Genomic DNA, 57,671 nt, shown 5'->3' with positions numbered 1-57,671 from the left:
TCGGGCTCTCAGACTGGAGTCGGTTAAGGCCCCCACTCGAATGGCAATATCCACTTTGCGCTCAATCAGATTGATATAAGTTTCCGACGAAATCAGCGATAGCGTCATATCTGGGTAACGTTCGCGAAAATTTATAAACTGAATTTCACATCAACATATACCCAATGGATTTCAAAAAGAATTGGTGCGGTTTTTATCACGGTTGACTGGCAAGTTATGGATGAATTCCGTGCCCTTTTCCATCATTGACAAGCAAGTAGATATTTAACTTTCTATCACATCCTGTTCTCTGAATAAATTCTTTATCTCTTTTTCCTCAACTTATAAGTGAGTGACATTTCAATACATATACTCAACTCATTTGTTGGTAAATCGGTTGTTGGATCCAAGATTATTGCCCGGTTTTTTGAATAAGTCAGTTCGGGAAAAAGTGTTCTGAACGTATCAATCAATGTCGTCTGGCAGTGAAAAAAGATAGCCACCTGCGAATCACCGAAACGATCCAATCGGATTGTCGTTCCCGATCCTGTTTCAAGAGTAAGATAACTGGGCTGCCCCCATTTCAAAGTCTCGGTAATTAAGCCTACCCCTTCCGTTTTTGATGCGACGTCAAATATTAACTCTCTTATCATCAATAACTGCTTTTGGTATCGTTCAGGATAATTATTAAATACTGAGTGAACTTTGTGATTTTGAAATGTTTTCATAAGATTGCTGCCTTATCCGTTATTTTGTGCAGAAACATCATCTTCCATAAGAATTCATTCTTATTAAAAAATCAGGAATTCTGATGATTATGTGAAGATGATCACCGAAGTACAGCACTGAACACATTTTGTATTTTTTGTGATCTATATTGTAGTACGGTTATTTTTTCTGGCGTTACTATACAAACCTCACTCATTGCAGTAATCAAACAATGGGCACAGTCCAGTTTTGATACCCATTGGCAGTACATCAGCATCCAGATAATTCCGTTGATTTCAATCAACCAGTTAGCCATCAATATACAGACAAGTTACTGAATAATTTTACAAAAGCATCAAACTCCGTACATGCAACGTGCTGTATTTGAGTGGACTTGGATGGATGATATAGGGTTAAGACTTAAGGCAATCACATGATACACCGCTACATCGCAATCGACTGGGGTTCCAGCAATCTTCGCGCCTGGCTCTTCGAGAATAACGTTTGTCTGGGTGAGCGCCAGTCCGAGATGGGTGTTACAAAACTGAACGTAAAGTCCCCTAAGGCGGTGTTAGCAGAAATAACCAGCGGTTGGTTTGATACCAATACACCCATAATTATGGCCGGAATGATAGGCAGTAATGCAGGCTGGAAAGTTGCGCCTTACCTTCCCTGCCCGGTTGCATTCTCAGCAATTGGCCAGCAATTAATGCCAGTTGCTGAAAATGTCTGGATTATCCCCGGCTTATGTATTGAAAATATCAATAACGTCAATGTAATACGGGGAGAAGAGACTCAGCTTCTCGGAGCTTCCTGCCTTGCGCCTTCCTCTTTGTATGTGATGCCGGGAACCCATTGTAAATGGGTGATGGCAGATCAAGACTGTATTCTGAATTTCAGAACAGCGATGACTGGCGAATTGCATCACATTTTGTTAGCACATTCTCTGGTCGGCCTTGGCTTACCCGAACAACAATCAGATGCCGCTACGTTTGAAGCCGGTTTACAGCATGGTATCGAAAATCCGGCACTGTTACCGCAACTCTTTGAAGTGCGTGCGGCCCATGTTTTAAAGACCCGGCCTGCCAAATTTATTAGTGAATTTCTATCTGGATTACTTATAGGTAATGAAGTTATCAATCTGACAAAACAGATTGTACGTGATACAAAACGGCCTATTACTCTTGTCGCTACCCCTAAATTAGCAGCACGTTATCAGGCAGCATTTCATCATCTTCAGTTACCGACTCAGTGCATTGAAGGTGATGCTGCATTTCTCGCAGGTATAAGGAGAATTACACATGCACTGGCAAACTAATCTCCCTCTTATTGCAATTTTGCGTGGCATCACACCGTCGGAAGTGGCTTCTCATATTGATGTATTGCTTGAATCCGGATTCGACTCGATTGAAATTCCACTTAATTCACCTGGCTGGGAAAGCAGTATTCCCACAGCGGTAAGAGTTTATGGTGACCGTGCCCTGATTGGGGCGGGTACGGTACTGAAACCTGAACAGGTAGAACAGCTTGCTGATATGGGCAGCAAACTCATTGTTACCCCGAATACACAACCTGCTGTTATTCATCGGGCATTAGATTTCGGCATGACGGTGTGTGCAGGTTGTGCTACGGCGACAGAAGCCTTCAACGCACTTGATGCGGGAGCACAATCATTAAAAATTTTCCCTTCCTCAGCATTAGGCCCTGACTATATCAAAGCGCTGAAAGCAGTGTTGCCCACCGATGTTCCGGTGTTTGCAGTCGGCGGTATCACACCAGAGAACTTGGGGAATTGGTTAACAGCCGGTTGCGTGGGAGTCGGGCTGGGTAGTGATTTATACCGGGCTGGGCAGCCAGTCAGCCGGACAAAAGAGAAAGCGATTGCATTTGTTAAAGCATACCAAGAGGCATTGCAATGAAAATAACAAAATTAACAACCTATCGTTTACCGCCGCGCTGGATGTTCCTGAAAATTGAGACTGATGAGGAAATTGTCGGTTGGGGTGAACCAGTGATTGAAGGACGTGCCCGTACTGTCGAAGCCGCAGTTCATGAGTTAGGTGAATATCTTATTGGTCGGGATCCCTCCAGAATAAATGACTTATGGCAGGTTATGTATCGTGGGGGGTTCTACCGGGGAGGCCCGATACTGATGAGTGCCATCGCCGGGATCGACCAAGCTCTCTGGGATATCAAAGGAAAAGTATTAAATGCCCCAATCTGGCAGTTACTGGGGGGATTAGTGCGGGACAGAATCAAGATTTATAGCTGGGTTGGCGGAGATCGCCCTGCTGACGTTATCGCGGGAATTGAACGTCTGCGTGAAATCGGTTTTGACACATTCAAACTAAATGGTTGTGAAGAACTGGGAATTATAGATGACTCACGCAAAGTAGACGCAGCAGTAAACGCTGTTGCACAGATCCGTGAAGCTTTCGGTAATGAAATTGAATTTGGGCTGGATTTCCATGGCCGTGTCAGTGCACCAATGGCTAAGGTCATGATCCATGAACTGGAATCTTACCGCCCGCTTTTTATTGAAGAACCTGTGCTCACTGAACAGGCCGAATACTACCCGCGTTTAGCTGCACAGACACATATTCCGATTGCCGCCGGCGAACGTATGTTCTCACGCTTTGAGTTTAAACGCATTCTGGAAGCTGGTGGCGTATCTATTCTGCAACCTGATCTCTCTCATGCCGGTGGCATTACAGAATGTTACAAGATTGCCTCCATGGCAGAAGCTTATGATGTGAGTCTGGCACCACATTGCCCGCTTGGCCCGATTGCTCTGGCCGCGTGTCTCCATATTGACTTTGTCTCCCGTAATACGGTTTTTCAGGAGCAGAGCATGGGTATTCACTACAACCAAGGTGCTGAACTCTTAGACTTTGTTAAAAACAAAGACGATTTCGATATGACCGGAGGTTATTTTCATCCGTTGATGAAGCCGGGGCTGGGAGTTGAGATTGACGAAGAACAGGTTATCTGCCGTAGCCAAAGTGCCATTGACTGGCGTAATCCGTTGTGGCGTTATGCCGATGGTTCCGTTGCAGAATGGTAACACATGCCTAAATTTGGAGATGACTGTATGGACGTTTCTATTAAGACGGCAAAACCTACACGCCGTCGTTACCTGACTTTATTGATGATTTTTATCACCGTGGTCATTTGTTATGTTGACAGAGCCAACCTTGCTGTAGCCTCCGTACATATTCAGGAAGAATTTGGTATCAGCAAAACACAGATGGGGTATATTTTCTCCGCATTTGCCTGGTCGTATACCCTTTGTCAGATTCTGGGTGGATGGTTTTTAGACCGCATAGGTTCGCGAATTACCTACTTCATTGCTATTTTAGGCTGGTCAGTAGCGACCTTATTGCAAGGATTCGCGACAGAGCTACTATCCTTCATTGGTCTGCGGGTATTGACCGGTATTTTCGAAGCACCGGCATTCCCGACCAATAACCGCATCGTCACAAGTTGGTTTCCGGAACATGAACGTGCTTCTGCTGTTGGTTTCTATACCTCCGGTCAGTTTATCGGGCTGGCTTTTCTGACACCGATATTGATTTGGATTCAGGAAATATTAAGTTGGCACTGGGTGTTTTTCATTACCGGATGTATTGGGGCCATCTGGTCACTTGTCTGGATCAAGGTTTATCAGCCACCGCGTAAGAGCAAAGGCGCTAACAAACTTGAACTCGACTACATCCTTAATGGTGGCGGACTGGTGGATGGTGATGCGCCTGCTGAGAAAAAAGATCGTGTATCTCTGACTAAAAAAGACTGGAAATTGATTTTTCATCGTAAATTAGTGGGAGTTTATCTTGGCCAATTCGCTGTAGCATCAACCTTATGGTTCTTTTTAACCTGGTTTCCTAACTATTTGATCCAAGAAAAGGGAATCACCGCATTGAAAGCCGGATTTATGACAACCGTTCCTTTCTTAGCCGCTTTCGTCGGCGTGCTTTTATCAGGTTGGGTTGCCGATAAACTCGTGAAAAAAGGCTATTCACTCGGCGTTGCACGTAAGACGCCCATTATCTGTGGATTACTGATTTCTACCTGTATTATGGGAGCCAATTACACCAATGAACCTATATTAATTATGGCATTGATGGCATTGGCATTTTTCGGTAATGGCTTTGCTTCAATAACATGGTCACTGGTTTCATCATTGGCTCCCGTGCATTTAATCGGATTAACCGGAGGGGTATTCAACTTTGTCGGCGGATTAGGTGGAATTACCGTACCGTTGGTCGTTGGCTATCTGGCTCAGAATTATGGCTTTGCTCCGGCACTGGTTTATATCTCGGTTATTGCACTTATCGGCGCGTTTTCTTATATTTTCTTGGTCGGTGATGTGAAACGTGTAGGTTAATGACCCTTTTGGCGCTGTCAGGCATACGGGAACCTATGCCGGCCTGCCCTTCAAGTTTTGATTTTAAGTCGAATCCAGCATATGGGATACGGCTCATCGTTCCGGCTGCTCACTGAGGTATAAGAGTTACCTTTTATCTTCGATTTCAGATTTAGAATCTTTATCAAAGTCGGTAACTCTTTTCTTTTCAAAGTGAAATATCAGATTGGACCTGAGTTAATACATTTCAGGTACCACTGAGCATATTATGTTTTTTTAATATTTCTTTAATCCTGTCTTTAGGGATAGCATACAAGGTATTACCATTTCTCCCAACCATTGTTTTGGCTGCAAACATAGCATTAATTATAGCCTCTTCTGTTGCATTTATTGTTGCCTCATATAAAGGATCGAGTTTGTCATTTGGCAATATTTTGATTGTTCTTACATCCTCTCTGGAAAACGCATCATTATTTGCGGTTGAAAAAGCAATAAATATTTCACCGCTGGTATTTCTGGCTACACCACCTACTCTTGCAAGCCCTAGAGAGACTCTTTTAGCTATTTTGTTTAATTGGTGAGGTGCTAATGGTGCATCTGTCGCTACCACTGCTATTATCGAACCTGCATCCTTTAGTTTTTTCTTGTTTCCATGATATATCAGATCGAAATCCTTTATTGCTTTACCAACCGGAATCCCTGCAATGATTAAGTCGTTCCTATCCCCAAAGTTGCCCTGAACAAGAACACCAACCGTATATCCTCCCTCTTCTTTATCCAGAGTTCTTGATGAAGTACCTGTACCTCCCTTAAAATCGAAAAGATTCATTCCAGTTCCGCCACCGACATTACCTTCTTCTATCTTTCCTGATTTGGCACTGTTCAACGCACTATATACATGTTCTTTTTTTACATGCATGCCGTTTATATCATTTAATATTCCATCCCACGTTTCCGCAACCACAGGTAATAACCAGAACAGATCATCTTTTAGGGGAGATGTTAAATTATTATCAAACATCCAACTAATTGTTGAGTCTCTGACAATACCAACACTATGACTGTTAGTTATTAATATTGGTGTTTCCAGAAAACCACTTTCTTCGACCCATTGGCTGCCTGTCATATCACCATTTCCATTTAAAGAGAATATGCTAGAAAAGACAGGGCTGAATTTCTTTCCTCTTGGCAATATTGCAGTCACACCTGTTCTTATTGGCCCTTTTCCGACTTCTAGTTTTCCATCACCTTCTATTATGGTTGAATAGCCAACTTTTACCCCGCTGACATCGGTAATTGCATTATTCTTTCCGGGTGTTCCAGAAAAAGGAATGCCTAAATCTCTTGGCCTAATTTCGTTAGCAAAAGAATGAGAAGCTATCATTGCTGAGATGGATAAGACTATAATATTTATTATTTTCATAAATACTCCTTGTTATGCCAATGAATTTGAAGACTAAAAATTCAAAACATGACGATCCAATATGAAAGAAAATCGGTTTTTTCAGGTGAGCTGATAATTTCTCATCATACTTATAACAACGCCATTGAAAATGGCGTTGTTCAGATAATATAAATAGTTAATTGACTAATAAAATTTGATAATGCCAATGACAGAAAAACGCTGAGAAATCACTTTTAACAACCCGCAGATTACTGCAAACCTTATTAGGCGTCAGTGGCCTGCCGCAAGTATAGTGATAACAGAACCGATGCCTGCGCCAGAGCCTGAAGCTTTATTTTTGTGCTTTCTTCAATATTTCATTAATGCTGATAGGAAAGAAATTATTAACATCAACCCCAACGTTAATTGCTCTGGGGCCTAACACGCTTAAACGTTTATACTGTTCCGGATCTTTACCCGCATTGTGGACATGCCCATAAAGGTGAATAGCATCGCGAAAATATCCCTGCCACTCAAGAATTGGATAGTGAAACATTACAATCTTTTGCTTTTGATAATCCATTTCGTAGTAATCTTTTACCCATTCAAATACTGAAGTGTCAAACTCCGGATCACTCAGAAATTTATCATGGTTACCACGAATCAGAAATTTCTTGCCATTAAGCCGATGTAAGATTCGGTTAGCGTCCGATCCAGTACCGCGATAAAGCAAGTCCCCCAAAATATAAATCTCATCCCGTTCGGTGACACGAGCATTCCAGTTATGTATCAACGTATTGTTCATATGATGTACACTTTCAAATGGTCGCCCACATAAGTTGATTATACTGGAATGACAAAAATGGGTATCTGAGGTGAAATAAATCATAATTATCTTCTTATTAGAATTGAAAATATAAAGTAGTAACGAAAATAAAACGTCAGAGATCTAAACGGTAATTAGATTTTTTGGGCAACTAGGTTACCATTATCTATCATTAAATTAACAGCATTATGTGATATAAGGATCTCACCTTATAGTTATTGATGGAAAAGTAAGTAAATGCCTCTGATTCGTTGACGTAGCTCACCTTTAAACAACTTAATTTTAACTTCACTGAGTTGATGTGAAGTGATTTTTTACAATTATAAAAAGGTAATTTTATCAATGAATAAAGTGCATACTATCCAATCCGAGGACTTTTCGCTAAAGGTTATTGAGCAAGGCGTGGGAGAAACTCTTCTTATCATTGGCAGCGCTGATTACTATCAACGGAGCATGCCTGAATCCTTTTTTGGTCATTATCATTGTGTGTTTGTCGATCATCGCGGGTTTGCAGCCTGTCACCGAAAAGTTGATGAGTATGATGTTTCTCTGGCACAAATTACCCAAGATATTGAGCGTGTTTGTTGTGAACTTAATATCAGGCAATGTTGGATATTAGGTCATTCCGGCCACGCTTATATGGCACTGGATTTTACGGCTAACAACAATGACCGTATTAAAGGAACCATACTGGTTGGTGCTTCACCCTGTTTATCCAAAACCATGCAAGCGCTACAGTTCGCCAGATGGGAAGCTGACGCGGATGAAAACAGGAAACAGATTTTCAACAACAATATCATCCATCTGGAATCTGATATTCAGCATGATCCTGAACGCAAATTTGTTCATCTTTGTTGTCGATTAAGTGCGATGCGGTGGTTTGATGCAAACTTCGATGAAAGGTTTCTATGGAATGATGTTCCCACTCACACAGCCATATTTGATAAATTGTGGGGGAATGTATTTGCCGAAATCAATATATTAGATTATACAACTAGAATTACCTCTCCTGTGTTAATTATCTCAGGTTCACATGATTTTAGTATTGCTCCACCAGCCGCATGGCTTGATATTCAACCAATGTTCAAAAGCGTGGAACATGTTTTGATCAATAATAGTGGTCATACTCCAATGCTGGAACAACCTGAAGCATTTGACAAAGCTCTACAACAATTTCTGAAAAGAAATCTATAAGTTATTTACACAGAAAAATGCCAATCTGCTTTGTGGATTGGCATTTTTCTTCATTCCACCAGCAAATAGCGGTCTTACCGATGCTACCCAGTTAAACCGCTATAACAATCAATTAAGAATCGGCTTTCGGCCAGTCAGTATATCCCTTTGCACCATTACCGTAATGGGTATCGTAAGTTGCCTCTGCTAATGCAAGACCGAAGCGTAAACGCTCTACTAAATCAGGATTGGCAATAAATGGGCGTCCGAATGCAACTGCGTCAATTTTACCTTCCGCACGACGGGAAATCGCCAGTTCAAGATCATAGTTATTATTGCCAATATAAGCGCCGTCGAACAAAGAACGTAGTACATCAAGATCAACATCTTTAGGTATGTCACGGTTTTTTTGGGTTGTACCCTCAACAAAATGGAGATAAGCCAGTTTGAATTTATTTAGTTGCTGAATCAGATAGCCATAAGTTGCCATCACATCGCTATCAAGTGGAGTATTACCGACTTCTGTTGTGACAGGAGACAATCTAATACCCACTCGTCCACCACCCCAAACATCGGTTACAGTTTCAACAACTTCCAAAATCAGTCTGGCTCGATTTTCGATTGAATCACCATATTGATCGGTGCGATGGTTAGTTGAATCCCGCAAGAATTGCTCCAGCAGATAATTGTTAGCAGAATGAATTTCTACACCATCGAACCCTGCACGTTTAGCACATTCAGCAGCATGTCTATATTGCTCGACGATGTCAGGAATTTCTTCGGTTCTCAGGGCGCGCGGCATAGAGGCTTCCGCAATGCCATTGTTCGTGTAAACATTACCGTCTGCTTTAATGGCGGATGGTGCTACCGGCGCATCTCTATTTGGTTGAAGATCAACGTGTGAGCAACGGCCAACATGCCATAATTGCACTACAATCTTACCACCGACAACGTGAATGGCATCTGTGATTTTTTTCCACCCTGCTATTTGATCTTCTGTCCAAATACCGGGGGTCAGGGCATAACCGCGCCCTTGCGCTGAGATATTAGTTGCTTCTGAAATGATTAAACCAGCGCTTGTGCGCTGAACATAATAGGTGACATTAAGATCGTTCGGGACGCCCTCTTCATTTGTACGACTACGTGTTAAAGGTGCCATAATAATACGGTTAGCAAGTTCAATATCTCCCAGTTTGATTGGAGAAAAAAGGTCTGTACGAATACTGTTATCAGTCATAAAATTTCCTTTTTTAGTAATCAACATCATTTATAAAAAATGCGACTTTAAATAATTTCTACCAACGTAATTATTTAATCTGGAAATGGTTTTCATCTTATATTTAATAACGCAGTATTTAAGATATTGCACCATAACTTGTTCTCTTTATAATCGGGTCCGCATATGTCAGAACAATTTATTTCTCTCAAGCCACTTATTATGACTTTTTGTGAAGGTGATCCAAATGAAAACCCTTGGATTAGTAGCAATAAAAAGATACCAGAACCCATTGTTATCGTTCCCTACTCTACTGAATGGGAGAATATTTACAATGAAGAAAAAAACAAAATCCAGCGACAATTGAAAGAGAAGGTCATCAATATTGCACATATTGGCTCTACAGCAGTGCCCGGCTTACTCGCAAAACCTGTTATTGATATCGATCTCATCGTCGCAGATCCTACGCAAGAAAAAGATTATGTCCCTGAACTTGAAAATTTAGGTTATGTGTTAAGAATAAGAGAACCGTCTTGGTACCAGCATAGAATGTTGAGGCTTGATTCACCACGCGTCAATTTGCATCTATTTGGTGAAAATTGCCCGGAACATATTCGCCATCTCCTTTTTCGTAATTGGCTGAGAAGTCATGAAGATGACAAAAAACGATACGCAGAAGCTAAACAGGCGGCCATTGAAGGTGCGGTTCATGTTATGGAATACAATCATAATAAAGAGAAGGTAATTAAAAATATCTACGAGAAGATTTTTAAGAACATGGATGTTTGTTTGTCTGAATTATAGATGTGAAGCTCCTAACTCGACCGATCTTATAGCCCGATGACCGGTTGTCTATTTAATCCACAGATACCCGATATAACGATGTCGTCGCCGTAATATGCAATTGATCTCCATTAGGGCCACCAAACGTACAATTAGAGACCTGTTCAGGCACGACGATCTTATGTATTTGTTTGCCCGAGTTATCAAAAACTAAAACACCATCTAAGCAACTGCAATAGATATTACCTGATTTATCAACACAAAATCCGTCTGGAAATCCGGGATATATCGTCGCAAAATGTTTTCCTGCCCCTAAGATGTTATTTTGCACTGGGTAGATGCGAAGTTCACGCCTTCCATGAACAGGAAAATCAATAATAGACATGTCTGCAACATAGAGCCATTTTTCATCTGGAGAAAATGCAAGTCCATTCGGTCGTTGGACATCACTCGTTGCTATAGAGATAGTATTATAATTTGGATCGTAGCAATATACATAGCAACCAATAATCTGACTTTCTGATTTGTATCCTTCTTTGTCGTTGATAATTCCATAAGGGGGATCAGTAAACCAAATTGTACCGTCAGAACGCACAACCACATCATTGGGTGAATTGAATCTTTTCCCATCGATTTTATCAACTAACATGACAACGCTATCATCTTTTTCTGTCCGGGAAATTCCTCGCCTACCATGTTCACAGGTAATTACCCTTCCTTCATTGTCCAACGCGTTACCGTTGGCATAATTAGAATATTGCCGCCATACACTGTCACCATCGTGTTCTGACCAGCGAAACATTCGATTTCCCTTCACATCACTAAAAATAATGGCATCTTCATCTGGAAGCCAAACTGGCCCCTCTGCCCAAAGTGCCGGAGAACAAAGTTTTTCTAAATATGTTTTCATAGTCACTCCTGTGATTTTTGGGGAATGATATTATGTTGCTGCTCTAAATAATTCGTCAGTTTCGTAGAATTCACTCTTCTTTTTGTCAATCCATATGAAATTTCTTTCATCATATGGCGATCCACTTTCAATAATTTCACTGATAGTGCAGTCAAGAAATAACCTAACGCAGGAATGACAGTAAAGAGAATAACAATAGATAATTGAACATGATCATTTTGTAACGATTGATTTGCATCATAGCCAACCAGTGCCAATACTCCGCTGACTAAGGCACCAGAAAGAGCCAGTCCTAATTTAAGAGCGAGAAAGTTGCATGAAAAGTTAATACCCGTTAGACGCTTACCCAACTTATATTCACCATAATCATCAACATCAGCCATAATTGACCAATTGATTGGTTGTGCAATTTGGTGGATAACATTCAAAATAAAATACCCAAATAACATTAAGTAATGCATGTCAACCGGAATGAAATAGATAAGCAAGGAAAGGATGGTCATTAATAAACTCACCCAGTAAAATATTTTGAGTTTACAAAAGCGATCACTCAGTGGCTTAGCTAAAGCACTGCCTAACGTCATGCCAATAACACCAACGCTCAAAAATATTGTGGTGAAAATTTCATTGGCATGAATCACCCAGGTCAGAAAATACATGACGGACGCCATTCTGGTAAAGCCGGGTAATACGTTGATAAATGTGACAAGCAGTAAGCAAGGCCATTGATCATTTTTTATGATATCGCAGTAATCTTTTACTATTGAATCCCTTGTCGGAACAACGGGGCGCACTCTCTCACGCACCAAAGAAAAACAGAGTACAAACATTATCAGGCCAACAGAGGTCAAAAGAATAATTGCATCATGGTAACCTTTAGCTTTATTACCGTGACCAAACAAGTTAACCAGAGGCAATAAGGTTAATGTCAGAACGAGAGTCGCAACTCCTACCCCCATGAATCTGAAACTTTGGCAGGCAACTCGTTCACGGTTATTATCACTGATGACACTACCTAGTGAACAATAGGGAATATTAATAAATGAATAAGTTACTGACATCATCAGATAAGTGAAAAATGCATAAATAGCTTTACCTGTATAATCCAGATTGGGCACGGTAAACATTAATACCAAAAATAAAGCATAGGGAAATGCAAAGAAGAGAATATAGGGCCTGAATTTACCCCAACGTGTTTGTGTTCTGTCAGCAATATAACCAATAAAAGGATCTGATATCGCTTCTATGACCCTAACTCCCAACCAAATGGCAGCAACTGTACCGGCATTAAGGCCATAAATATCTGTATAATAAAAATTCAAAAACAGGAAAACAGCGCCTCCAACAATATTACAGCCAGCATCACCAAATCCATATCCTATTTTTTCCAGAATGGGAATTTTTTCTTTCATAAGCTGATTTCCTATTTTTTCGGTTTTTTCAGTGTTATTAAGCCTTATTTCTGCTCACCTTGCCCATAATAGGCGTTGGCACCATGCTTACGTAAATAGTGTTTATCCAGCAATTCCTGTTGCATAAATGTAATTTCTGAGTTCAATTGTTGGGAAAATAAACTCATATAGGCGCATTCTTCGAGTACGACGGCATTGTATACTGCATCAGCTGCATCTATTCCCCATGTGAAAGGCCCGTGGGAATGAACCAAAACAGCGGGGATTTTCATTGGATCGAGACGTTGCTCTATAAATGTTTGAACGATGACGTTCCCTGTTTGCAATTCGTAATCATCCTCAATTTCTTGTCTGGTCATTAAGCGCGTGCAAGGAACTGCACCGTGAAAATAGTCGGCGTGAGTTGTGCCATGAGCTGGCAAGAAACGTCCTGCTTGGGCCCAAATAGTGGCATGGCGAGAATGCGTATGAACAACTCCCCCGATATCCCGAAAATGACGATATAAAACAAGGTGCGTTGGGGTGTCTGAAGAGGGTTTTTTATCCCCTTCCACGATGATGCCGGTCTCAATATCAACGACAACCATATCATCAGCTTGCATATCACTATATTCCACACCAGATGGCTTAATCACCATCAAGCCTCTGGCTTTATCAACAGCACTGACATTTCCCCAAGTGAATGTCACTAGATTATGTTTTAGCAACGCCAGATTTGCGGACAATACATCGGCCTTCAGTTGTTCTAACATTCAAAACCCCCTTCCTGCATACGAGCTTCGATCCAACGGCGAGCCTGTATAATTTCCAATACAGGTTCTTCCGCTTTTTCTGTCCACATTTCTATTAAGAACGTTCCACGGTAATTCAATGTATGAAGCGTTCTGAATACTCCGACAAAATCGACACAACCCTGACCGAATGGCACGTCACGGAATTGCCCCGAATGGGTTGGAGTGACTGGATAAGTATCTTTGAGATGAATTGCCGAAATACGATTTATGCCAAGCTTGAGTTCTTCTGAGACATCATTGCCCCAAGCACTCAAATTACCAATATCGGGATAAACGCTAAACCACGGTGAGGCCAGCATTTCATCCCATATTTTCCATTTGGTGATCGAGTTTATGAAATCCGTATCCATAATCTCCATTGCCAGCATGACTTGTGCTCTGGCTGCTTGCTGAACTGCCCACGCTATTCCTTCAGAAAAGCGCTGTTTCGTTTCTTCGTTATGTTCTTCGTAATAAACGTCATAACCCGCCAGTTGGATTGTTCTGATGCCAAGATCCCGCGCTAAACTGATTGCTTTTGACATAATCTCATAAGCTTTCCGCCGTACAGTTTCATCACGACTACCAAATGGATAACGACGATGTGCAGATAAACACATGGAGGGAATGGAAATACCTGTTTCCAGCATATTCTTAATGAGTTTAAGGCGTGTTTTTACATCCCAATCCAATCGTGACAAGCGTTCATCTGTTTCATCCACAGACATTTCAATAAAATCGAAACCACAGCTTTTTGCCAGAGATAATCGCTCTGCCCATGTCAGATTTTTAGGCAATGCTTTTTCATAAATCCCAATAGGATGGATGCGCATTATGCTTTCCCCCAGAGCTGAGTAATTTGAGTATGAAATGCTTGAGCGACTTGTTTGGGTTGAGTTGATCCAGATAACGCCCGGCCTGCAATAAAAGCTTGTACGGAAATATCTTTGAATTGAAGGAGATCTGTTGGAACAATGCCACCAGTAATAGAAACAGCTAATCCTATATCGGATAATTTTTTCATGCGGGATATATCTTCCTTATCCCACACTTGCCCATTGGCTTGAGCATCGCGTCCGCGATGATAGATCACTTGCCGGATACCAATGGCATGCCAATTTTTTGCATCAGAGAATGTCCAGTTACCAAATAATTCAATTTGGATTTCTGCCTTTCTCTGCTTTGCCACATGATGGGCTTTTTCTATGGTTGCCAGTGGTGCGGCACAAATCATCGTCATCCAGTTTGCACCAGCATCGAATGCCTGTATTGCAAGAATTTCACCCGCATCAGCGACTTTCCAGTCCGCAACAATAATTTTGTCCGGATAATGGAGACGCAGTTGACGGATAGCGTTAATTCCTTCGGAAAGGCAAAGAATTGTACCGGCTTCCACAATATCAACATCGTCCTGCAATAGTTCAGTATCCTGCAATGCTGAACTCAGGCAAGTATGATCCAATGCCAATTGTAATAATGGTCGGCTCATATTCTTTCCTCCCTGAACGTATTCAATGATTCGCATTGAGAATGAAAGTCACGCAATGATTCGATAATTAGCTGATATTTATTAATTTTATTAAGATATGCTGAATGTGAATTTTGATCTGGTTCAAGGGTATATATGGTGTAACCCAAATTTTTCTGAGCTTCAGTGAAATCCTTATAGATGCCCGTACCCACTAAGGCAGCCAATGCAGCCCCCAGGCATCCCGTCTCTTCGACCTGAGGCAATTCCACCGATAGATTGCTGACATCCGCAAACATTTGCATCCAGACTTTGGAGTGTGCTGGTCCCCCCATTACTCGTATCGTCTGAGTTTTAGTGAAACGTTCTAACATTCGTTTCAAATGGGTCATATGGCTGAAAATAACGCCTTCATACACGGCTTGTAGTAAATGGCTGCGATCATGGCTGGACTGTAAACCATAAAACCCCGCCGTCATTTCCAGCCCAGCATTGCTGCCATAAAGAAAGGGAAGAAAAAGAACTTCACTGGAGGCTTTGGGAAGATGGTTAACTGCAGCATTGATTTCTTCAAAAGACATTTTTCCCCAAAGGGCGGTAAGCCACTCAAGATTACCTGACGAAGTGGGACTGGCTTCATGAACAATATAATGGCCTGCATTAACGTATCGCCCATAAATATAAGGGTATGGTTCATGAGTACGCAGTTGATCCGCAATACCACTGGTTACTGACCAGGTTCCCATAACGGCATTCAGTGTGTATTCATCTTGAAGACCTGCACAAACAGCGGAGGAAGCCACATCAAACAGTCCACCGACCACGGGAGTACCTGCAACCAGCCCGGTTAACTCAGCAACTGGTGGGGTGACTTCTCCACCAATTTCAGCCGAGCCGACAATTCGGGAGAGAACGCCATCAATTTCACTGATATTCAAAAGGCTTGAAAGTGCAGGATCATAATCTCCCGTATTCATGTTGTAGAGATTGGATTCCGAAATATTGCTTTCTTCACAGCTCTTTTCGCCAGTGAGACACCAGCGCAGATAATCATGTGCCATCATAACGGCACCGATGCGGTTGTAGCGTTCAGGCTGGTTCTCTTTAAGCCAACGCAATAAAGATACAGGATGACCTGTCCAAAGGGTCTGGCGCGTATGGAGATATAACTTTTCCCGCATTCCTTGTTGTTGCCATTGACGTACAATTTCTGTTGCACGACGATCAGAAGAAAGTATCCCGTTCCCTAACGGTTTGTCATCTTTATCTAAAATAAATAGCCCTTTGCCTTGAGCTGAAATACCAATGCCCTTGATTTGCTGACCACAGATGCCAGTATTTCTCAATAAATTGTTAATTATGCTAATTAACGCATTCCATAATTCGCTGAGATCTCTTTCTGCATATCCTAATTGGGGAGTAAGCGTTTTCAATGCAATACGTTCTATACTGTATTCTTGTCCTCGTTCATTATATAAACCCGCTTTAAGATAAGTACCGCCACAATCAATACCCAGATAAAAGTTATGCTTATGTCTGCTCATCCTATGCAACCTTATATAATTTATACCTTTCAACCAGTAAGTATTTGGATATATGGGTATTTGGTGATATGGAAAGAAAAATTGCCCTCAGAGCATTTTAATTTTTTCCCATACGCTATCGTCAATGGTCATACCATTTCGTCTGTTTTCTGCTTGTTTGTGCACCAATTCGTGACCCGGTAACCGAATGGCCATATTGGGATCTGCACGTTCCGCAGAGGTAATAAAATGCATGATGGATTTCAGTTTCGCTTCCCGTGAAGGGCCATCAATTAACCTGTCTACATCAATGGCGATAAATACCTGTGAAACTCCGTACTCATCACTATTATTCTGCGTAATTTCCGCGACCGATGAACCATTTGAAAGCAAGGTGGCGATGAGATCCAATACGATGGATAAGCCTGAACCTTTCCAGTATCCCATGGGCAAAATCCGGCGATTTTTTTCAATCGTTGCGGGATCTCTGGTTAAGCTGCCTTCGTCATCAAAACCACCCTCAACCGGTAATTGCTGCCCAGCCAGCCGATTTACTTCTAACTTTCCGTAAGAAAACATGGACATTGACATATCGAGCAACGTTATGGGATCGCCGGGTATGGCTATGATTAATGGATTTGTGCCGATACGGCACTCTTTCGCCCCCCAGGGAGGCATGGCAGCAATAGAATTGGTCCAGCAGATGCCAATAAACCCTTTTGTCGCAGCTTGCCAACCATAGCTTCCTCCTCGCATCCAATGGTTGGCATTGCGTAATGCCACCAAGCCAATACCATATTCCGTAGCCAATTCAGTAGCTCTGTTCATCATATCTCTGGCAGTCAGATTGCCTATCGCCCGTTGTGCATCCCATTGTTCAATGGCTCCCAACGATGCCACTCGCACAGGCTTGGCGTCAGAGATGATATCCCCTGCATCAAGTTGCTGAATAAACCGCGGAAAACGGTTAACACCATGTGAGTAAACGCCATATTCCGTGGTACTGGCGAACATTTCCGCGCAGGCATTTGCTGTCTCAAACTGAACACTCCGAGCCAGCAATATTCGGGTAAGTTGTTCTTTTAATTGTTCGAAAGTGACTTTCATGCCTTCTTCCTTATATAAGGTTTTAACCTATGGAAAATATCAGCAATAACACAGGAGAATAGTTGCAACTAAAGCAATATTGTATTTTTAAAAACCTAAACAGTTCCTCTCAGAGTGAGTAAATAAACAGAGATAAATGAAATTAAAAGATAGGTAGTATTAGGAATGGTTTAAGCATGTTCATTTATATTCCACTATTCCAATTTTCAACCACTATCTTTAACCACTACCTTATGCGGAATGAATATGCCTTCATTTTTATCTTTGTCAGTAACTAAGAGAAATACCAGACATTACGGAATTGCTTTATGGGCAGGTTTTCTTGGTGGGAATATTGCCAGTTTCGCTAAATGGGGAACAGAAATTCTCATGCCTCCCAGAACACCAAACAGAGCTATTCCTCCTGGCGAGATGCTTCAAAGTTGGGGAGGGAAAGTCAACGACATGGTATACCATTACTCGGATCACCTTGTGAATTGGGGCATGGCTGGAGTTCACCATCTTTTTTCTATCATTTTGGCAATGTTTTACTCCGTCATTGCGGAAATCTTTCCTATCGTAAAATTATGGCATGGTGCTTTTTTTGCTGTCATTGTTGCCTTCATTTTCCACGGTATCATTTTACCCATTTATGGATGGTCTCCTGTTTTCTGGGAACTGCCTTTTGATGAGATATTCTCGGAAATAGTGGGAACTATAATCTGGATGTGGGCTATTGAAATTTTCAGGCATGACATTCGCACCAGAATGGTAAAAGACTAATCCCTTATGGTGTTAAAAAGTTAAAAACTGGTTCAAATCTTTCCATTGAACCAGTTTAAATTAATGACCACATACAATTTACCTTATCGCCATAAGCGCTTACATTATAAATACCAAATTAGAAATGTATCCATGACAATAATTTGATTGTCATGATATTGAGCCATACTCTGTCTGTCCGTAACGATTAAAACAAATAATGAGGAATAATAACCATGCTGAAAAAGATTGAAAGTAAAACAGCAAGTGGATGGGTTAATGGTTTTCTTGGGGTGCTGATTTTTAGTGGCTCACTACCGGCAACCAAAGTCGCTGTTATGAATTTCGATCCTATTTTTCTAACCGTTGCCCGCGCTTCAATTGCAGGATTATTAGCGCTCATTATTTTATTCGTGTTTAAAGAAAAGCGCCCAGTATCTAATCAGCTAGTTTCATTGTTCATTATTGCCATGGGCGTTGTTATTGGATTTCCACTTTTAACTGCATTGGCTCTGCAACATATTACATCAGCACATTCGATCTTATTTCTTGGATTATTACCTCTTTCTACGGCCATTTTTGGCGTATGGCGTGGTGGAGAACGACCCCGCACTGCTTTCTGGGTATTTTCTGGTGTGGGAAGTTTGTTAGTGATTGGATTTGCTTTCATGCAAGGGTTATCTGCTTCACTCACTGGAGACGCATTAATGCTTGCTGCCGTTGTTGTTTGTGGACTTGGCTATGCAGAAGGCTCAAAACTTTCCCGCGTCTTAGGCGGATGGCAAGTTATCTGTTGGGCTTTGCTCATTTCATTACCTGCTATGCTTATTATGACAATTCTGTTTATGCCAAATTCATTTTCGAATGTTGGCACTCCAGCATGGATTGGTCTTGCGTATGTATCCCTGTTTAGCATGCTGATCGGTTTTATTTTCTGGTATCGAGGTCTGGCATTAGGAGGAATTACTGCCGTTGGCCAACTCCAATTACTACAACCTTTTTTCGGTCTTGCCTTGAGCGCGAGTTTACTTTCTGAACCTGTGAGCTTAATGATGGTAGCAGTAACTATAGGCGTGATTCTTTGTATTATTGGCTCACGGAAGTTTGCAAGGTAAATGGAGTCTTGAGCACCCGCGAGATTTGCCCTACGGCCAGCGTCGTTTTTTGATTTGACCTTAGTCATGGATAATATAGGCTGAATCTTTATTAATACATTAACTGATACAGATATTCTTAAACATGCGTAGAACAGATCATCTTGGCGGGATAACGGCGTTTGTCACAACAGCACAATTAGGTAGTTTCACTGCTGCGGCAGAGCGTCTAGGCTTAACAAAGTCTGCGGTAGGTAAAAGCGTCGGGAGGCTTGAGGATCGTTTAGGACTTAAACTTTTTCAGCGTTCGACGCGCAGTTTGAGCTTAACGCCTGATGGAGAAGCTTTCCTGATAAGCTGCCAGAATGCTCTTGATATTCTCGAACAAGCTGAAGCGGCCCTTACTTCACATATTTCCCATCCTGCTGGCCGACTCCGTATTGATCTGCCGGCTGCTTTTGGACGTCAGCGAATATTTCCGGCTCTTCTGAAAATCGCCAGTAATTATCCTGAGCTATCTCTGTCAGTTTCATTCAGTGAGCGTTTTGTCGATTTGATTGAGGAAGGTATTGACATTGCTATACGAATCGGGGAACTCGCTGACAGTAGTGGACTGGTCGCCCGTAAATTGACAACGCAAAAACTTGTTATTTGTGCCTCACCGAATTATTTACTTTCTCATGGTGAACCCAAAACCCCCGAAAAATTAAGTCAACATCGGTGTGTGCTAGGATTTCGCAGGAATCAACCTATATCTTGGTTATTGAAAGAAGAAGATGGTGAGATAAGACGTTACACTCCACCAGCCACTTATGAGTTTTCTGATGGGGATGCAATGTTATCTGCCACGTTGGCCGGATGCGGATTTGCCCAGCTACCATTATGGATGGTGGGTAATTACCTTGAGAGCGGAGAACTCAAGGAGGTATTGCAAGAATATTCTGGAGTGGAAATTCCGATTAGTGCGTTATGGCCTAAAAACCGTCAACTGTTACCTAAAATACGTTATGTTGTAGATACTTTGGTGAAAATGGCAGAAGACGGTTTGTTAGATTAACGCTGAAGATTATTTTTAATGTAGATGCTTAAAAATGCTATAAATGAAAAGAGAATGCTGATTAACATAACCGTATGCACATTAAATTGTGAAAGAAACCATCCTCCGGTCACAGAGCCAATTGTGATCCCTAAATTAGCAAAAGAAATGTAAAGACTGTTGGCAAATTCAGGGGCATCATTAGCTTCCTGTATAAGCCAAGTTTGGCTAACCACAAGCCCCGCAGAATGCAATCCGCCCCAAAAAACGGTTAACACACACATCGCTATCGGCGAGAAACCTAAATACCAGACTTGGAGATAGAGAAAGATTAATAAAACAGGATAAGCATAAGTGGTGCTTACAACATTTTTCTGCAAAAAGCGACTAAAAACAAAATTGCCAATAAATCCACTAACACCAAATAGTATTAAAATCGCACTGATGGAATCATTATCAAATTGAGTGATTTTTGATAAATAATCTGCTATGTAGCTAAAGCTTGAGAACATTGCGGAAAAAATCAATGTCACGGTAGACATCGTCAACCATAATTTCCCTCTGCGCAATACACTTAACTGTTCAGCAACAATACTGCTTTTTGTCACAGGGATAGAAGGAACAAAATACAAGATACCGAGAAAAGCGAGCATACAAGTCGCTGCACCAAAATAAAATGCAGCGCTGAGCGATAAATGTTCCGCTATAAAGGAACTCAGAGGCATTCCTAATACCATCCCCACAGCCACTCCGGCAAAAACTTTTGCAATAGCACCTGCACTTTTTTCCTTAGAAACGGAGTTCGCTGCAATAACAAGGGCAACCGCAAAGAAAACAGCATGCCCCAACCCGGGAAGAATTCTGAATATCAACATCAAATTAAAGAGATCTGTTGTGGCATAGATAAGGTTAGAAACGATAAATATAAATAGAATGGCAAGAAGAACGTATTTTTTGTTATATCCGGATAATAGCAGAGTCATAAATGGCCCCGTTATAGCTACAACAATGGCATAAATGCCGACAAGAAAACCGACTTGAGTCGGTGTGACATGCAATTGTGCTTCCAATTGCGGCAGCAATCCAATAACAGCTATTTCGGTCGTAATAACACCAAAGACCGCAATGGATAACGTCAACAACAACAGCAGAGAGTTTTTATTTTCCATAATGAGAATATATTGAGAATTTGTTTTTAACAGGTAGGCAAAATGATGGCAAATCCTCCATAAAAACAGAAGGATACTTTCGTCTATTGTCTGTAGACATAACTTCTTCAATGATTTTTTCTCAAAAGAAAAGCCGCATTATCGCGGCTTTAATTTCTGCTATATCGTGAATGTAGAAAGTCTGATTAAAATTTCTCAACAACCTTAAATTCGATAACAACAATTTCCATATCGGGTGAGAAAACACCTATTCTCTCAAAAAAACGTTGATGCTCTAATTGCCAGTGAAGCAAACTTCTGTCTCCCTCTCCTTCTTTCCAGGCCAAATCTGCGGTCATTTCTGAAAATTGCATCAAGTGCATTGCAGTGACTCTGGCAACACAAACCGGCTTTTCTTTGCTGTCGAAGACAGTGTAGTGATTACCAACAGTAATCTTGCCATCATCTGATTCATAAGAATCATACGAACTGAACGGGCAAGTTGTCGCTGTTTTTATACCTTCGGCAACTAATTCAGCCAGTTCATCGTGCATAGCAGGAGAATCACCAAATACCCAACGCCCGGCTTTCGGATATTTGCTTTCAAGCAGTTCGATCTTATCTATTTTCATATTATCTTTTAGACGCTTCGTTAAGCTTATACGTGAGCGTCTTTACTAACACAATGACACTATTTTCCACCATAGTTTTATGTCAACTATATGACACAACTCCATATTATAAGATTGGTGAATGCAATAACTGGGAGTATAGTTCCTTTATTTAATTTGGTGCAGAACATCACCCACGGCATTGAATAGGCGATTAATATCGTCCATTCTGGCATTGAACATTGGGCCAAACTGCAATGTGTCACCACCAAAGCGCACATAAAAGCCGGCTTTCCATAATGCAATACCTGCATCAAAAGGCCGGATAACCGCATCACCCTCTCGTGGAGCAATTTGAATTGCGCCCACCAGCCCACAGTTACGAATGTCTACGACATTTGGGCAGTGTTTTAGCTCATGTAATGCTTGTTCGAAATGTGGTGCCAATTCGGCTGCTTGTTGCAATAAATTCTCTTTTTCCAACAGTTCCAATGTTGCCAAACTTGCTGCACAAGCAACGGGATGGGCTGAATAAGTATAACCGTGGCTGAACTCAATCATATGACTGGGTAGAGACTGTGACATAAAGGTATCGTAGATCTTGCTGGATGCAACCACACCACCCAGAGGAATGGCACCATTGCTAATTTGTTTCGCGAAATTGAGAATATCCGGCGTTACACCGAAATATTCGGAGCCACTCCAGCTTCCCAAACGCCCGAAACCGGTAATCACTTCATCAAAAATTAACAAGATATCGTGTTGGGTACAAATTTCCCGCAAACGTTGTAAGTAACCTTGTGGCGGGATAATGGCACCGGCAGCTCCGGAAAGCGGCTCAACGATAACTGCGGCAATATTACTGGCATCATGCAGTTCAATCAGTTTTAACAATTCATCGGCCAGTTCAGGCCCCCCCGTCAATGGCATTCCTTTGGTAAAGGCCATATTGGGCTGTAACGTATGCGGTAGATGGTCTACATCCATAAACTGACCAAACATCTTGCGGTTGCCACCAATACCACCAAGGCTGGTACCCGCGATATTTACACCATGATAGCCTCGCGCCCTGCCAATCAGTTTAGTTTTGGAAGATTGTCCTTTGATGCGCCAGTAAGCACGCGCTATTTTTATTGCGGTATCGGCGGCTTCTGAGCCTGAACTGGTAAAAAATACATGATTTAAATCACCGGGCATAAGACCGGCAATTTTATCTGCCAGCTTAAATGACAAAGGATGACCATATTGGAAACCGGGAGAATAATCCAACGTACCTAATTGTTCAGAAACAGCCTGACGGATTTCAGTGCGTGAATGACCCGCTCCACATGCCCACAATCCTGATAAGCTGTCATAGATACGCCGGCCTTGATCATCGACCAACCAGTTTCCCTCTGCTGATACAATTAAACGTGGATCTTGTTGAAAATGACGATTAGCACTGAATGGCATCCAATGAGCTTTAAAGTTCAGTGTTTGAAAATAATGGCTATCTGACATTTTTTAACTCCTCAAGCAAGGTTGTAACAAAGAGTTTGCAATAAAACTACATTCAAGTTGAATCTCATTTATCGAATCATTAGTTATGAGTTTACTTACGTAAATGAAACCAACAACTCTTAGATTACACGATCAGCATCTACGGGCCAGTGAAACGATGATGGCATCCATTGAAGAGTTCCTCCAGCATGTAAAAACAGTTACGCGGGGAATTTAACATTGGCATTATTAATAGTGCCGTTATCAGAATTGAATACGTGACCTATATTTTTTATACTCCGCAGGAGTCGCCGCAACCAATTTTTTGAAATTCCTATGAAAGTGGCTTTGGTCATAGAAACCTAACTCAGTTGCTACAGACGCTATATTCATTCCTTGCTTCAAAAGTACTTTTGCTTCATTAATGCGCATTGCGATTTGCATAGCATGTGGAGTAATACCATATGCCTTTCGAAATGCGTGGATAATATGATATTCACTCAATTGAGAGTGAACAGCGATATCCTTTACCGATATATTGCTTCGAAAATTTTCACAAATATATTCATACGCCCTAGATACACTACTTTTTGGTACAACTTTCTCTAAAGGTATGGAGTTGGACTGTGAAAAAAGATTGAAAAAAAAAGAGATGCTCTCTTCTTCCGTTTTCATTTTGTCTTTATCAAGAATGATTGTGTTGGCTAATTCTTGAAACTGTGCATAAAGTTCCGGAGCATCGGTATGATTAATTGAGAACGGGATAAAATTCGTTATTCTTTCACCTACAACCATTGATTGCACATAACCTAACCATTTTGGACATACATACAGCATTTTGTAGCTCCAATTTGTATCTGGTACTGGGTTGCATGAATGGACCTCTAGAGGGTTAATTATGACAAGGGAACCCTTTTGTATTCTACGTTCAATATTACTATTGAAGTAATCACTATGACCGCAATCTACAGCTCCAATGGAAAATTCTTCATGAGTGTGTTTCCCGTAACAGGCTTTCGAGTTTTTAGAAAAGCGCAGCTCAATGGGTACTGCGCTCGAACGATAAAATTTTTGCTTGGTCATCTGTGTTCATACCCTTTTAGGGTCTGTTGATGTTTTGTGAGGAATTATTAGACAGCAAGATGATTTGGTATAATTACTTTTGCCAAAAAACAACCAGTTTTCACCATAATGCCGCGAACCATGTTAACAGATCTCCATTGGAATAAGCTATTTGCGTTAATGCAACACACGGATTAGATTTATCACAAACTTGACCTTTGAAGGCATTTTTTACCGAATGAGAATAAGCATTCTCTGGCGCGATTAACCGCCAGAATATGGGGAGGGGCAACTATGCTGACAGAGGGAGGATATGTTGGCACTGGAATTTATCATTATCTGGTTACCGATGTGGGTTGAATGAATTATGACCTTAAAACATCAACAGACCCTAACCTGATATAAAAAAAGTATATACGACCGTAATTGCTAACAATAGCCCCATAGTGAGATTGAAAAGCTTATAATGTTTAGGTATGTCCAAAACTGTCCTAATCGTTATTCCCAAAACAGCCCATGCTGAAATTGATGCATAACAGACAATAAAAAAAATCCCACAAAAAAGTAGTAGTGCATTAATTTCTGCATCGTGACTACTAAAAACGGATATGCCTGCTAAAGACACAATCCATGCTTTCGGGTTAAGCCATTGGCACATTATTCCTTGTATAAGGGATGGAGCACTGGTTTCTGGTTCACTATCATCACCGATCATTGGGTTTTGCATAGCAACTTTATATGCCAAGTATAATAAGAAACTGCCTCCTATATAGGTAAGTATTTCGGTAAGATATGGCACCTCATTTATAATTTGGGCTAATCCAAAGCCCAGTAAAAATAAAATCGATACAAAACCAATTGTAGCACCGGTTATATGTGGGATAGTTCGAATATATCCGCAATTTGCTCCGGTAACTGTCGCTATTATGTTTACAGGTCCTGGCGATATAGAGGTTACAAAGGCAAAAACTGTCATTGCAAATAATTGAGTCATAAGCTTCTACCTCCTAAAAATCAGTTACTTCTCCAGAGCCATTAATAAAACGATTCTCTTGCAAATCAACAATACGGTACCGTTTTGCCTTGATTTTTCCCTCTTTGCAATAACCCGCTTTGCTTTCCCAAAATCCTTGTTCGAACTCATCAGTAAAGTACAATTCAGACAAGCACTTAACCCCTTTGTACCGATATAGCGAAAAGTCGACTAGACGGATAGGATAACCTTCTTCCAAAGATAGGGGTTTACCGTCCACCGCCCAAATAATCATAGCTCTATTTTCTAATGCATTACTAAGGGATATTGTAGAGTCATACCCTCCCTTACTTGTACCTAAACTTATCTGCTTCAAATTGTATGAAAGATATTTTGCTTGGTTTATCCCTAGATATTTCAATAGGTCTTCTAGTAAAACACCTGTCCAGTTTCTTCTGATACTCCAATTGCAAACACATACAACTCGGCGGCTTTCTGTTATTGGCGCAATGTTCTTAAGGTCTTCGAATGCGACAAGAATTGGTGTTGACTCATGAGGTAAAAATATCTTGAGCGCCCATTCTTTCATATCAATAGAATCATATGATTCAGGTGGCCCTTCTTGGTAGTACCGTAAAGAAGAAGGCTTCTTATCAATATATGGAGTAATCATATTTTCCTTTCTTATGTAATCTATTATAGAGATTTGACACAGCGTAAACCTACGATGTTGTCTCGTACTGTTGGAGGGTAGTTATCTCTGCATGTACAGCGCATATAATCTTCATCATGCAGCCCTGAACCACCTCGAACTACATGATCGTCAGTAGGAATACTAAGATAAACGGGATCAATATGAGTTTTGTCCCAACTGTAATCTTGGTAGTAATTATCTAGACACCACTCAGCTAGATTACCTGCCATATCAATACAACCAAATGGAGAGCGATTTTGTGGATATGCATCCCAATCCGTGGATTTTCGGTTAAGCTCAGCTGGCTCACAGTCTGGGGCATAGTTTGCAATTGTAATAGATGGCTCGCTATTTCCCCATGGATAGAGTCGATTATCGTTCCCCTTCGCAGCAAATTCCCACTGCGCTTCAGTGGGTAATTCCTTACCTACAAATGTTGCGTATGCGACAGCTTCATACCAACTAATGCCGGTTACTGGCTGCTTTGGTTGGTTCCAATTAGAATCATGCCAATATAAAGGTTCCGAAATACCATTATCTTGGATAAACTGAAAACCTTCTTCTGACCAATATTTCTTACTTCTATAGCCCCCCTGCTCAATGAACACTGCAAACTCAGCGTTAGTCACAGGGTGAACATCAATGAAAAAATCACTAAGGGTAACTACGCACACAGGTTGCTCATCAGGGCTCAACTCTGAACCGCGTAGATAAGGAGATCCTGTCACTAAAACCATATCAATTAAATTGTTCATCGTATTAACTTCATATTTCCAGTTTGCTTAATTATGGCTTTTTTGTCGCCGTACACAGCTATGCCTAAATATTCGATGCTGTCCTCACTGGCAGCCTCTAACCTACTTGAGTAATCCTCATAACTCTTAGTGTTTTTTGCCACGTTCGAGAAGTCAACTATCGTAGCGTGTGATTGTAATTGAGAACGAATTTCCTTTATCTCGCTTGCAGTTGCCGCAAGAATTGGGATTGGGATACGCGTGATCCCAAAATGTTCCCCTCCATCACGGTTCTTGATATTGTCACCTACGAGCCCAGGGTGAGCCTTGCCAAGGCTAAGAGCTAGCACTGCTGCTGTGTTTGCAATGACTCCAAGAGGAAGATCTTTATCGATTACCAATACACACTTTTTGTCATTCATTATGCAACTTTCCTTTTATGAATTTGGCTGTTAGAAAATACCACCCATGTCATTTCAATATGTAGAGGGTGAGATATTGCTGTAAGCCCATAATGTTTAATTGCATCAGCATTCGCTAAGCAACAATCAACATCGCCGTTTACAACTAGTCTCGCTCCATTGCTTGTAGAGTTCGTAATCTCTATTTCTAAATGAGCATCGGATATTCCAAAAATCTTGTCTTCAGCCGATTCAATTAAGCTCTCTAAACGAGATAGGGGCGCGTGATGCGTAGCTATTTTTATGGTTTGTTGCTCAGCTATCTTTTTCGCTAAAGCGAGGGAAGTTTTACAACCAAGATAATAAGCGGGAGGTGAATAGAAAAATGACCCAAGTAGAAGGGTATTTTTGTTCATGTAAAAGTTATCTACTCGTTGATATGCATTGGCGACTAGAAAAATGCATGACTCATTCTTTTCCACATACTCAGAGGCGAGTTCAAAAGTATCAAAAAGAAGTATGTCTAAGGGTTCTCCAATTAAGTTGGTCAGATATTTCGCTGCTGATTGACTGCTTGTTCCTTCAGGTCCGAGAGTCGCGATTGAAGCAATTTCTGGGGGGTGCCTAATCCAAAAGCTATCAGTGTTAAATATCATCTCATAATTCGCTTAAGTTAAATTTACATTAACGATATTCCTGCCTGGATGTTAAATATTGTACAAAATTGTTGTTTATAGAATTGCGCAAAATGAGAGTGTAGGATCTATGAAAGCTTCCATTTTTACTAGCCAAGTCGCCGCCAATCTTCACCTGTTTTTATGGCATTGCGAGTTCTTATCTATAGCACAAACAGCTATGCTAACAGGCCAAAAATTAGACATGTGGTGCAATGGAACTTGGATTAATGGAATATGGCTTGGGGAAGGTGCCGGTGGAACTCTGCCGTATGGTTTACCATGACGTTTATTCTATAAGACATTGATCCTATAACCCCAGAGTAATCAATTATTACTCTGGGGTTATAATTGACATGCTAATCCAAAAAATATTTTAACAACTCAATCAAAAATGCAGTAATATTGGCGTCCAATCGTGGGAATTGCTCTGGATCATTAGCTTGTTATCGCTTTTTCATCTATCACAACGTCGAACACCTGCCTTTATCTCCTTATTGGCGATTCTGATGCTGTTCATCGCGCCAGTGGTATCAAAAACGCTGGAGCACTATCGTGTTGATATAAAAAGTGAAATGAATCACTGCATGTCTATGCCTGATATGCAAAACAGCAGTTATCATCAAACAGCGCCTTCATCACACTCCATGAATCATCATCATGGTGCTGACCATATCCATATGGGGTTGATGGATGATATCGCTTGTGGTTACTGTCAGCTTCTGATTAACCTGCCATTATTGGCAGGCGGTTTTATTCCTTTCATCCTGCTGACGTTAACCGTATCCCGCGCACCACCAGCACCACGCTTCACTGGACCAATCATCCGGTTATTCTACGGAGAATCACAACCTCGCGCACCACCCCTTAATTAGTCCACTTGATTGAAATAAAAAGTTTTATTTTGCTTACCTTGTTTTGTTTGATTTGTGACTAATTAAGGAATATTTTTTATGTCCACTACACAATTGTTCCGTATATCACCTCTGACAACCGCTTTAGCTATTGCTATCGCCCTACCAACCAGTGGCATGGCTGCCAGCGAAAATCACGCCAAAGAGATAAAAGAAACACACAATGTTAATGATAGAGAATCTGTCATCATCGTAACAGCCCCTGCTATTTCCCCACTTGAAGTGGTGACTTCACTTAAAACGCCGCGTCAGCCAGTCCCTGCCAGTGATGGTTCTGATTATCTGAAAACCATTCCCGGTTTTTCTCAGATTCGTAATGGTGGCACTAACGGCGACCCTGTATTCCGTGGCATGTTTGGCTCTCGTTTGCGAATGCTGATTGATGACGGCGAAATTCTTGGCTCCTGTGGCGGACGTATGGATGCACCAAGTTCTTATATTTCACCGGAAAACTATGATGTTCTCAGTCTAGTGAAAGGCCCACAAACTGTACTTTGGGGACCGGGTAACTCTGCGGGTACTATTCGTTTTGAACGTACCAGACCTCAATTTGAACAATTTGGAGCCCAAGGTAATGTCAGTACCGTTGTCGGTTCCAATGGGCGTTGGGATGGTAATGCTGACCTCAGTTTGGGGAATGAACTGGGTTATATCCGTATGATTGGCAATAAATCCCGCTCTAATGACTACAAAGACGGTGATGGTCATCGCGTACCTTCCCGTTGGGATAAATGGAATACCGATGTCGCATTAGGCTGGACGCCAGATGAAAATACCTTGCTGGAATTAAATGCTGGACAAGGTGATGGCGAAGCGCGCTATGCCACTCGTATGATGGATGGCTCCCAATTTAAGCGTAAAAGTTTCGGGATACGTTTTGAGAAATCCAATATTGGTGAAGTATTTGATAAATTCGAAACTAATTTTTATTACAACTACACCGACCATGTGATGGATACTTATTCCCTGCGCCATTCAGAACATAAAATGGCTTCAGAGCCAGATCGCCTTACGATGGGCGGCCGCATGATAGGAACCTGGATTTGGGAAGATTTCAAATTGCAGAGCGGCGTAGATATGCAAACAAACACCCATCGGACTAATACCGATCGCGTTATGAAAAAAGAAGAAAGAAACGGCTGGCTTAAAAACGCGCGTTTCAACGATTATGGCATTTTCAGTGAATTAACGTGGGATGTTGCTGAACAAAGCAAAGTGATCGGCGGCGCACGCTTGGATCGCGTGATGGTGTATAAATATAGCACCCAGCAAGAACGCAAAGATACCCTTCCCGCCGGCTTTATCCGGTTCGAACATAATCTGAAAGATGTTCCAGTGATGTTCTATGCTGGCGTTGGTTATACCGAACGTTTCCCTGATTACTGGGAGTTGTTTTCCGGCAAAGCCGGAGAAGATGCTTTCACTAATATCAAGACCGAGAAAACAACCCAGTTGGATATCGGTGCACAATATAATGATCAATACCTGAAAGGCTGGGTATCGGCTTATGTGGGTAAAGTGAATGACTTTATCTTGTTCCGTTATGGCGAGAATAATCGTAATAACCAAGCCCATAATATCGATGCCACTATTATGGGGGGAGAAATGGGTCTTGCTTATCAGTTGAACGACCATTGGAAAACGGATGCAAGTTTAGCGTATTCCTGGGCACAAAATACGACAAATCACCGTCCTCTGCCACAAACTCCACCTTTGGAAGCGCGATTCGGTCTGACTTGGGAACATGGAGATTGGACCAGCAGCAGTTTGCTGCGTTTGGTTAACAGCCAGCACCGGGTTGCCATCAATGAAGGTAACGTTGTAGGCAAAGATTTTAATAGCAGTAAAGGTTTTGCTATTTTGTCTGCAAATGCGGCCTATAAGGTGACTAAAAATGTTCAGGTCAGTGCTGGTGTTGACAACATTTTTAATAAAACCTATAGCGAACACCTTAACTTAGCGGGAAATAGCGGTTTTGGTTATTCAGGTAATACGCAAGTCAATGATCCGGGACGGACTTATTGGGCAAGAGTTAATGTTAAATTCTAATATTTTCCCTTAATTAACCTTAGTTCGCCCTGACTGATGTCAGGGCGAATTTCTTCCGGGATGGCTTTAACGAAAGATATTTCTTTTTGTGAAAAAAACTATATCTTTCAATAAAGATACTTTTCAGTCTGCCAGAAAACATCAATTAGCAAATTCATTAGCCAGCAACCAATCGCGTAATAACGTCGCAAGCTGCTCTTGTTGAGTTTCTGTCAATGATTCAAGAATGTTTTTTTGATTCTCTAAATGGCTTTCCACCGCTTTATCTATCAATGCCTTTCCTTCCGGTGTCAGGAAAATCTTGCAACTACGCCGATCTTCTTCATTGGCGGTACGCTCAATCAGTCCTCTCTGCACCATATGCTCAATGCGGGTACTCATTGCGCCGGAAGTGAGCATAACGGATTGATACATTTCTGTTGGTGTCATCGGCATGTTATTACGACGGAGAGTCGCAAGGATATCAAACTCAATAGCACTAAGGCCGTGTTCTTTGAAAGCATGTTGCAAGCGTTGCTCAATGATTTTGTTTACGCGACATAGTCTTCCAATGACACCCATAGATGATGGATCAAGGTCTGGACGCTGCTGTTCCCACTGTATCAGTAATCGGTCAACGTGATCATATTTCATGCTTTTTTATCCTATTTATTTTTTCAACAAAAAGATACTTGATAAAAATCGTTTAGGCTATTATTTTAATTTAGCTTCACATAAAGATACTTTTATTGATGGTAAGTTTGTATTGGTAAGTAGAGAAAGAGTGATACACAGGATGAAAATATGAATAAATCGGAAGGAAATTCCTATGTTAGACATTAGAGTCGCTCGGAATATTTTGCTGACTGCATTGGCACCAATTGTTTGGGGAAGTACCTACATCATCACAACGGAAGTACTGCCACCCAATATGCCTTTGTTGGCTTCTACCGTCAGGGCGTTACCGGCCGGTATCTTATTGCTGTTGATTTGCCGTACCTTTCCTAAGGGAATCTGGTGGTTACGTATCGCAGTACTGGGATTACTCAATATCGGTGCTTTTTTCTATTTTCTCTTTGTTGCGGCTGAATATCTCCCCGGTGGAACGGCAGCACTAATCATGGCTTGCCAACCCGTTATTGTGATCCTATTAAGTGCTTATTTGTTAAAAACCTCCCTGACAATAAAACACATTATCTCTGCAATATTAGGCGTTATTGGGATCAGCTTATTAGTATTAAACTCGACCATCAGCCTAAATTGGCAAGGAGTGACTGCGGGCTTTGCAGGATGTGGTTGCATGGCGTTAGGTGTTGTATTGACTAAATATTGGAACCGCCCCACCAACTTATCGTTACTCAGTTTTACTGGCTGGCAATTAACGTTTGGAGGATTGATATTATTACCCATCGCTATTTTTATAGAAGGCCTGCCACAAAATCTCACTATAACAAACCTGCTCGGTTACAGTTACTTGTGCCTAATTGGTGCCGTTTTCTCTTATATCGTTTGGTTTCGAGGAATTGAAAAACTACCGGTCGTAACCATCTCTTTCTTGGGGTTTTTCAGTGCATTGTCCGCCTGTTTTTTGGGCTATTTGTTTCTAAAACAAACATTTTCCTTGCCACAAATGCTTGGAGCCTACACCATCATTATTTCTGTCTGGCTTTCGATTCCCCGGAGTCAAAAACAGACAGAAAAAACCGATACCCTTACTTAAGAAGTAAACAAAAAAATAACAGGAAAATAAATGAAACTGACTATAATTTCAGGCAGTCAACGCCCGGATTCCCGCAGCCAATGTGTGGCTCGTTATTTGCAGAAATTAAGTAGTGAACATGGCTTTACCGACATACAGAACCTCGATCTTTCCAATGTAGAATTACCATTACACGATGGTTTTACGACGGATATATCGGCTGAATCTCATCCATGGCAAGCGATTGCACGACATTTAAGAGATAGCGAGGCATTTATTTTTGTGACTCCAGAATGGCATGGAATGGCCACTCCGGCATTGAAAAACTTTTTATTGCATTGTTCTCTGGCAGAATTGGGTCATAAGCCAACATTATTGGCCAGTGTGTCAGGTGGAGTTAATGGCGTTTATCCCCTCTGCGAATTACGTATGACCGGTTTTAAAAATAACCATGTGTGTTTCCTGCCTGATCATTTGATTTTCCGTCAGGGTGAAAATTTGATTTCAAACGATCTGACTTGCAGCGATGCAGCCTTTGAAAGTCGTGCTAACTATACTCTGAAGCTACTTAAATCTTATACTAAGGCGCTTAAGCAAGTGCGTGAAGATATAGGCGAAGAAAGCAAAAATTATCAGTATGGTATGTAGATAAACGATATTCTTTCTTGATGAATAAACCTCGGCTCAGATGTTTGAGCCGAGAATAGAGGCATTAAGCAAACCATTTTCTGTTGATCCTAAACAAATCCACCAGCAATACCCCCTTCTATTTTTGCCGAATGAAACACTAATCACAATGATTACTGTACAAAAAAACAGTGTATCGTGTTTTTGGCATTTTTGTTTAATAACAAAACACAAATTAATTAAACATCACCCAATTAGATCAAAATGCCAGCATTTAAGATATGCTGGTTTTGCTCATGTTAAGAAATGCGCGACGAGTAAAGTTAGTACAAAGTATCTTTAAGCCTCTGTGGTAATTTCTCATCATAATCAGCGCCATCAAAGTCACCTTTTTTGCTGATTTCTTTGAGAATATTGCCAACGCTGGGTAAAGAGCTACGTTCAAGTTGGTTAGAAACATCCCATAAACCAGAGCGTAAAATTGCTCTGGCACACTGGAAAAAGACGGCATCTACAGTGATACGTAATACAGAACAAGGCAACGTATTACGATAGGAAAAACGTTCTAACATCTCCGGATCAATAACAATTTCCGCCCTGCCATTGACACGCAATGTTTCACCAATTCCCGGAATAAGGAACAATAATGCGACATGATTGTCGTGCAGAATATTACGTAAACTATCAATACGGTTATTGCCTTTTCTATCAGGTAATAGCAACGTTTTTTCATCTTCAATGTGAATAAATCCGGCTTGATCGCCACGGGGAGATACATCCATTCCCTCAGGACCAAACGTTGCTAATGTGACAAAAGGTGAGGCTTCAATAAAAGGACGATATACCGGGTGGATGTAGTTCACTTCTTTAAAAACAGAAGCAGCCCCAGGTTTTCCGTAAATTTGTTCCAGTGTGGCGGTATCAGTAACAGTTTTATTCATTAATTGTTACCCTTCTATTACCTTTCGTTTTTCAAATTACAAAATTAACGCGTAATTTGTTAATGGAATGTGTTTTTTATTTACCTCTTTAAACACATAAAATATTCTTGGCATCCTGTATTTTCATCTATTTCTTCGCTGACAACATAAAATCCTTGCGACAAATAGAAGTTATAACTAGCTTGGTTCTGTTGATAGACCGATAACGTAAGTTCATTCCTTCGTTTTTTAGCATCATTAATCAAGGACTTGCCAATTCCCTGCCCTTGCTTATCTGGCGATACAAAAACAGCCGCCAATTCATTACCGTGCAGAGCATAAAAAGCAATGACGTTAGAATCCTGTTCATAGACGTGTACTTCTGACGCCGGGATATAAATGCTTCTCATGTTTTTTACTTGAGATTGCCAAAATTCAGCCGCTACAAAATCGTGAGCTTTCATTGAAGCTTCTAACCAAATGGACAAAACTGCATCCATATCTGCTTCTGTAAATGATCTGATCACGTTTCAATATCTCCATAATGCACATCTATTTTCGATGTAGTTTTTTCAACAGGTAAAATGTAATAAAAGCGGCGGCAATATTGTAAAACATACTATGAACAAAGGCATTTTGGTATGTGATAAAAGTGAGAATATCCACATTATTAAAATTCCATTGAATTAATATACTGACCACAGCAACACCAAAAGCCGCCCCAATCTGTTGTAAAGTAGCAATTATTCCTGATGCCATACCGGCAAATTGCACGTTGACAAAAGCCAGAACAACATTAAGTAATGGCGTCATAACAAAACCTTGGCCATAACCAAGCAGCATCAAAATCGGCACAATCACAAATAATGATGTTGCCACTGAAAACGTTGTCGGGGATAACATTGCAATGGCAGTAATGAGGGCAATGAAAGAAATTGCATAGAGCAATGCACCGACAATTATGGCCCTGCTGCCAAAGCGCTTAACCCAATAAGGAGCATTGAGTGAAGATAAAACAAAGCCTATGCTGGCAGGTGCGAAAATAAGCCCTGCATCAAATGGATTGAAACCTAAACCATTTTGTAAAAATAATGCAAAAATGAGAAAAAATGAACTGGAAGTGGAATAAACGAATAAAACCAATAAACAACCTAAACTAAACTGTTTATTTTTCAATAAGTCAAAGTTGAAAAGAGGTGTTTTCCCTTGGGCAACATAATGTTTTTCATGACGTAAAAATTGTAGCAGAACCAAAAAAGCTAAAAAGAGTAATGCCCAGCTCCATATTGGCCAGTTCAACGTTGGCCCAATCAAAAGTGGCAACAGTAAGGCAAAAATCCCAATGCTGGAAAGTGCTACCCCAATTAAATCTAGCCCTGGTTTTTCCTGCGCAAGACTTTCGTTGATATAGCCTGAGAAGCCTAAAGCCAATAAGCCGATGGGAACATTAACCAAAAAAATAGAACGCCATTGTAAATCCCATAAATTGGCAGCGATCATCCAACCACCTAAAGTTTGCCCGGCAATAGCGGCAAAACCCAACGTCATTCCCAATAAACCAAACGCTCGACGGCTATTATCTCCTGCAAAGTTGACACGAATGCTGGAGTAAACTTGCGGGAATAACAACGCTGCTGATAAGCCTTGCAAGAACCGCGCAAAAATCAGAAAAATTGCTGTGGGTGCAAGGCCACAAAGTAATGACGTTAGAGTAAAAGCTAATGTGCCTAATTGAAACAATCGCCGCCGGCCGAATAGATCACCCAAGCGCCCTCCTGTAATCAATAACAACCCAAAACCAATTTCATAGGCCACAATAACCAGCGTAACCTGAAATAACGTTGCCTGTAATTGTGATTGAATATTGGCGATGGCAATATTGACAACGAAAAGATCAAAGATAGTCATAAATCCGGCTGATAACAGCACTGACAAGGTTAAGTAATCCCTTTTAGACATAATGTAAGTCCCCGCAATGTTTGAGATAAGCAGATTTTAATGCCCTTGTTATCCTGTTACAATTTAACAACTTATACTATTACTAATAGTAATGGATTGAAAATCATGACGAAATTAAAAAGAAGCCGCACCGAATTAGCTAATTTCTTACGCGCTAAAAGAGAAAGTATCAGCCCTGAATCCGTTGGATTACCTCATATAGGCCGTCGTCGTACCCCAGGATTGAGGCGTGAAGAAATAGCAGCTCTGGCTGGTGTCGGTGTCACTTGGTATACATGGTTGGAACAAGGCCGGGAAATCGGGGTATCAGCCTCTTTTTTGGATAATCTGGCTAAAATATTGAAATTGAACACGGCTGAGCGTAGGCATCTGTACTTACTCGCACACATGCGTGAACCTATAGAAACCGGACAAACGCTATGTGTGGTTTCTCCACTCGTCAAACGGCTTATGAATGATTTATCCCCTCACCTAACTTATGTGTTGAACTTGCATTGGGATGTTTTGGCTTTTAATCAACCAGCAGATGAGTGTTTTTGTTTCAGTCAGGTTGGAAGTGAACAGAGAAATTTTTTGTGGTTATTGTTTACCAATGAACATTATCGGGAATTGTTTTGTCATTGGGAACGAGATGCTTATCGTTTACTGGCCAGCTTTAGGCGTGATTATGCCCTTTCTGCTAAAGACAATTATATTCAGGAATTAGTCAACAAACTGCTTAAAACTTCACCTGATTTTTATGGGATGTGGCATAAGCATGAAATCTATGAACCTTGTAATGGTGTGCGGGAGCTGAACGTGAATGGACAGGCAACTACTTTCGGCTACACATCAATGATTACTGATGCCGAAAGACATTTGCGCCTGATTATTTATGCTGAAGATTGATTCGGCTCTGCCAGAATAAAATAAGTGTGAATATGAATATACAATCAATATTTGAATGAGGTATTAAATTATTTGTTAGTACGCATGGTAAATAATATTAAATTTTGGAATAACCTCTTTGTAAAAATAATATTTTATACAGAAAGTATAACACTCTATTATGTAGTGTGATTGTTTTAAAAAGAAGATTCCACCATCTCCTTTAATATCCATAAGTCATCTACTGATTTCAAACGGAATTATTAAGTGACTCAATAGAATAAAACGCTGATCCCATAGTCTCAAAAAACACCAGCAAATCACAATAAAATTACATTTTAGAAACAAATCAAGAAGATCTCACTATATAAAAAAATAACTTATCTTATTTCAATAAGATAAAAATACTCCTTGTTAGATGACTCTTATTTTTTGTTTCAAATTAGTTATAAATAAGTTAATGTTTTTATTGCAATTTGGCTTTAATTATTATGCTATAGCAACTCGCAGGTAAAGAGCATTATGTTCGTCATTACCCTATAGGCTATCGAAAAAATATAGGGCCGGACTGCTACTGCCTGCTTATTGTAATTTAATCATCGGTTTTATTAATAAGGACTTTTCAAGGAGCGATGTGCCAAACAGCGAATTGAAAGTTGCCACTTTTTGAAAAATGGATCATCTCTTATGAAAAAAAATAATCCGGCACGACCGATCTTTTTGTGGATGACGTTATTATTTGGGACATTACCTGTTAATGCTTCAATGGCTGCGACTGAATATCAGGAACAGGGTAAAAAGAACTCGCCGAGCAGTTGGTTATCTGAAGAGTTTAATCATCAATGGGGATTGGCTGCTATTGGTGCTCATTATGCTTATGCCCGTGGTTACACGGGTAAAGGCATTAATGTTGGTGTACTCGATGAAGCTGTTACCAATCATCCTGAGTTTGCAGGTAAGTTGAAGATTCTGAGCCCAGAAGACCCATGGAGCTATGACAAAGATATCTTTGGAAATATCGAATTCGGTGCCCATGGTAACCATGTTTCAGGGATCATTGCAGCAAACCGGGACGGTAAGGAAATGCACGGTGTGGCATTTGATGCGGGTTTAATTACAGGGAAATATTTGCAAAATGACTATAACCGTACAGAAGCCATGATTCAAAGCGATGTGCGTGTAATTAATAACAGTTGGGGTGTTCGCCCTCGCTATTATACTGATGCGAACGGTAGGCCCAAACGGAGACCAGATGGTACGATTGATTACTATAAAGTCACTTTGCAAGATGTCATTAATTATGTGACACCTATTAAAGATGATCTGGATCGGTTAAGTCGTTCTCCAATTCCAGAACTCGATGATTATACAACCAGAAGCGCGGGTCTATTACGTGCAGCACGTCATGGAAAATTGGTTGTTTTTGCGGCAGGAAATGCAAATAACTATAACGTCACCTGGTTTCATGCAGGTATGCCGTATTTCTTCCCTGACGCGTTGAAAAACTACCTCAGCGTTGCCAACCTGACCAGAGAAAATGAGATTAATGTCTCATCAACAAGTTGCGGATATACTGCCAGCTATTGTTTGTCTGCACCAGGGACAAAAATTTACAGCAGTACAGGCGATTTTATTTCTAAAGTTGATGGGGACATCGATGAAGAAGCTCTCAAAAATGATGAGTTGACGATCGATCCTACTTATGATGCTTATACTGGTACATCAATGGCATCACCCCATGTAGCAGGGGCCGCAGCCGTCTTAATGCAACGTTTTCCTTATATGACTGCCGGGCAAATTTCTGATGTCCTCAAAACCACCGCTACCGACTTGGGTGCCCCCGGTTTGGATGACATGTATGGCTGGGGAATGTTGAACCTGAAAGATGCCATTGATGGCCCTAAAATGTTCATTACTGAAAATGATATTCCTAAAAAATATTATATTCCGGGCTCTTATACTGAAACACAGTTTATTGCCAATATTCCGGGTCTCGGTGAATTAGTTGAAAAAGATACGACTGTAGAAAGAACATGTAACAGTATTGAATGTGTCTATGACAATTGGAGCAATGATATCTCCGGTCACGGTGGATTGACGAAAATTGGTAAAGGGACACTTGAACTTGCGGGTAGAAATAGTACTTACAAAGGACCGACTTTGGTAGAACAAGGCCATTTGCAAGTCAGTGGCTCTATAACTTCTGATGTAACCGTGCATGATGGCGCAACTCTTGGAGGAACGGGTACTGTCGGTTCTATTATAGCTAATACCGGAGCCAATATTGCGCCTGGCGAGTTAGGATCAAGTGGTACGCTGAGCGTTGATCGTAATATTACCTTCCAAAATGGCTCACGTTATCTGGTAAAAGTGGCACCAAATAACCAGAGTAATGGCGATCGCATTATCAGCAATGGTTTGGCAACGCTGAAAGGTGGTGAAGTACAAGTTACGCTGGAAAACAGCAGTAACTTATTATCAAAACAAGAAGTTCGTAGCCTTCTTGGTCAGCAATACAATATCTTGCAGGCAAACAGCGGTATCAACGGGGAATTTGCTTCCGTAGTACCAAACTACTTGTTTGTTGGTACTGAGCTGAGTTACCAGACTGATCAGAATTACCAAACTGCCCGTGTGATGTTGGATATAAAACGTAATTCCACCAAATTCGCCAGCTTTGGGATGACCGCGAACGAACGCGCCGTGGCTGATGCTGCTGATAAATTGGATCTTGGCCATCCGGTTTATGAGAGCATCTTAATGTTTGATACGGCAGATCAAGCTCGCCAGGCATTCCAACAGTTTTCTACCGGACAGATTCATGCTGATATCGCAGCGGCACAAATCAATAGTAGCCGCTATCTGCGCGATACTCTGAATATCCGTTTGCGTCAGGCTGATGGTGGAACTATCGGACAGGATATCAAGGCGGATAAAAACGGTGCGTGGGTGCAAATCATGGGCAACTGGCAACGTGCGAATGGTAACAGTGAAGTCAATGGATATCGTGTATCCAACTATGGTGTGTTACTGGGTGCAGATAGAGAACTGGGTAATGATTGGCGTCTCGGTGTAGCTACTGGGTATACCCGTTCTTCACTGAAAGGTGGCTACAGCACTTCAGCACGCAGTGACAATTTCCATCTGGCTCTATACGGTAGCAAGCAGATTGAGGCTTTAGCGTTGCGTGCCGGTGCTGCTTACAGTTGGCATCGCTTTGATACAGAACGTTCAGTTGCCTTTGGTCAACAATCCGATAATCTGAAAGCCAAGTATAACGCCCATACTGGTCAATTGTTTACTGAAGCGGCTTATGGAATGAATACATCCTGGATGAATCTGGAGCCATTCGTTAACCTGTCTTATGTCAACTTCCGTAACGGTAGCATTAATGAGCATGGCGGTGCCGCGGCACTGAATGGTAACAAACAATCGAAAAATGCGACCTTCTCTACATTAGGTTTACGTGCAGATCAAAAATGGCAGACTGAAAATGAGCTGACTGTGGGCGTATATGGCGAACTGGGTTGGCAACATCAGTTTGGTAAAGTAGATCGCGACACTAAACTAAGTTTTAGCAATAGTAACTCAACGTTTACTGTCAATAGTGTGTCAGCAGCACGTGATTCCGCTGTAATCAAAGCAGGTACGGAATTAGGTATTAATGAAAACACTAAGTTGTCACTGGGATATAGCGGCGTTCTGTCAGGCAATCATAAGGATAACGGCGTATTCCTGAATGCCAAATGGCGCTTCTGATCGGTAAAAATAGATGTCTTTTAAATAACAAAAACTCACTGCTGACAATGATTGGCAGTGAGTTTTACTTTTTAGGCCACTTGTATCTTCTTTAGCACAAATCACTTCGATGGTATCGGGTAATGATTAAATCTGATAATGGTTTTAAGTCATTAGAACACCTAAAGGAGGAAAAGTATGGCTTATCGTAAAACTCTATTAATCAGTTTGTTTTCTCTTTCAGCAATTTCAAATGCTTTGGCTTTGAATGGCTCCGTACCTTTTGAAGCGCCAAATGATAATGGTGCTCCATTAATGAAATCAACTGACCCCGGCGCTGAAAAATACAGAACCGTTGGTAAATTAAATGGCTACTCACACTGTACTGCAACTTTAATTGCCGGTGAAAATGCACCTGATAAAAATACTCCCGCATTGATACTGACCGCCGGTCATTGTGTAGACAGTAATGTAGGCACAAATGACGTGGCGGTTGATCAACCGGCCCCTGATTATTGGAAATATACTCCGGACTACTTCATTGATAAAAAGGACAACCTTTCTCCGGTTAAAGTCAACCGTATCTTGTATTCAACGATGAAGAACGAAGATATCGCGGTATTAGAGCTGAAAGCAACTTATGGTGAATTAGCCCAAAAAGGCTACTATCCGATGAAGTTGAAGAAAAATCTTGAGATGAAACAGCAACCTATTGTGTTAACTCATATTCCTGTCAATAACGTTGATTACAATTACGCTTATCTCAGAAAATCCGAGTGTAATATTACTGGAAAGTCTCCAGAATTGTATGAAGGTGGCTCGCCATGGTTTTGGTCTCCGGTTTTCTCGGTTAACTGCGCTGGTGTAGTCGGTGGAAGCTCCGGTTCCCCTGTTTTTGAGAAAGGTCAAACAAACGTAATTGGGGTGCTTAATACAACGACAGAATCTGGGATGACGGGTTGTGGGGGTAACAGACCTTGTATTATTGAGAACAATAAAGGTGTTCCACAGGAAGGTATTAGCTATTTCATTCCTGTAGATAACATTGCGAATGCACTCACAAAAGATAGCAAACTTGACCTGTCTAAACTCCAAAACGGCAGTGGTGATGTTCTGGAAAAAACGAATTTCTGGTCACCGTGGATATCTCAGAGTGTTGATCCTACTAGCGGAGAGAAAGCAAAATGGGATGTTGTTATCAAGGAAAAAGCCAACGTCAAGAATATTCGATATAAAACAGGCTTAATCAGTGAAGTGAATTGTGCAGATGAAGCCGGATATGGTGCTCCCATTCTTGCTAGCCAGAATCCGCTACAAAACTTGTTACTTCCGGAAAAAGATGGGATCTACAAGCTTTGTGTGATTAACCAGAATAACGATGGTCAATGGCAGAAAACTAAAGATGCGTCAATCATGTTGCGGGAAATTGATAATACCCCACCCTCAATTAAACCCACTTTGCATGTCAATGATTATGGGAATGGTGCCTGGACTGTAACGGCTGAACCCCGTCCATATGAGCTCGGAAGTATATTTGTCAAATATGGCCCTAAAGCGACAACTCATTGTGATGATAAAGCAGCTTACAGTTTCTTCTGGAGACCCGTAAATCTGGATAAATCTAAAGCTCCATGGCGCGTCTGTGCATATGGTGAAGATACAGCAAAAAATGCCGGCCCGATTAATGTACTTGATTTTGATTCTACTATTGCTGAGTAAATAGCTATCTAGAAAATTGGAAATGTGGGACAATAAAACACCATTGTCCCATTTTTTCTGATAGTATCATTTTTATCCTCTCCCGAATATCTTGTCGTTCTCTATACCACCACTACTTTATCAATCCTGAATATTCCCGCTGAAATCTCTTTCAGTCAAATGTCCATCAATCAACTACTTGAATCCTATTTCTATTAAAGGAGGCTTGAATATGCCATCGCGTACTATTCCACCTGCCATTTTGCCTATATTTTCATTTGCTGTATTTTTCATCGGTGTGACAGAATTTATGTTATCTCCTATGCTCAAGCCCTTGGCTGAAGCATTTAAAACGACAACAGATAAATCGGTTTGGCTGGTATCCGGGTATGTTTTTGCTTATGCACTTGCTGCACCGGTTTTTGGTTGGTTATCTGATCGAATAAACCGGCGCAAATTATTGTTAGCATCCCTGCTATTTCTTGCCCTTGATGGTTTGGCATTAACCGTGGCTCCCAATCTGGAAATTGCAATTGGATTGCGTATCTTTGGTGGCATTGCTTCAGCCGCTTTGATTCCAACTATCTTTGCGTTAATTGCGGAAATTTTTCCACTCCACAAACAAGCGTCAGCGATGGGGATCGTCATGCTCGGTATGACTGGTGGTATAGCAGGCGGTCCTATTTTTGCCGGTATTTTAACGGAATTATCTGGCTGGCGGACACCATTTCTGATAAGTGCAATTGGGTGTCTTTTACTCTGCATTTTAAGCAAAAAATATATTCCAGACCTGATTAATATTCGAAAAGCGGAGCCTCAGACAGTCGCATTTCAATGGGTACATCAAGGCAATTTAATACTCCCTCTCATTGCAAAAGGGCTTTGGAATGGAACGGCAGTATCCACTTTTATTCTGGCTGGAGAGGTTCTAAGACAGCATTATGGATTGGGAACAGGAGCAATTGGCCTATCCGTTTCTGCCTTTGGTATTGGACTTGGCTTGGGTAATCTGTTCGTAAGTATTGTAAAAAAGTTGTATGTCAGAGATGAATGGATTCTTTTACTGGCAACAGTATTACTGTTTCTCACTATTTCTGTATTTATGCTAATGCCGCTGTCCCTGTTTTTCAGCCTTGGTTGTTTGATGTTATGGGGGTGGGCGCTTGGCCTTGCAGCACCAATAAGCACTTCTATTTTAGCAAATCGGGCAGCACAGAACAGAGGTCAGATATTGGCAATTTCAGAAAGTATGAATAATCTGACAATTTTGTTTTTACTCCCTATTGCCACCAACTTACTGATACAGCATGGTGTTACGATAACTATGATAGCGCTGGGGAGCTGCTTTATAGTGGGAATCGGGCTGTCACTACGGGATTTTATAGTGACACTGTCACTTACTCATCACTATAAGAATGGCAAAACTTAGAAAATCGTGAATAAGTTGCACTAAACTCTTTTTTTAACCATTCAAGAAAGATAATTTGCGGTGTATTGGCAGAAAAAGTATCGGGTGATATCAGGTAATAAGCTGAACCATCTGGAATGAAGCCATAAGGAGCGCTTACCCGTTTGTCGCTCAACTCTTGTTCAATCATGTATATCGAGCTTATTCCAACACCATGGCCGGCCATCACCGCTTCCAATAGAATATAAAAGTGTTCAAACCAGTGTTCGTGACGTTTTGAGATAACGCACTGAGTTCCTGACATCCAATTATTCCACGCTTCAGGACGGGTATGTGTATGCAGTAAAGTCATTGGCTGATTTGCAATAACATCGTTTTCTGCATCAGGTAAACAAATCGGGGCTATCCATTCTTTTCCCAAAATTTCAGCAAAGTAACGCTTATCCCAAATAAAATCATTTCGACGAATAGCTAAGTTAACTGAGTTTCGTGAAAAATCGATATTACCTCCACCAGCGACTAAATGGATTTCAATATCAGGATAATTTTTCTTAAATTTCATCAGATTGGGAATAAGCCACTTCATCATAATAGTGGGTTCACAAGAAACAACCAATCGCGTTGTTTGCAATGTTTGTTGAAGCCCATTAATTGTTAGTGTTAAAAGCCCGAAAGCTTGTTGACAGGCTTGTTTGAGTTTTTCACCTGCTGGTGTTAAAAAAAGCCCCCTATTCCTACGCTCAAATAATGCAACCCCCAAAGCCGCTTCTAATTGCCGGATCTGACGACTTACCGCACCCTGTGTCACAAACAACTCTTCAGCCGCTTTGACTAAATTTTGGTAACGAGCTGCGGCTTCGAACGCCCGTAATGAGTTCAGTGGAGGAAGGTTTCTCATTGCATTCCTTTATCGTTGATTTTTTCTCAATCATTCTAGCGCAAATTAATCGTTATTTTTTAGTCAAAAAATCAAGAGAATAAGTTATCAAAATATGACAACCAATACTTAGGAGACAAAATGACAGAGTTAATTGCTGTAGCCATTATTACCATCCTTGCGGTTATCAGCCCAGGAGCTGACTTTGCGATGATCACCCGTAACAGCTACCTGTATGGTCGACAAGCAGGCATATTGGCGGCATTTGGAATTGCTGTAGGTATCTTAGTGCATGTTACTTATACCATACTTGGGATTGGTATTTTGATTGCTCACTCTCATAATATTTTATTTGCTATAAAGGTTGTAGGGGCTATTTACCTTATCTACATTGGTTATAAGACACTCACATCAAAAACGAAAATTGACATTAGTATTGATATTAACTCCACAAAAAATGCCTCAATTGCCTCGTTTAGAACGGGTTTTCTGACAAATATATTAAACCCTAAAACAACACTTTTTGTTGTCAGCACATTTACTCAGATTGTTTCCCCATCGACTGGTATTAGCTTGCAAATGGGCTATGGGATTTTTATTTCTCTAATGCACCTTTTCTGGTTTGTTGGTGTTGCTATCCTCTTTTCCCACCAAAAGCTTAGGACGGCAATGCTAGAAAAACAAACAATGCTCAACCGAATCATTGGCGTTATTTTAATCGGATTGGGTGTTTCTTTAGGTGCAATTCCTATTGTTAACTGATAAAACTTAGCGATGAATTAATAGCAGCGTTAAGGGATCTCTATTATGCCAATCAACTTTAATGCAAAAGAAAACAGACATACTTATGTTGGCCGTGATGCTCAACAGGAATGGTATGATTTAATCCAAAAGCTGGTGGAACCTCGCGATAAGGAAATTGCAGATGTTGGCTGATGTGGCAGAAAATACTCACGGCCTTTCGAATGTCATGATCAAACAAGGAGATGCTCTTTGCACTGGTTTGCCTGATAGCAGTCAGGATATTGTTTTTGAAAGAGCGCTTATCCACCATATAACCCAAGAAAACAGAACAATATGTTTCGCTGAAGCCTATCGTTTATTACGTTCTGGTGGAATGTACATTTTACAGGACAGAACACTTCAGGATATCCAACTACCGGATTCACCTGAACATATTCGGGACTATATTTTTGATGTTTACCCTCACCTATATCATTTTGAAACCCAACGTAGGCCGGACAATATTGAAGTCATTAATGGACTAAAAGCAGTAGGATTTAAACAAGTTAAGGTGGTACCTTTTTTAGAAAAACACAACACCTATAAAAATTTTTCACAATTGGCAGCAGATTTTCAACTACGCAAAGGTCGCTCTATTTCGCACGAATTGAGCGATGAAGAAATCACTCACCTTATCAAACAGATGGAAAAATCGTTGGGTAACAAGACTGATATTGTTGAGAAAGACTTTTGGACAGTTTGGGTTGGCATAAAATAAGAAATATCAAATGAATATACCATAGTCTATGGTGATAAAAACGACAAGTCACTGGATGATAAACCATCGTGTTCATGCTAATTTACCCGGTTATTTGATGTTGATTCTTACTCCAGTCCATATATGGTCAATAAATTCCGGTATTTCTTGACCACCACATCATAGCAGAGGATCAGGTAGAAAGTGCACGTAGCAAATCACTAACCAAATGAACTGGTTGTCCAATCATACTTGTATTGCAAAAAATGGTGATAACCAACCAGCGACCATTAATATTCGGTATATAAACCGCCCAAGTGTTAAATCCTGGGCCCTCTCCACCATGACCGTATAAACCAGCCGTTCCCCAGTCCGGATCAATCATGAGACCTAGCCCATAACCTGGATTGGGGTAGAATGTCCCCACACTATAACCAATCGATATAAATTCACACATTTCATTCAGTAGGGCACGATCAATAAAATCACCATTAAATAGCGCTACGAAAAGTTGAGAAATATCTTCAGTGGTGGAAATTAATACTTCCGTCTGACACCAGCCAGGATGATAAAAAGTTGTAATATCCTCTAAAATTTCCTCATTATTCAATTTTCGACTATAGCCAGGCGTTAATTCACCTTTATCAATATCACTGGCCACACGCGTATTATGCAAATTCAGTGGTTTAATAATATGTTCATAGATATTCTGGCTATAACTCTCATTTGTTATTGTCTCAATCAGTTGGGATAACAATATATAGCCAGTGTTACTGTATTTCCAACCTTCCCCTGGCAAAAAATCTGGATCTAGCTCACTGGCACGACGTAATGTCTCCGTAGATTTCCAAGGTTGCCCTGGTTGCTCTTTTACAGCTGAATCATACTCAGAAAAATCCGTATAGTTTGGAATTCCCGAAGTATGATTGAGTAATTGCCGGATTGTTATTCCAGCAGAAAATCCCAAATCATCCAAGTACATGGTCACTTTTTCATCCAAAGCTATGTTCCCTTGTTTGACCAACTGAAGAATGCGTATAGCTGTGAATACTTTAGTAATACTGTAGATGTAACATTTTCTTAGGGGAACCAGAGGATTATCCATATCCAATCGCGTATAGCCACTTGCTCCATGCCAGTAATTGCCCTGAGAGTCCATCAATGAAACATTGCAGCCCAAACAGGGGGAAACTTTTTGCCAGCGATCCAGCGCATGTTGTAATGCTTTTTTATGAAAATGATATTTCACAAATTACCTCACATTAATATTAATCAGAATAGCAGGCTTATGAGGAGTCCAAAATTCTGGTTCACCGCTCACAAAACCGGCTTGAATCTTCGGCCATCACTCAGGTCGGCAGCAAAAGGAAACTCACCGGACGAACCGACATTGAAACGGAGATCAGTAACTCAAGGCACTGGCATTGATTACCCAAATGTCCCCCATCGCCTGGCAGCATATTTTGCTGAACTGGCATTATACCTTCCAGAGCGAGGGGAAAATTATTGACCTTGATGCCCTCGTGGCGGGGTTGAATTTAGGGTAACGGAATTTTCTGGAATTCCGACTTACAACCCCTTTTACATTCAACCATTTTTAATATTCAAATCTTGATTAAACAACGTTTGGACGTTTATCTATTAGACAAGTAATGGTGCATCCAAACTTGATTTCAATCGTGCTTTCTTCTCTTCTTCATCAGCCAACTGATTCAGTTTCTTAACAAAGATAGCTTGAAGCTGATTCCAGAACTCTTCAAAGTGCTCTTCATCACGTAAGCAATAAGTCATTACCGCTGCACGCAATACAAAGATACGGCGAACATTATCCCATTCACTGCGGCTAAAACCACACCGTTCTGCGTAGTGTCTTGGTGTATCACCATACTCTTTATAATCTAGTATGGTTGATGATGTGAGGAAGTCGTTGGTATAAGCTCGTCCTGTAGAATAGGAACACAGTTCATAAAGCCGCTTGTTGAGTGCATTGTGACTTTCTAGATTTTCGTTCCCTATTTCTTTGAATGTAAAATTAATCATATGAAAATCTGGGGATGGCATAACATGTACTTCAAACTGATGCTTACCTACTTCTATGGGTGACATATTTGCCAATTTATCTATTAATCTTTGTGCTGTAACGATACCAGCAGCAATGACTTTCCCATATCCGTTGATATTCAAAGGTAATAAGCGATGAGCGGCCCAAAGCGCTGCTGCGGTTGCTCCCGCTTTTGAACCTTCCATAATAGACGAACCAAGAATACCTCTATTGTTGACAACAGGGGTTGTGTTGTCATTTTTTTCTTCAAAAACATAAGCTGCACGAGAAGAGATCAAATCAAGAATGCGTTTGTCTTTCATACAAATTGCACCCGCAGCGTATTGAATGAAACCAACTTTATGGGGATCAACTGTAATTGAATCCACTTCTTTCAACGCCTTGAAGCTCTTATAAACTTCTGGCTTCGGCCAACTGATGTTTTCCGGCATAATGCCTATCGAACGATGACAATTAGCAAGCTCGTCATATTCAATAAATTCGCCCTGTTCATTCAGCAACATGGCGCAAGCGTATCCCGCGTAAGCTGCATCAACATGAATATAGAAAGATTCACCATAACGCTCTTCACACTCTTGCCTTAAGGCAATAACTTCATCAATTCTATCAATTGCACCAACCTCTGTCGTGCCAACCACAGAAATCATCGCTAAAATTGACTCACCTTGTTCGATTAACTCCAAGGTAATTTTCCGCATTTGAGCAACGTCAGTTTGATAATTTTCATTAACAGGTAATGGGATAATATTTTCCTGACCAATACCAAAGATATCTGCCGCTTTCATCCAAGAGTAATGTTTAGATTGTGGAACTAACAGTTTGCCTAATATTTCTGGTTTAGCGCCTGTACCACGACATGTCATATCACGTACTTCTTCAAAAACTCCGCGCTCTTGTAGTGTACTGATTAAATTCAAAATTTCAGCCGTTGGCATATTTTTCAATTGCTTTGGCGATTTATGGCTGACCAGATCTTTTGTTTTGGGATGTTGAGATATTGCAAAAGGTAATGTTTTTAAATTCCTGGCTACCCACAGTCCTTCATAATTCGCGACTGTACCGCCGGAGGTAATATGCCCCCAGGATTGATGCGGGTTATAACCAAACATACGGCAAAGATCTAATCCCGATTCAAGTTCTAGTTCTGTTGTTGTCGGGGAAGCTTCATAACTACAGTTATTCGGGTTGTACATCATGGCCATGACGTAAGCAAGATTAGAAACCATTAATGTATCGCTACTAATATGGCCAAGATAACGGGGAGAAAAGAAAGGAATTGACGAGTTTTTCAGTTTTGATGACAGTTGATTTAAGATCCCTTCTGTCCGGTAAAGTGTTTCTCTATAATTGTGTTCATAGCGATCAACAGATGTAATTAACGCAGAATCTCCAGGATGAAAACCTGAACGCCAGTACATATGTTCGTTAACCGCATAGTCCATCATCTCTCTAAAAAAAACCGCATTCTCTGATTTTGGTCCTAAAAATAACGCATCTACATTTAAATTAGGATGAAGTGGTTTAGTCATAATTACGCAGCCTTTTAACTGATTCTTTGTGTTTTGTAGTAAGGTCGTTTTATAAACTTATTAATAATTTGTTTTTGTTTTCTATGGTTAATGACAAACCCATATGGCGGTTATAAAAAACACCTACAATAACTAATTAAAATAAATTGTTTGATTTTCAATCAATGCAAAAAAACTTTCTGCAACATATGCAAATCAATCTATTTTTATAGATATAAAACATAGTTCTTAGAATATTAATAATAAGTTAATATTAATCTTTAAATTTGTGCGCTACAACAAAGAAATGAGAAGAATACCTCATATTATTATGATGAAAATATCACGTATAGAAATTATAAATATGACACTGTTCACACATAACAGGATCGGTGACGTTGTCACTGACCCTGTTATGCAGAACGTAAGGCGAAGGATAATCAATGGAAGTAGTATGAATTATCTATCATAAGTTGCACATAACAAAAAATGTATATTGATTAACCAATTCGGCGATAAATATGAGCATCGAACCGACAATAATATAATAAGTCTTATTAATCAGCAGGTTATCTCTCCCCTTCCATAAGGCATAAATCCAGGTTGCCATTGCAATAATATATAAGCACCATGAGAGCATTTTTAGTCCAAAGGCACTTTTGATATTAAGTTCAGTTTGGTGTGGGAAGATCATATTATCATTAACCATCGTGACTTCTGCTAACCATTCCATATAGGCCGGATGCTCAATCAATCGTACAGTAACACTGATAAAAACAACAAAGAGAGCTGCCATCACTAGCTTAGTAGGTAATTTTCCTCGAATAAATTTCCTTAACGGACAGGCGATAAGTGATAAAGCCAATGCAGGGCCTAAAGTAAATACGGCACCATAGAACAGAAAATAGGTATTGATGTTCGTCCATGTAACCATGTCACTATTGACGTAAATAATCGCCATATAGTGAATATCAATGACTCCAATGATGCCAATTGCCAACATGATATAAACATAAACCCGCTTTCTAAACGCAACAAAAAGTGTATGTAGTACAAGCAAACCAAAATAGACAGCAGCAAAGATCGTTTCTATGTCCATCCAATCCTGCTTAACATTGTGTAACGATTGGTAAACATTAGGTGGATATTCCCAAATGTTTAAAGAGGAGATAAACCCGATACCTGCCAGTACACTACTTATTAAATATATTTTTAATAATGTTTTTTGCACAAGAATAGTTACTGAATGTTGCCATGTGTTTAGTTCGTGCTTAAACCAGTAAACATAAAGTACACTCATCAGTGCAAGCCCCACAGAACTTTGCACTATCATTGTAAATGCAATTAACAACCACTCACTCATGTCAATCCTATTCCATTTATCTGTAACCAAACAACATCATCAACGCGTATTATATCCATACATTATTAATTAAATTTCAGTTTAATTGAGATATTATATTGAATGGTTAAAGTTTTACGCAAGTTCGACGTTAATCCAAAAAAATTTCATCTTTTTTCACTAGTGATGATATATGCCGTGATTAATGCGAGTATCTGGCTCTTACCAGAGCTACCTAAATATGTTAAATTTACACATATCAATCACTTCTAATGAGCACTCCCTATGATCCCGGAAAAACGTATTATTCGTCGGATTCAATCTGGTGGTTGCGCAATCCACTGTCAGGATTGTAGCATTAGCCAGCTCTGTATTCCTTTTACCTTAAATGAACATGAGCTTGATCAGCTTGATAATATCATCGAGCGTAAGAAACCCATCCAGAAAGGGCAAACCTTGTTCAAAGCTGGTGATTCATTGAAAGCACTCTATGCCATCCGTTCAGGAACCATCAAAAGTTATACAATTACTGAAGAAGGCGACGAACAAATTACGGGTTTCCATCTTGCTGGTGATCTAGTTGGTTTTGATGCAATCATTAACACTGAACACCCAAGCTTTGCTCAAGCGCTTGAAACATCAATGGTATGTGAAATCCCATTTGAAACGCTGGATGACCTTTCAGGAAAAATGCCTAATCTCCGCCAGCAGATGATGCGTTTGATGAGTGGAGAAATCAAAGGTGATCAAGAGATGATCCTGTTGCTGTCCAAAAAGAACGCTGAAGAAAGACTGGCTGCATTTGTCTATAATTTGTCACGTCGCTTTGCGCAACGTGGTTTCTCACCTCGTGAATTCCGCCTGACAATGACTCGTGGCGACATCGGTAATTACTTAGGCTTGACCGTTGAAACCATTAGTCGCCTGCTTGGTCGTTTCCAGAAGAATGGTATCCTGGCTGTCAAAGGTAAGTATATCGCTGTCGAAGATATGGATAAATTGACCGAACTGGCTGGTAAAGCTCCCGCCAAAGTTTCCTGACGTTATCTAAAATTTAAGCCAGATCACTATATTTTGCTGATCTGGCATTCTTTTACCCTGTTATAGTTGTCCATATTGGTTTATCTTCTGTATTAAAGAGGCATCCAGACTCTACGAGGAATTCAGTATGGCAAACTACCAAAACCTCTTGGTCGCAATTGATCCCAATCAGGATGATCAACCTGCATTAAGGCGGGCCGTTTATATCGTGCAACGCAATGGCGGCCGCATTAAAGCATTTTTACCTATTTATGACCTTTCATATGAAATGACTACCCTGCTTTCTCCTGAAGAAAGAAACGCAATGCGGAAAGGTGTGATTGGTCAACGAGTCGCTTGGATAAAGCAGCAAGCCCATTATTATCTTGAATCAGGAATTGATATTGAGATTAAAGTGGTTTGGCATAATCGTTCTTATGAAGCCATTATTCAAGAAGTTATCACTGGCAATCATGATTTATTATTGAAAATGGCCCACCAACATTCCCGGTTGGAGTCAATGATTTTTACTCCACTGGACTGGCATCTGCTACGCAAAAGTCCTTGCCCTGTCTGGATGGTAAAAGATCAAGTATGGCCAGAAAATGGTTCTGCTGTGGTTGCAGTCAATTTATCCAATGAAGAGCCTTATCATAATAAATTGAATCTAAAATTAGTGCGTGAAACACAAGATCTCGCCAATCGCATTGTAAAAGATCCCTTGATTCATCTCGTTAATGCTTATCCAACCGCCCCTTTAAATATTGCAACTGAATTGCCTGATTTTGACCCTAATGTGTACAATCAGGCATTACGTGGTCAACATTTGATTGCAATGAAAGAGTTGCGACAGAAATTCCATATCAGTGAACAACAAACCCACGTTCATGAAGGTGTACCGGAAAAAGTGATTCCTGAAATATGTGATGAATTAAATGCAGGTGTGGTTGTTTTAGGCATCCTTGGCCGAACTGGGTTATCAGCCGCATTTCTTGGTAATACCGCCGAACATGTTATCGATCGGCTTAAATGTGATTTGTTAGCTATAAAACCTGATGGGTTTGTTTGCCCTATCAAGGTAGATGAAGAATAACGAGATTGATAAATGATAGAAGCTCGTTGATAATTAATAAATGAATTGCCCGAAATAAAGTTCGGGCAATTTCACATTTTAATTCATTTAATGCTTTTAATTTCTTTTGTTTCTTTTTTACGAAAAACCAGAGCTAAACCAATTATTATAGAGATCATTCCAAGAATACTTAAAGCAGATAACGTATTACCTAAAAATAAATAATCCATTATTGCTGTTACCCCTGGAACAAGATAAAACAAGCTAGTGACATTGACTAAATTACCCGCTCTGATAAGACGATAAAGTAATAATTGAGCAACGACAGAAATGACTAAACCAAGCCACAATGCAGGCACAATAAAACCTATAACGGGTTCAATATGAAAAGGCTTAAAAGGAATAAATAACAGGCAAAGTAATAAACTTACGCCATATTGCAATGGCAATACTTCAGAGGGGGCTTGATGAATTTGTTTCTGAAAAATAGCACCGATGCTCATACAGAACAGGGCCGCTAAGGCAAAAAAAGTGCCTGAAAAGGAAAATTCAGTCAATACCAAGCCTTGAAATACCACCAGCATTAATCCCATGAAAGATAGGATTAATCCCATTAAACGGTAAGCAGTGAAATGCCTTTCCATCACCCAAAGTGTAATAATTGGCTGAATTCCCATCACTGTAGCTAAAATACCGGGGGTTATTCCATGTTCCAATGCCAGAAAATAAAAAACAGAATATCCGCCAATGATCAATAACCCCACAGAGGCAACTTTTTTTCTACTCCCTGAAGCTGGAAGATAACGTTTTTTGAACATGCAGAGTACTAATAAAAACAAGAAAGCAATTGCAAAACGTACCGTCAAAATGGCAAAAGAAGAACTATGATCCAGTCCCCAACGGGAAAAAATGGCACCACTACTCCATAATAAAACAAAGAGAGAAGTTGAACCGTAGGTACTCCAAAGTGTTTTTGAGGTCATACAAGTACACCCATCATAATATTTATTAAAAACCAGAAATTAACACTGAATGAAACAGTCGGCTGATCAACCCCTGATACAGGAATTTTTTGAATCCATAAAAAGTGTGTCTCTGTTTGGTAGTTACTCTTCCTGTCAGAAATTTAAATTTCTAGCAGCATTCTTCAAGCGTTCATCCCCACGTCGATCATATTTCTGGGTTGTGGTAATACTTGAATGCCCCATCGCATCTTTGACGGTTACGATATCTTCACCATTATCCAACATGGCTGATGCAAAAGTTCTGCGCAGATCATGTGGGGCAAACTTTTCCAATCCACTCTCTATTCTGCGTATCTCAAGGATGTGATAAATAGCTTGATCTGATAAACGGTTATCAGTTACGTCATCATGGCGACGAATTCGGGTAAAAAGCGGACCGGCATGATCTCCGCGAACTTCATCTATCCAACGATTTAAACGTTCCCATGTTCCTTCCGGCATATAAGATAAGCGTTCTTTATTCCCTTTTCCCATTACCCTTAATGCTTGTTCGCGACGAATAATGTGTTTCATATCTAACGAAACAATTTCTGAGCGTCTCAGCCCACAACCTAAAAGCACTCCAATAATCGCCGCGTCACGTAATCCTTTTGTGCTAACATCATTTTCGCAGGTAAAAAACAGATCCTTTATTTCATAACGCTCAAGCGCCCTGCCTTTTGGCAACCGATTCCCCCTGACAGACCGCACTTGTCTTATATGTTGAAAATTATCAGTGTCGAGTTGTTTCATTGTCCAGGCTTCCAATGCAACCCCTTTCAAAGCAGAAAGATAAGTATTAATTGTTGCCGGCGCTTTACCCGAATCTGCAAGCATTTCCATAATTGCCTGGACATGGTGACGACGGAGTGCATGCCAAGTACAGTCCCGCACATTTTGGTATCCCAACATTTTTGCCACGATATCCAAAAATGATTTCATCGTTTGGCGACTGCGTTTTGAGCCAAGACTGACAAGATATGCAATTGCGGGGTTTTCATATATCTGCTTTCCCGATGCTGATAATGACATCAGCTTACCCTGATTTTGTTGAGAGTCGGTTAGCACGATAAGTGATTTTTTATCACTACTATTTTTATGGTTATTTTGATTATTCAAAGCTACCTCCCGACTTCAATGTCTATAGTTCGCCAAAACATAATCCATTGATAGAGTTCGAACGGAACAAGCATTTCCATTTTCCTATCCTTGATAGTTTATTTTTAACGCAATTTAAGTGCATCTTAGCGGTTATGCTACGTAAAAATCACGGCTAATTACTCACACCATCTTATTCAATAAATCTTACTTTTTCAAATGTATCTTTTAATAAGTAGAATAGATATAGATTCCTGATGTTTATATAACCATTTGTATAATAACAATAAAATTTGTCAGTAAGAGATCAAACAAAAATACTCAACAACCACTTAATCACTAGTCTGTGAACGGTGCTCTGTGCTCACTACACCTTTTAAGGTCCTAATTTCAAATGATTCACATGTCTGGCGAACTAACTCCCGCTCCCGTATTCAACCCGTTGATGGTGATATATAATTCCCCTTTTTTCGGAGAAATTAAATGGCGACGGTTGAAGTAAAATGTCGACGGTTGAAGTAAAATGTCGATTTTGTCAACAAACAGAATTCGTCAACAATCTTCTTATTTTTCTCTGCGTGATGGAGAAATCTGAAATTACGGCGTACCCCCAAAGCCTAATCGAGAGCATAAAAAAACTGGCAATGTGTCAGGAAGACATCTATGACCTTTGACACTTTATGTCAATTAAATGTCATTTAATGACAGCCGGAACCTCATCCAAACTCTATATACTAACTTTAATGCAATATCTAAAATATGGAATGTCTCTTTTCAGGAAGATTTAATCCTTACACTTATTTTAATTAACTCATCTCAGGGAATGGTGGCAGGTATAACTTTCTCCTCATCATATTTGCATGAAACATGCATTGGATTAGGTTGCAAGAGACAAACCTGTTAATTCATTTTTTAATTAATGGATTAGGATATATGTTTTCTAAAGAGTATTCTGGATTTTCGTCGGCCAAAGAAAAAACACACACTCAAAAATTTAACCCCTCAACATTTGATGGGTATGCAGGACTCTATGAAAAGATGAGCTCCTGGCCCTACCGTAAAGAATTAGAGCTGCCAACACTAGAAAATTTATTGGGAGACTTATCCGGTCTGAATGTGCTGGATTTCGGATGTGGCCCGGGTGCCATTACACGCTGGCTGAAAGTTCGAAAAGCCAAATGTATTGTTGGTCAGGATATTTCCGAAGGCATGCTCAATTATGCACTTCGCCGCGAAGAAAAAGAAAAGGATGATATTAGATATATTTCAAAGATTAGTGAAGATTATAACGAATATTTCGATGTCGTTCTTGCTGTTTATGTGATGCCCTATGCAGCTAACCACGAAGAATTACTAAACATGAGCCAAACCATGGCCAGGGTATTAAAGCCAGGTGGCCAATTAATCACACTCCCTATCCATCCACAGTTTAACGCAGATCCGGAATTTTATCGTCCCTTTGGTTTTCGCCTGATTGAAGAGCAACCTCGTGCGGATGGAAGCCCTGTTCGACTTCATATCTGTCAGACACCGTACGATATCAATATCCAAGCCTACTATTGGTCGCATTCAACATTAGAAAATACACTGCAACAGTCCGGTTTCCATGCGATAAACTGGAAGCCATTGAATATACCCGCTAGTCCGGACTTACTGAACCTTTCTCCCTATGTTAAATGCCCGCATGCAGCCATCATTGAAGGTATCAAGGGGGAGGCATGCTAAGTTATTTGGGGCAATATTCTGTCTCCAGCATTGAACATATTGACAGACATGAGTGGGATGCGCTGGTCACCGACAATGATTTTTTCTACAGTTACGGCTGGTTAGCCGGGTTAAATTACGCTTTGGTCAGACGGATGTTTTTGCCCTGAACGGAAATACCGGGGTGTTGGGCGGTTACGCTTTATGGAAAGGTGAAAATCGTCCAAGGCTGTTGTACCTAATGATATTTTTTTACTTTTTTTACGTGATGCTCAACTTTAACAGCCTATAACATGGGCTTGTTGAAGCCAGTCGCGTTGCCTTTTACCTTGTTTAAAATTGGCAAAAATACCCAACGTGTGAGAAAGCAGCTT

Annotated in this window: 55 protein-coding genes and 5 pseudogenes (1 of these 60 running past the window's edge); 27 read left to right on the top strand and 33 right to left on the bottom strand. The window is 40.6% G+C overall.

The genetic code is table 11. The features are described from left to right. Together AAC854_RS05695 and AAC854_RS05690 are read right to left on the bottom strand one after the other, a co-directional pair. Window positions 1-129 (bottom strand): annotated as a pseudogene (locus AAC854_RS05695) (LysR substrate-binding domain-containing protein); its annotated part reaches 359 nt to the left of the window's first position; the annotation flags it as partial. 173 nt (window positions 130-302) lie between these two features. Further along, window positions 303-707 carry a DUF1801 domain-containing protein gene (locus tag AAC854_RS05690; RefSeq protein WP_340616261.1) on the bottom strand — a complete coding sequence of 135 codons (405 nt, stop codon included), beginning with the start codon at window positions 705-707 and terminating at the stop codon, window positions 303-305. Between the two features lie 413 nt (window positions 708-1,120). Between AAC854_RS05690 and AAC854_RS05685 the strand changes: the two genes are divergently transcribed. Genes AAC854_RS05685 through AAC854_RS05670 form a run of 4 tightly spaced genes read left to right on the top strand, consistent with a single transcriptional unit; the run spans window position 1,121 to window position 5,071 of the window. After that, window positions 1,121-2,005, top strand: a complete 885-nt coding sequence (locus tag AAC854_RS05685; RefSeq protein ID WP_340616260.1) for a 2-dehydro-3-deoxygalactonokinase — start codon at window positions 1,121-1,123, stop codon at window positions 2,003-2,005. Continuing rightward, a complete protein-coding gene (locus AAC854_RS05680) occupies window positions 1,989-2,606 on the top strand; it encodes a 2-dehydro-3-deoxy-6-phosphogalactonate aldolase (RefSeq protein ID WP_340616259.1) in 618 nt (205 codons plus the stop codon). The genes AAC854_RS05685 and AAC854_RS05680 overlap by 17 nt, the downstream gene beginning before the upstream one ends. Beyond that, window positions 2,603-3,751 (top strand): galactonate dehydratase, encoded by a 1,149-nt coding sequence (gene dgoD / locus AAC854_RS05675; protein ID WP_340616258.1) that lies wholly within the window; start codon window positions 2,603-2,605, stop codon window positions 3,749-3,751. The genes AAC854_RS05680 and dgoD overlap by 4 nt, the downstream gene beginning before the upstream one ends. 3 nt (window positions 3,752-3,754) lie before the next feature. Further along, window positions 3,755-5,071: an MFS transporter gene (locus AAC854_RS05670; RefSeq protein WP_422824053.1), complete on the top strand. Its 1,317-nt coding sequence runs from the start codon at window positions 3,755-3,757 to the stop codon at window positions 5,069-5,071. Window positions 5,072-5,297: 226 nt separating this feature from the next. Here AAC854_RS05670 and AAC854_RS05665 read toward each other — a convergent pair whose 3' ends face one another. Next, window positions 5,298-6,473, bottom strand: coding sequence for a DmpA family aminopeptidase (locus AAC854_RS05665; RefSeq protein WP_340616256.1), 1,176 nt, complete (start codon window positions 6,471-6,473; stop codon window positions 5,298-5,300). Between the two features lie 313 nt (window positions 6,474-6,786). Then, window positions 6,787-7,323: a metallophosphoesterase gene (locus tag AAC854_RS05660; protein WP_340616255.1), complete on the bottom strand. Its 537-nt coding sequence runs from the start codon at window positions 7,321-7,323 to the stop codon at window positions 6,787-6,789. Between the two features lie 279 nt (window positions 7,324-7,602). On the opposite strand from AAC854_RS05660, the gene AAC854_RS05655 reads away from it, so the two are divergent. Then, window positions 7,603-8,454 (top strand): alpha/beta fold hydrolase, encoded by an 852-nt coding sequence (locus tag AAC854_RS05655; protein WP_340616254.1) that lies wholly within the window; start codon window positions 7,603-7,605, stop codon window positions 8,452-8,454. Between the two features lie 112 nt (window positions 8,455-8,566). Here AAC854_RS05655 and AAC854_RS05650 read toward each other — a convergent pair whose 3' ends face one another. Beyond that, window positions 8,567-9,670, bottom strand: a complete 1,104-nt coding sequence (locus AAC854_RS05650; protein ID WP_340616253.1) for an alkene reductase — start codon at window positions 9,668-9,670, stop codon at window positions 8,567-8,569. Window positions 9,671-9,835: 165 nt separating this feature from the next. Between AAC854_RS05650 and AAC854_RS05645 the strand changes: the two genes are divergently transcribed. Then, the gene (locus tag AAC854_RS05645; protein WP_340616252.1) at window positions 9,836-10,453 is read left to right on the top strand and encodes a GrpB family protein; all 618 of its coding nucleotides are present in this window, start codon (window positions 9,836-9,838) and stop codon (window positions 10,451-10,453) included. 52 nt (window positions 10,454-10,505) lie between these two features. Here the strand turns inward: AAC854_RS05645 and AAC854_RS05640 are convergent, their stop codons facing one another. The 7 genes from AAC854_RS05640 to yiaK form a co-directional block, all read right to left on the bottom strand. Next, window positions 10,506-11,342 carry an SMP-30/gluconolactonase/LRE family protein gene (locus AAC854_RS05640; RefSeq protein WP_340616251.1) on the bottom strand — a complete coding sequence of 279 codons (837 nt, stop codon included), beginning with the start codon at window positions 11,340-11,342 and terminating at the stop codon, window positions 10,506-10,508. Between the two features lie 2 nt (window positions 11,343-11,344). After that, complete coding sequence (locus AAC854_RS05635; RefSeq protein WP_340616250.1) at window positions 11,345-12,754, bottom strand: glycoside-pentoside-hexuronide (GPH):cation symporter; 1,410 nt, start codon at window positions 12,752-12,754, stop codon at window positions 11,345-11,347. Window positions 12,755-12,798: 44 nt separating this feature from the next. Further along, entirely contained in the window at window positions 12,799-13,506 is a 708-nt protein-coding gene (gene araD / locus AAC854_RS05630) for an L-ribulose-5-phosphate 4-epimerase (protein WP_340616249.1), read from the bottom strand. Further along, window positions 13,500-14,360, bottom strand: coding sequence for an L-ribulose-5-phosphate 3-epimerase (locus AAC854_RS05625; RefSeq protein ID WP_047962777.1), 861 nt, complete (start codon window positions 14,358-14,360; stop codon window positions 13,500-13,502). Before AAC854_RS05625 ends, araD begins: the two co-directional genes overlap by 7 nt. Then, window positions 14,360-15,016: a 3-keto-L-gulonate-6-phosphate decarboxylase UlaD gene (ulaD, locus tag AAC854_RS05620; protein WP_340616248.1), complete on the bottom strand. Its 657-nt coding sequence runs from the start codon at window positions 15,014-15,016 to the stop codon at window positions 14,360-14,362. Before ulaD ends, AAC854_RS05625 begins: the two co-directional genes overlap by 1 nt. Beyond that, a complete protein-coding gene (locus AAC854_RS05615; protein WP_340616247.1) occupies window positions 15,013-16,539 on the bottom strand; it encodes an FGGY-family carbohydrate kinase in 1,527 nt (508 codons plus the stop codon). Before AAC854_RS05615 ends, ulaD begins: the two co-directional genes overlap by 4 nt. A gap of 87 nt (window positions 16,540-16,626) precedes the next feature. Further along, window positions 16,627-17,625, bottom strand: coding sequence for a 3-dehydro-L-gulonate 2-dehydrogenase (gene yiaK, locus AAC854_RS05610; RefSeq protein ID WP_340616246.1), 999 nt, complete (start codon window positions 17,623-17,625; stop codon window positions 16,627-16,629). 246 nt (window positions 17,626-17,871) lie between these two features. Between yiaK and AAC854_RS05605 the strand changes: the two genes are divergently transcribed. From AAC854_RS05605 to AAC854_RS05595, 3 genes are all read left to right on the top strand, one after another. Further along, entirely contained in the window at window positions 17,872-18,387 is a 516-nt protein-coding gene (locus AAC854_RS05605; RefSeq protein WP_340616245.1) for a YagU family protein, read from the top strand. Between the two features lie 215 nt (window positions 18,388-18,602). Continuing rightward, window positions 18,603-19,481, top strand: coding sequence for a DMT family transporter (locus AAC854_RS05600; protein WP_340616244.1), 879 nt, complete (start codon window positions 18,603-18,605; stop codon window positions 19,479-19,481). 124 nt (window positions 19,482-19,605) lie between these two features. Then, window positions 19,606-20,517, top strand: coding sequence for a LysR family transcriptional regulator (locus AAC854_RS05595; RefSeq protein WP_340616243.1), 912 nt, complete (start codon window positions 19,606-19,608; stop codon window positions 20,515-20,517). Here the strand turns inward: AAC854_RS05595 and AAC854_RS05590 are convergent. The 4 genes from AAC854_RS05590 to AAC854_RS05575 form a co-directional block, all read right to left on the bottom strand. Then, window positions 20,514-21,665, bottom strand: coding sequence for an MFS transporter (locus AAC854_RS05590; RefSeq protein ID WP_340616242.1), 1,152 nt, complete (start codon window positions 21,663-21,665; stop codon window positions 20,514-20,516). The two genes, AAC854_RS05595 and AAC854_RS05590, sit on opposite strands and share 4 nt — an antisense overlap. A 185-nt stretch (window positions 21,666-21,850) precedes the next feature. Beyond that, window positions 21,851-22,276: an ASCH domain-containing protein gene (locus AAC854_RS05585; RefSeq protein WP_340616241.1), complete on the bottom strand. Its 426-nt coding sequence runs from the start codon at window positions 22,274-22,276 to the stop codon at window positions 21,851-21,853. Window positions 22,277-22,423: 147 nt separating this feature from the next. After that, window positions 22,424-23,755 (bottom strand): omega-aminotransferase AptA, encoded by a 1,332-nt coding sequence (gene aptA / locus AAC854_RS05580; RefSeq protein ID WP_340616240.1) that lies wholly within the window; start codon window positions 23,753-23,755, stop codon window positions 22,424-22,426. A 243-nt stretch (window positions 23,756-23,998) separates the two neighbouring features. Beyond that, on the bottom strand, window positions 23,999-24,817 hold the full coding sequence (locus tag AAC854_RS05575) for an AraC family transcriptional regulator (RefSeq protein WP_340616239.1): 819 nt from the start codon (window positions 24,815-24,817) through the stop codon (window positions 23,999-24,001). 108 nt (window positions 24,818-24,925) lie between these two features. Here AAC854_RS05575 and AAC854_RS05570 point away from each other — a divergent pair. Further along, window positions 24,926-25,061: pseudogene (locus AAC854_RS05570) on the top strand (IS5/IS1182 family transposase); the annotation flags it as partial. A 126-nt stretch (window positions 25,062-25,187) separates the two neighbouring features. On the opposite strand, the gene AAC854_RS05565 reads toward AAC854_RS05570, so the two are convergent. The 5 genes from AAC854_RS05565 to AAC854_RS05545 are packed head-to-tail and all read right to left on the bottom strand — an operon-like array spanning window position 25,188 to window position 28,254. After that, window positions 25,188-25,790 (bottom strand): LysE family translocator, encoded by a 603-nt coding sequence (locus AAC854_RS05565; protein WP_340616238.1) that lies wholly within the window; start codon window positions 25,788-25,790, stop codon window positions 25,188-25,190. 13 nt (window positions 25,791-25,803) lie between these two features. Then, complete coding sequence (locus AAC854_RS05560; protein ID WP_047962788.1) at window positions 25,804-26,442, bottom strand: molybdopterin-dependent oxidoreductase; 639 nt, start codon at window positions 26,440-26,442, stop codon at window positions 25,804-25,806. Window positions 26,443-26,465: 23 nt separating this feature from the next. Further along, the gene (locus tag AAC854_RS05555; protein WP_340616237.1) at window positions 26,466-27,218 is read right to left on the bottom strand and encodes a formylglycine-generating enzyme family protein; all 753 of its coding nucleotides are present in this window, start codon (window positions 27,216-27,218) and stop codon (window positions 26,466-26,468) included. Then, window positions 27,215-27,619 (bottom strand): DUF2000 domain-containing protein, encoded by a 405-nt coding sequence (locus AAC854_RS05550; protein ID WP_340616236.1) that lies wholly within the window; start codon window positions 27,617-27,619, stop codon window positions 27,215-27,217. The genes AAC854_RS05555 and AAC854_RS05550 overlap by 4 nt, the downstream gene beginning before the upstream one ends. After that, window positions 27,619-28,254 carry a hypothetical protein gene (locus tag AAC854_RS05545; RefSeq protein WP_340616235.1) on the bottom strand — a complete coding sequence of 212 codons (636 nt, stop codon included), beginning with the start codon at window positions 28,252-28,254 and terminating at the stop codon, window positions 27,619-27,621. The genes AAC854_RS05550 and AAC854_RS05545 overlap by 1 nt, the downstream gene beginning before the upstream one ends. A gap of 58 nt (window positions 28,255-28,312) precedes the next feature. Here AAC854_RS05545 and AAC854_RS05540 point away from each other — a divergent pair, with 58 nt between their 5' ends. From AAC854_RS05540 to AAC854_RS05530, 3 genes are all read left to right on the top strand, one after another. Continuing rightward, a complete protein-coding gene (locus AAC854_RS05540) occupies window positions 28,313-28,558 on the top strand; it encodes a hypothetical protein (protein WP_340616234.1) in 246 nt (81 codons plus the stop codon). Window positions 28,559-28,715: 157 nt separating this feature from the next. Beyond that, window positions 28,716-29,147: a DUF2946 domain-containing protein gene (locus AAC854_RS05535; RefSeq protein ID WP_340616233.1), complete on the top strand. Its 432-nt coding sequence runs from the start codon at window positions 28,716-28,718 to the stop codon at window positions 29,145-29,147. Between the two features lie 78 nt (window positions 29,148-29,225). Beyond that, window positions 29,226-31,235: a TonB-dependent copper receptor gene (locus AAC854_RS05530; protein ID WP_340616232.1), complete on the top strand. Its 2,010-nt coding sequence runs from the start codon at window positions 29,226-29,228 to the stop codon at window positions 31,233-31,235. Window positions 31,236-31,376: 141 nt separating this feature from the next. Here the strand turns inward: AAC854_RS05530 and AAC854_RS05525 are convergent, their stop codons facing one another. After that, window positions 31,377-31,868: a MarR family winged helix-turn-helix transcriptional regulator gene (locus AAC854_RS05525; RefSeq protein ID WP_340616231.1), complete on the bottom strand. Its 492-nt coding sequence runs from the start codon at window positions 31,866-31,868 to the stop codon at window positions 31,377-31,379. 175 nt (window positions 31,869-32,043) lie between these two features. Here AAC854_RS05525 and AAC854_RS05520 point away from each other — a divergent pair, with 175 nt between their 5' ends. Both AAC854_RS05520 and AAC854_RS05515 read left to right on the top strand, forming a co-directional pair. Further along, window positions 32,044-32,934: an EamA family transporter gene (locus AAC854_RS05520; RefSeq protein WP_340616230.1), complete on the top strand. Its 891-nt coding sequence runs from the start codon at window positions 32,044-32,046 to the stop codon at window positions 32,932-32,934. Window positions 32,935-32,964: 30 nt separating this feature from the next. Next, complete coding sequence (locus AAC854_RS05515) at window positions 32,965-33,561, top strand: NADPH-dependent FMN reductase (RefSeq protein ID WP_340616229.1); 597 nt, start codon at window positions 32,965-32,967, stop codon at window positions 33,559-33,561. 302 nt (window positions 33,562-33,863) lie between these two features. Here the strand turns inward: AAC854_RS05515 and AAC854_RS05510 are convergent, their stop codons facing one another. The 3 genes from AAC854_RS05510 to AAC854_RS05500 form a co-directional block, all read right to left on the bottom strand. Beyond that, window positions 33,864-34,481 carry a pyridoxamine 5'-phosphate oxidase family protein gene (locus AAC854_RS05510; RefSeq protein ID WP_340616228.1) on the bottom strand — a complete coding sequence of 206 codons (618 nt, stop codon included), beginning with the start codon at window positions 34,479-34,481 and terminating at the stop codon, window positions 33,864-33,866. An 80-nt stretch (window positions 34,482-34,561) separates the two neighbouring features. Then, window positions 34,562-34,987: a GNAT family N-acetyltransferase gene (locus tag AAC854_RS05505; protein ID WP_340616227.1), complete on the bottom strand. Its 426-nt coding sequence runs from the start codon at window positions 34,985-34,987 to the stop codon at window positions 34,562-34,564. A gap of 25 nt (window positions 34,988-35,012) precedes the next feature. Next, on the bottom strand, window positions 35,013-36,419 hold the full coding sequence (locus tag AAC854_RS05500; RefSeq protein ID WP_340616226.1) for an MFS transporter: 1,407 nt from the start codon (window positions 36,417-36,419) through the stop codon (window positions 35,013-35,015). A 105-nt stretch (window positions 36,420-36,524) separates the two neighbouring features. Here AAC854_RS05500 and AAC854_RS05495 point away from each other — a divergent pair, with 105 nt between their 5' ends. The 4 genes from AAC854_RS05495 (at window position 36,525) to AAC854_RS05480 (ending at window position 44,151) form a co-directional block, all read left to right on the top strand. Continuing rightward, window positions 36,525-37,307 (top strand): helix-turn-helix transcriptional regulator, encoded by a 783-nt coding sequence (locus AAC854_RS05495; protein WP_340616225.1) that lies wholly within the window; start codon window positions 36,525-36,527, stop codon window positions 37,305-37,307. A gap of 666 nt (window positions 37,308-37,973) precedes the next feature. Then, the gene (locus tag AAC854_RS05490) at window positions 37,974-41,045 is read left to right on the top strand and encodes an autotransporter domain-containing protein (protein WP_340616224.1); all 3,072 of its coding nucleotides are present in this window, start codon (window positions 37,974-37,976) and stop codon (window positions 41,043-41,045) included. 177 nt (window positions 41,046-41,222) lie between these two features. Beyond that, window positions 41,223-42,743 carry a trypsin-like serine peptidase gene (locus AAC854_RS05485; protein WP_340616223.1) on the top strand — a complete coding sequence of 507 codons (1,521 nt, stop codon included), beginning with the start codon at window positions 41,223-41,225 and terminating at the stop codon, window positions 42,741-42,743. A gap of 211 nt (window positions 42,744-42,954) precedes the next feature. After that, window positions 42,955-44,151, top strand: a complete 1,197-nt coding sequence (locus AAC854_RS05480) for an MFS transporter (protein ID WP_340616222.1) — start codon at window positions 42,955-42,957, stop codon at window positions 44,149-44,151. Here the strand turns inward: AAC854_RS05480 and AAC854_RS05475 are convergent. Next, window positions 44,120-45,028, bottom strand: coding sequence for a LysR family transcriptional regulator (locus AAC854_RS05475; RefSeq protein WP_340616221.1), 909 nt, complete (start codon window positions 45,026-45,028; stop codon window positions 44,120-44,122). The genes AAC854_RS05480 and AAC854_RS05475 overlap by 32 nt on opposite strands. 120 nt (window positions 45,029-45,148) lie before the next feature. On the opposite strand from AAC854_RS05475, the gene AAC854_RS05470 reads away from it, so the two are divergent. The 3 genes from AAC854_RS05470 to AAC854_RS05460 are packed head-to-tail and all read left to right on the top strand — an operon-like array spanning window position 45,149 to window position 46,508. Continuing rightward, on the top strand, window positions 45,149-45,769 hold the full coding sequence (locus AAC854_RS05470; RefSeq protein WP_340616220.1) for a LysE family translocator: 621 nt from the start codon (window positions 45,149-45,151) through the stop codon (window positions 45,767-45,769). 45 nt (window positions 45,770-45,814) lie between these two features. Next, complete coding sequence (locus tag AAC854_RS05465; RefSeq protein ID WP_340616219.1) at window positions 45,815-45,943, top strand: hypothetical protein; 129 nt, start codon at window positions 45,815-45,817, stop codon at window positions 45,941-45,943. Beyond that, window positions 45,933-46,508, top strand: a complete 576-nt coding sequence (locus AAC854_RS05460) for a class I SAM-dependent methyltransferase (RefSeq protein WP_340616218.1) — start codon at window positions 45,933-45,935, stop codon at window positions 46,506-46,508. The genes AAC854_RS05465 and AAC854_RS05460 overlap by 11 nt, the downstream gene beginning before the upstream one ends. 172 nt (window positions 46,509-46,680) lie before the next feature. Here the strand turns inward: AAC854_RS05460 and AAC854_RS05455 are convergent, their stop codons facing one another. Further along, window positions 46,681-47,736, bottom strand: coding sequence for a serine hydrolase domain-containing protein (locus AAC854_RS05455; protein ID WP_340616217.1), 1,056 nt, complete (start codon window positions 47,734-47,736; stop codon window positions 46,681-46,683). 59 nt (window positions 47,737-47,795) lie between these two features. Here AAC854_RS05455 and AAC854_RS05450 point away from each other — a divergent pair. Beyond that, window positions 47,796-48,034: pseudogene (locus tag AAC854_RS05450) on the top strand (hypothetical protein); the annotation flags it as partial. A gap of 94 nt (window positions 48,035-48,128) precedes the next feature. Here the strand turns inward: AAC854_RS05450 and AAC854_RS05445 are convergent. Both AAC854_RS05445 and AAC854_RS05440 read right to left on the bottom strand, forming a co-directional pair. Then, window positions 48,129-50,078, bottom strand: coding sequence for a pyridoxal phosphate-dependent decarboxylase family protein (locus AAC854_RS05445; RefSeq protein WP_340616216.1), 1,950 nt, complete (start codon window positions 50,076-50,078; stop codon window positions 48,129-48,131). A gap of 445 nt (window positions 50,079-50,523) precedes the next feature. Beyond that, the gene (locus AAC854_RS05440; RefSeq protein ID WP_340616215.1) at window positions 50,524-51,420 is read right to left on the bottom strand and encodes a dimethyl sulfoxide reductase anchor subunit family protein; all 897 of its coding nucleotides are present in this window, start codon (window positions 51,418-51,420) and stop codon (window positions 50,524-50,526) included. Between the two features lie 264 nt (window positions 51,421-51,684). On the opposite strand from AAC854_RS05440, the gene AAC854_RS05435 reads away from it, so the two are divergent. Both AAC854_RS05435 and uspE read left to right on the top strand, forming a co-directional pair. Beyond that, entirely contained in the window at window positions 51,685-52,440 is a 756-nt protein-coding gene (locus AAC854_RS05435) for an FNR family transcription factor (RefSeq protein WP_340616214.1), read from the top strand. Between the two features lie 127 nt (window positions 52,441-52,567). Further along, window positions 52,568-53,512: a universal stress protein UspE gene (uspE, locus tag AAC854_RS05430; protein WP_340616213.1), complete on the top strand. Its 945-nt coding sequence runs from the start codon at window positions 52,568-52,570 to the stop codon at window positions 53,510-53,512. An 83-nt stretch (window positions 53,513-53,595) separates the two neighbouring features. Here uspE and AAC854_RS05425 read toward each other — a convergent pair whose 3' ends face one another. The 3 genes and pseudogenes from AAC854_RS05425 to AAC854_RS05415 all read right to left on the bottom strand — a co-directional run. Then, window positions 53,596-54,474 carry a DMT family transporter gene (locus AAC854_RS05425; RefSeq protein ID WP_340616212.1) on the bottom strand — a complete coding sequence of 293 codons (879 nt, stop codon included), beginning with the start codon at window positions 54,472-54,474 and terminating at the stop codon, window positions 53,596-53,598. Between the two features lie 135 nt (window positions 54,475-54,609). Next, entirely contained in the window at window positions 54,610-55,527 is a 918-nt protein-coding gene (locus AAC854_RS05420) for a tyrosine-type recombinase/integrase (RefSeq protein ID WP_340616263.1), read from the bottom strand. A 419-nt stretch (window positions 55,528-55,946) separates the two neighbouring features. Further along, a pseudogene (locus AAC854_RS05415) lies at window positions 55,947-56,024 on the bottom strand (IS200/IS605 family transposase); the annotation flags it as partial. Between the two features lie 502 nt (window positions 56,025-56,526). Here AAC854_RS05415 and AAC854_RS05410 point away from each other — a divergent pair. Then, window positions 56,527-57,318, top strand: a complete 792-nt coding sequence (locus AAC854_RS05410) for a class I SAM-dependent methyltransferase (RefSeq protein WP_340616211.1) — start codon at window positions 56,527-56,529, stop codon at window positions 57,316-57,318. Continuing rightward, window positions 57,312-57,467 carry a hypothetical protein gene (locus AAC854_RS05405; protein WP_340616210.1) on the top strand — a complete coding sequence of 52 codons (156 nt, stop codon included), beginning with the start codon at window positions 57,312-57,314 and terminating at the stop codon, window positions 57,465-57,467. Before AAC854_RS05410 ends, AAC854_RS05405 begins: the two co-directional genes overlap by 7 nt. 108 nt (window positions 57,468-57,575) lie before the next feature. Here the strand turns inward: AAC854_RS05405 and AAC854_RS24225 are convergent. Continuing rightward, a pseudogene (locus AAC854_RS24225) lies at window positions 57,576-57,671 on the bottom strand (IS982 family transposase); the annotation flags it as partial.

The organism is Xenorhabdus entomophaga, from assembly GCF_037996725.1.
GTDB lineage: Bacteria > Pseudomonadota > Gammaproteobacteria > Enterobacterales > Enterobacteriaceae > Xenorhabdus > Xenorhabdus khoisanae.
This window is presented reverse-complemented; position numbering and strand designations above follow the sequence as displayed.

Excerpts from the sequence above, each read along its gene's own strand:
- AAC854_RS05690 (WP_340616261.1), bottom strand. The coding sequence starts at position 707 with ATGAAAACATTTCAAAATCACAAAGTTCACTCAGTATTTAATAATTAT.
- AAC854_RS05685 (WP_340616260.1), top strand. The coding sequence starts at position 1,121 with ATGATACACCGCTACATCGCAATCGACTGGGGTTCCAGCAATCTTCGC.
- AAC854_RS05680 (WP_340616259.1), top strand. The coding sequence starts at position 1,989 with ATGCACTGGCAAACTAATCTCCCTCTTATTGCAATTTTGCGTGGCATC.
- dgoD (WP_340616258.1), top strand. The coding sequence starts at position 2,603 with ATGAAAATAACAAAATTAACAACCTATCGTTTACCGCCGCGCTGGATG.
- AAC854_RS05670 (WP_422824053.1), top strand. The coding sequence starts at position 3,755 with ATGCCTAAATTTGGAGATGACTGTATGGACGTTTCTATTAAGACGGCA.
- AAC854_RS05665 (WP_340616256.1), bottom strand. The coding sequence starts at position 6,473 with ATGAAAATAATAAATATTATAGTCTTATCCATCTCAGCAATGATAGCT.
- AAC854_RS05660 (WP_340616255.1), bottom strand. The coding sequence starts at position 7,323 with ATGATTTATTTCACCTCAGATACCCATTTTTGTCATTCCAGTATAATC.
- AAC854_RS05655 (WP_340616254.1), top strand. The coding sequence starts at position 7,603 with ATGAATAAAGTGCATACTATCCAATCCGAGGACTTTTCGCTAAAGGTT.
- AAC854_RS05650 (WP_340616253.1), bottom strand. The coding sequence starts at position 9,670 with ATGACTGATAACAGTATTCGTACAGACCTTTTTTCTCCAATCAAACTG.
- AAC854_RS05645 (WP_340616252.1), top strand. The coding sequence starts at position 9,836 with ATGTCAGAACAATTTATTTCTCTCAAGCCACTTATTATGACTTTTTGT.
- AAC854_RS05640 (WP_340616251.1), bottom strand. The coding sequence starts at position 11,342 with ATGAAAACATATTTAGAAAAACTTTGTTCTCCGGCACTTTGGGCAGAG.
- AAC854_RS05635 (WP_340616250.1), bottom strand. The coding sequence starts at position 12,754 with ATGAAAGAAAAAATTCCCATTCTGGAAAAAATAGGATATGGATTTGGT.
- araD (WP_340616249.1), bottom strand. The coding sequence starts at position 13,506 with ATGTTAGAACAACTGAAGGCCGATGTATTGTCCGCAAATCTGGCGTTG.
- AAC854_RS05625 (WP_047962777.1), bottom strand. The coding sequence starts at position 14,360 with ATGCGCATCCATCCTATTGGGATTTATGAAAAAGCATTGCCTAAAAAT.
- ulaD (WP_340616248.1), bottom strand. The coding sequence starts at position 15,016 with ATGAGCCGACCATTATTACAATTGGCATTGGATCATACTTGCCTGAGT.
- AAC854_RS05615 (WP_340616247.1), bottom strand. The coding sequence starts at position 16,539 with ATGAGCAGACATAAGCATAACTTTTATCTGGGTATTGATTGTGGCGGT.
- yiaK (WP_340616246.1), bottom strand. The coding sequence starts at position 17,625 with ATGAAAGTCACTTTCGAACAATTAAAAGAACAACTTACCCGAATATTG.
- AAC854_RS05605 (WP_340616245.1), top strand. The coding sequence starts at position 17,872 with ATGCCTTCATTTTTATCTTTGTCAGTAACTAAGAGAAATACCAGACAT.
- AAC854_RS05600 (WP_340616244.1), top strand. The coding sequence starts at position 18,603 with ATGCTGAAAAAGATTGAAAGTAAAACAGCAAGTGGATGGGTTAATGGT.
- AAC854_RS05595 (WP_340616243.1), top strand. The coding sequence starts at position 19,606 with ATGCGTAGAACAGATCATCTTGGCGGGATAACGGCGTTTGTCACAACA.
- AAC854_RS05590 (WP_340616242.1), bottom strand. The coding sequence starts at position 21,665 with ATGGAAAATAAAAACTCTCTGCTGTTGTTGTTGACGTTATCCATTGCG.
- AAC854_RS05585 (WP_340616241.1), bottom strand. The coding sequence starts at position 22,276 with ATGAAAATAGATAAGATCGAACTGCTTGAAAGCAAATATCCGAAAGCC.
- aptA (WP_340616240.1), bottom strand. The coding sequence starts at position 23,755 with ATGTCAGATAGCCATTATTTTCAAACACTGAACTTTAAAGCTCATTGG.
- AAC854_RS05575 (WP_340616239.1), bottom strand. The coding sequence starts at position 24,817 with ATGACCAAGCAAAAATTTTATCGTTCGAGCGCAGTACCCATTGAGCTG.
- AAC854_RS05565 (WP_340616238.1), bottom strand. The coding sequence starts at position 25,790 with ATGACTCAATTATTTGCAATGACAGTTTTTGCCTTTGTAACCTCTATA.
- AAC854_RS05560 (WP_047962788.1), bottom strand. The coding sequence starts at position 26,442 with ATGATTACTCCATATATTGATAAGAAGCCTTCTTCTTTACGGTACTAC.
- AAC854_RS05555 (WP_340616237.1), bottom strand. The coding sequence starts at position 27,218 with ATGAACAATTTAATTGATATGGTTTTAGTGACAGGATCTCCTTATCTA.
- AAC854_RS05550 (WP_340616236.1), bottom strand. The coding sequence starts at position 27,619 with ATGAATGACAAAAAGTGTGTATTGGTAATCGATAAAGATCTTCCTCTT.
- AAC854_RS05545 (WP_340616235.1), bottom strand. The coding sequence starts at position 28,254 with ATGATATTTAACACTGATAGCTTTTGGATTAGGCACCCCCCAGAAATT.
- AAC854_RS05530 (WP_340616232.1), top strand. The coding sequence starts at position 29,226 with ATGTCCACTACACAATTGTTCCGTATATCACCTCTGACAACCGCTTTA.
- AAC854_RS05525 (WP_340616231.1), bottom strand. The coding sequence starts at position 31,868 with ATGAAATATGATCACGTTGACCGATTACTGATACAGTGGGAACAGCAG.
- AAC854_RS05520 (WP_340616230.1), top strand. The coding sequence starts at position 32,044 with ATGTTAGACATTAGAGTCGCTCGGAATATTTTGCTGACTGCATTGGCA.
- AAC854_RS05515 (WP_340616229.1), top strand. The coding sequence starts at position 32,965 with ATGAAACTGACTATAATTTCAGGCAGTCAACGCCCGGATTCCCGCAGC.
- AAC854_RS05510 (WP_340616228.1), bottom strand. The coding sequence starts at position 34,481 with ATGAATAAAACTGTTACTGATACCGCCACACTGGAACAAATTTACGGA.
- AAC854_RS05500 (WP_340616226.1), bottom strand. The coding sequence starts at position 36,419 with ATGTCTAAAAGGGATTACTTAACCTTGTCAGTGCTGTTATCAGCCGGA.
- AAC854_RS05495 (WP_340616225.1), top strand. The coding sequence starts at position 36,525 with ATGACGAAATTAAAAAGAAGCCGCACCGAATTAGCTAATTTCTTACGC.
- AAC854_RS05490 (WP_340616224.1), top strand. The coding sequence starts at position 37,974 with ATGAAAAAAAATAATCCGGCACGACCGATCTTTTTGTGGATGACGTTA.
- AAC854_RS05485 (WP_340616223.1), top strand. The coding sequence starts at position 41,223 with ATGGCTTATCGTAAAACTCTATTAATCAGTTTGTTTTCTCTTTCAGCA.
- AAC854_RS05480 (WP_340616222.1), top strand. The coding sequence starts at position 42,955 with ATGCCATCGCGTACTATTCCACCTGCCATTTTGCCTATATTTTCATTT.
- AAC854_RS05475 (WP_340616221.1), bottom strand. The coding sequence starts at position 45,028 with ATGAGAAACCTTCCTCCACTGAACTCATTACGGGCGTTCGAAGCCGCA.
- AAC854_RS05470 (WP_340616220.1), top strand. The coding sequence starts at position 45,149 with ATGACAGAGTTAATTGCTGTAGCCATTATTACCATCCTTGCGGTTATC.
- AAC854_RS05465 (WP_340616219.1), top strand. The coding sequence starts at position 45,815 with ATGCCAATCAACTTTAATGCAAAAGAAAACAGACATACTTATGTTGGC.
- AAC854_RS05460 (WP_340616218.1), top strand. The coding sequence starts at position 45,933 with ATGTTGGCTGATGTGGCAGAAAATACTCACGGCCTTTCGAATGTCATG.
- AAC854_RS05445 (WP_340616216.1), bottom strand. The coding sequence starts at position 50,078 with ATGACTAAACCACTTCATCCTAATTTAAATGTAGATGCGTTATTTTTA.
- AAC854_RS05440 (WP_340616215.1), bottom strand. The coding sequence starts at position 51,420 with ATGAGTGAGTGGTTGTTAATTGCATTTACAATGATAGTGCAAAGTTCT.
- AAC854_RS05435 (WP_340616214.1), top strand. The coding sequence starts at position 51,685 with ATGATCCCGGAAAAACGTATTATTCGTCGGATTCAATCTGGTGGTTGC.
- uspE (WP_340616213.1), top strand. The coding sequence starts at position 52,568 with ATGGCAAACTACCAAAACCTCTTGGTCGCAATTGATCCCAATCAGGAT.
- AAC854_RS05425 (WP_340616212.1), bottom strand. The coding sequence starts at position 54,474 with ATGACCTCAAAAACACTTTGGAGTACCTACGGTTCAACTTCTCTCTTT.
- AAC854_RS05420 (WP_340616263.1), bottom strand. The coding sequence starts at position 55,527 with ATGTCATTATCAGCATCGGGAAAGCAGATATATGAAAACCCCGCAATT.
- AAC854_RS05410 (WP_340616211.1), top strand. The coding sequence starts at position 56,527 with ATGTTTTCTAAAGAGTATTCTGGATTTTCGTCGGCCAAAGAAAAAACA.
- AAC854_RS05405 (WP_340616210.1), top strand. The coding sequence starts at position 57,312 with ATGCTAAGTTATTTGGGGCAATATTCTGTCTCCAGCATTGAACATATT.